Genomic DNA, 56165 nt, shown 5'->3' with positions numbered 1-56165 from the left:
GGCGCGGAAGCCGGAGCTTCCTCCTTGCCCGAGCAGGCGGCCAGCGCCAGTGCCAGGGCAACCGGCAGCCACCGGCGCGCGGCGGTGATCATTGAGACGTGCGACATCCTGCTCCCCTCTAGAAGACGACGTGACGTAAATCATTGATATGCATGGCCGGGACCTGCGGTCCGGGCGCGGCAGGGTGACGTTTCCCGACGCCACCGCCGGCAACGGCGAGGGTGCAATCTAGCATCCCGGCCACCGCCGCGCACAAGGGGCGGTGGCCGGGACAGGCAACGGCGGTCAGGCCGCTGCCGGCGACGGCCTTAGTGATCGTTCGCCTTGTCGTGCGGCTTGCTGTGGCTGTTGGACATCAACTTGTCGGTCCAGGCGATGCCGATCGCCGACAGGATGAACACGCAGTGGATGATGGTCTGCCAGAGCACGCCTTCCTGGGTCATGGTCGTGCAGGTCTCGACGCCAGCGCTGTAGAAGCTGGTCGAAGCCGACGACACCGCGGCGGCCCATTGTTCCGGCTTGCACAGCGGCAGGCCCTTCAGCGCGCTGGTGGCGATGAAGGTCTTCAGCAGGTGGATCGAGGAGATGCCGATGATCGCCATCGCCAGCTTCACCTTCAGCACGCTGGCATTGACGTGGCTCAGCCATTCCGGCTGGTCCGGATGGCCTTCCAGGCGCAGGCGCGAGACGAAGGTCTCGTAGCCGCCAACGATCACCATCACCAGCAGGTTGGAGATCATCACCACGTCGATCAGGCCCAGCACGATCAGCATGATCTGCTGTTCGCCCATCGAGACGGAGTGGGACAGCAGGTGCCAGAGCTCCTTGCCGAACAGGAACACGTAGACGCACTGGGCGAGGATCAGGCCCAGGTACAGCGGCAGCTGCAGCCAGCGCGAGGCGAAGATCAGCGAGGACAACGGGGACAGGGGACGAGGACTGTGGCTCATGCAGGACAGTGCGTTTCGGGGGAGCCGCGAGGTTACCGGCCCGCCATGACGGTGCCAACCCAACTCACGCACTAGACTCCAGGTTCCTTTCCGCGCCCCGAGCCGCCGCCATGATCGACTTGTATTACTGGCCCACCCCGAACGGCCACAAAGTGACCCTGCTGCTGGAGGAAACCGGCCTGGAGTACCGCATCCACCCGGTCAACATCGGCTCGGGCGACCAGTTCAAGCCGGAATTCCTTGCGATCTCGCCCAACAACAAGATGCCGGCCATCGTCGACCAGGCCCCAGCCGATGGCGGTGCCCCGCAGAGCGTGTTCGAGTCGGGTGCGATCCTGCTGTACCTGGCCGAGAAGACCGGCCAGTTCCTGCCCAGCGACCCGCGCGGCCGCGTCACCACCCTGGAATGGCTGTTCTGGCAGATGGCCGGTCTGGGCCCGATGAGCGGCCAGATGGGTCACTTCAATGTGTACGCGCCGGAGAAGATCCCGTATGCGATCGAGCGCTATGACAACGAAGTGCGCCGCCTGCACGGGGTGATGGACAAGCGCCTGGCCCAGCACGCCTTCCTGGCCGGTGATGAATACACCATCGCCGACATGGCCAGCTACCCGTGGATCGGCGCCTACGACAAGATCCCCGTCGATTTTTCCGCGTTCCCGAACCTGAAGCGCTGGCATGAAGCGATCGCCGCGCGCCCGGCCACCCAGCGCGCCTACGCCCTGCGCCAGCAGGTGAATCCGAACGCAGGCAAGCCGCTCAGCGACGAAGAACGCAGGCACCTGTTCGGCCAGCGCTGACCCGGGACGGTGGGTGCCGACCGCTGGTCGGCACCCCATACGGGCAGGCCTTATGGGCAAAAGGTCATGCTGTCTTCCTGCACGGGCTTGGTTAGGATGGGGGACGACCGCCCCGCATCCATCGTGGTGGGCGGACCTGCCGTTTGCCGGGATTCTTCATGCGCCACCTGTTCGCTTCGCTCGCCCTCATGCTCGCCACCAGTACCGCCGCCCACGCTGAAAAGCTGACCCTGGAAGCCATCACCGGCCCGCTGCCGTTGTCCGGCCCGACCCTGATGAAGCCGAAGGTCGCTCCCGACGGTTCGCAGGTCAGCTTCCTGCGCGGGAAGGACAGCGACCGCAACCAGCTGGACCTGTGGACCTACGACATCGGCAGCGGCCAGACCCGCCTGCTGGTCGACTCCAAGGTGGTGCTGCCGGGCACCGAGACCCTCAGCGATGAGGAAAAGGCCCGCCGCGAGCGACAGCGCATCGCCGCGATGACCGGCATCGTCGATTACCAGTGGTCGCCGGACGCGCAGCGGCTGCTGTTCCCGCTCGGCGGCGAACTGTATCTCTATGACCTGAAGCAGCAGGGCCAGGCGGCGGTTCGCCAGCTGACCCACGGCGAGGGTTTCGCCACCGACGCCAAGCTGTCGCCGAAGGGCGGTTTCGTCAGCTTCATCCGCGGCCGCAACCTGTGGGTGATCGACCTGGCCAGCGGCAAGCAGCTGCAGCTGACCCGCGACGGCAGCACCACGATCGGCAACGGCGTGGCCGAATTCGTCGCCGATGAAGAGATGGACCGCCACACCGGCTACTGGTGGGCGCCGGACGATTCGGCCATCGCCTTCGCGCGCATCGATGAATCGCCGGTGCCGGTGCAGAAGCGCTACGAAGTCTATGCCGACCGCACCGACGTGATCGAGCAGCGCTATCCGGCCGCGGGCGACGCGAACGTGCGCGTGCAGCTGGGCGTGATCGCGCCGGCCGCCGACGCACAACCGCGCTGGGTCGACCTGGGCAAGGAACAGGACATTTACCTGGCCCGCGTCGACTGGCGCAATGCGCAGCACCTGAGCTTCCAGCGCCAGTCGCGTGACCAGAAGCAGCTGGACCTGGTGGAAGTGGCGCTCGATTCCAACCGCCAGCGCGTGCTCGCCCACGAAACCAGCCCGACCTGGGTGCCGCTGCACAACAGCCTGCGCTTCCTGGAAGACGGCAGCGTGCTGTGGTCGTCCGAGCGCACCGGCTTCCAGCACCTGTACCGCATCGACAGCAAGGGCAAAGCCACCGCGCTGACCCGCGGCAACTGGCCGGTGGACGAACTGCTGGCGGTCGATGAGAAAGCCGGCAAGGCCTACTTCCGCGCCGGCATCGAGACCTCGCGCGAAAGCCAGATCTACGCGGTGTCGCTGCAGGGCGGCGAGCCGCAGCGGCTGTCGAAGGCGCCGGGCATGCACAGCGCCAGCTTCGCGCGCAACGCCAGTGTCTATGTCGACAGTTGGTCCAACAGCAGCACGCCACCGCAGATCGAGCTGTTCCGTGCCAATGGCGAGAAGATCGCCACCCTGCTCGAGAACGACCTGGCCGATCCCAAGCATCCGTATGCGCGTTACCGTGACGCGCAGCGCCCGATCGAGTTCGGCACGCTCACCGCCGCTGATGGCAAGACGCCGCTGAACTACAGCCTGATCAAGCCGGCCGGCTTCGATCCGTCCAAGCGCTATCCGGTGGCGGTGTACGTCTATGGTGGCCCGGCCAGCCAGACCGTCACCGACAGCTGGCCCGGCCGCGGTGATCACCTGTTCAACCAGTACCTGGCCCAGCAGGGCTACGTGGTGTTCTCGCTGGACAACCGCGGCACACCGCGTCGTGGCCGTGACTTCGGCGGCGCGCTGTACGGCAAGCAGGGCACGGTGGAAGTGACCGACCAGCTGCGCGGCGTGGCCTGGCTGAAGCAGCAGCCGTGGGTGGACCCGGCACGCATCGGCGTGCAGGGCTGGTCCAACGGCGGCTACATGACCCTGATGCTGCTGGCCAAGGCATCGAACCAGTACGCCTGCGGCGTGGCCGGTGCGCCGGTGACCGATTGGGGGCTGTACGACAGCCACTACACCGAACGCTACATGGACCTGCCGGCGCGCAATGAAGCGGGCTACCGCGAAGCGCGCGTACTGACCCATATCGAGGGCCTGCGTTCGCCGCTGCTGCTGATCCACGGCATGGCAGACGACAACGTGCTGTTCACCAACTCGACCAGCCTGATGAGCGCGCTGCAGAAGCGTGCCCAGCCGTTCGAACTGATGACCTATCCGGGTGCCAAGCATGGCCTGTCCGGTGCCGATGCGCTGCATCGCTACCGCGTGGCCGAAGCCTTCCTGGGACGTTGCCTGAAACCCTGATCCGCAGCCGGGAAGGAGCCCGCCGATGACCCTGCCACCGCCGATTCCCGCCCATCAGCAGCGATCTGCTGGTTGGTGGTGCCGCCACTGGCGCTGGGCGATGCCGTTGACCGTGGTGCTGGTGCTGGGCACGGTCGCCGGCGTGGTGGCCTGGAGCGTGCTGGGCTGGAGCGAGGCGGCGCGCGGAAGCCCGCCGATGCGCGAAGCACTGCGCCGCGCCGGCTGCAGCATCGAGCTGGTGGACGCGTTCGGCGAGCCGTTGCGTGCCGGGTCGATGCCGCTGGGCAGCATGCAGACCGCGATCAATGGCCAGCGTGATGTCGGCCTGACCGTCTCGCTGGAAGGGCCGCACGCGCACGGCCGGTTGTTCGTGAAGGGCACCCGCAGCGACGATGTGTGGGATTACCCGGTGATGTACGTGCTGGCCGAGGACAAGCAGACCTTCGACCTGACCGCGCTGGATGATGATGAAGCGGCGCACGAATGCGAGCTGCAGGCCTGCCGTGATCGTGGCGAGTGCCCGCTGACCGCCGCATTGTGACCTCCGGCCGATTGTCGCCGCCGCACTGAACGCGTAGGGTGCGGGCAACCCTGTCCTGGAGTGCACCATGAAGCCGATCGCGTTGGCCGTTGCCCTGGCCCTGACTGCCGCCCCGCTGCTGTCCGCACCGCCGGCGCTGGCGGCACCCGCCGCCAAGGCCACCACCCCGGCCAGCCCGGCCTGGGTCGCCCGCAGCAATGCGCTGGCGCAGATCCTGCTGGATGCGCAGGGGCCGTTCCAGCCGGAAGAAACCGGCTTCTTCGGCGTGCCCGGCTACGACGACAAGGTGGCCGACCTGGGCCCCGACAACGGCAAGCGCTACCGCGCCGCGATGGCCAAGGCACGCGACGAACTGAAGGCGAAGCTGGCCACCGAGCAGGATCCCAACGTCCGCCAGGACCTGGAGATCATGATCCATGCCGCCAGCCAGAACATCGAAGGCAGCGAGCTCAACGAGAAGTACCTGCTGCCGTGGAGCGACGCACCGCAGACGGTGTTCAGCGGCCTCAACCTGCTGTTGTCCGATCAGGTGCCGGCCGAGCGCCGGGCCAAGGCGGTCGACCGCCTGAAGGCCTATGCCGGCCTGCAGCCGGGTGGCACCGCCTTCACTACGCTGGCCCGCCAGCGCTACGAAGAGCGGCTGAAGGACAGCACGCTGCTGCAGCCGACGAAGATCGAAGTGCAGCAGTCGCTGGACAACGTCGAGACCTACATCACCGGCATCGAGTCGCTGCTGAAGAAGTACCAGATCGCCGGCGCCGACGAGGCGATGAAGACCCTGGCCGGGCAGATGAAGGACTACGCGGCCTGGACCCGCACCGAGGTGCTGCCGAAGGCACGTGCCGACGCGCGCCTGCCGGCGCCGCTGTATGCGTACCAGCTCAAGCAGGTGGGCATCGACATCGACCCGAAGCTGCTGATGCAGCGTGCGCAGCTGGAGTTCATGGAAACCCGCTCGGCGATGCAGCAGCTGGCGCCGCTGGTGGTGAAGGACAAGGGCCTGAAGGTGGCCGATCCGAGTGACCCGGTGGCGGTGATCCGCGCGCTGAAGGCCGACAAGATCGCTGACGATCATCTGGAAGGCCATTACCGCAAGGTGATCGATGCGATCGACCCGCTGATCCGCGAGCACGCCATCGTCGACGTGCCCAAGCGCGCGATGCAGATGCGCCTGGGCTCGGCCGCCGAGAGCGCGGCCAGCCCGGCCCCGCACTTCCTGCCGGCGCCGCTGGTCAACAACACCGGGCAGCAGGGCACCTTCGTGCTGCCGCTGGGCAACCCGGCCGCGGGCCCGGGCGCGCAGTACGACGACTTCAACTTCGGGGCAGCGGCATGGACGCTGAGTGCGCATGAAGGCCGCCCGGGCCACGAGCTGCAGTTCACCGCGATGGTCGAGCGCGGCATCTCGCTGGCGCGCACCATGTTCGCGTTCAATTCGGTGAACGTGGAAGGCTGGGCGTTGTATGCCGAAGCCGAGATGGTGCCGTACGAGCCGCTGGACGGGCAGATGATCGCGCTGCAGTTCCGCCTGCTGCGCGCCGCACGCGCGATGCTTGACCCGATGCTCAACCTCGGTCTGACCGACCGTGCCAACGGCGAGCGCGTGCTGATGGAGCAGGTCGGCCTGTCCAAGGCGATGGCCACCCAGGAACTGGATCGCTACATGGTGCGCATGCCGGGCCAGGCCGGCAGCTACTTCTACGGCTATACCCGCATCCTGGAGCTGCGCATGCAGACCGAGCTGGCGCTGGGCGCGAGGTTCGACCGCCTGGCGTTCAACAACTTCCTGCTCGACCAGGGCCTGCTGCCGCCGGACCAGCTGGCCGATGCAGTGAACAAGGTGTTCGTGCCGAAGTACAAGCGCTGAACATCGCCGGGCAGTGCCGGCCGCTGGCCGGCATTGCCTGGGATTCCCGGGGTTGCCGGCCAGCGGCCGGCACTACCGGCGGTGGCGCAGTCGCGTCACCGCTGCGGCGGCGGTGGCGGCGTGATCACCTGCGTCGGCAGCCGTGCCGGCGGCTGCGGATTCGGTACCCAGATCGCGACACCGGCGGCGCGCTTCTGCGTGGTCGGAATGCCGATGCCCACGCCGCCACCGACATGCGAGCCGAACGTACCGGCGCCGACCGACATGCCCACCGGCGAACCGCTGCTGCCGACACCCATCAGCACCACACCATTGGCACCCAGCGCCGCGGCCTCGCGCTTCAGGCGTGCCACCGCCGCATCGGTCTGGCCCTGGGTGCCGAAACCCACCGCGGACGCCGATTCCAGCTGGGCGATTTCCTGGGAGCCGGCCGGCGGCGTCGAATAGATCTGCACCTGGGCTGGGTCGATCGGCGCGCGGGCACGGCCCAGCATCACCTTGGAGGTACTGGCACAACCGGCGGCGGCCAGCAGCATGGCCGCCAACGCGGCCCAACGAATGTTCATGGCATCACCCCTGCAGGACTGGTTGCGATCATCGGCGGGCCACTCTGAATCGGGGCCAACACCCGGGCCAGGGCACGCACCACCGCACGCTAGCACGGCCCTGGTGACAGCCCCGCCAATGGCAGTAGGCGGCAGCGGCGGGAACGTCTATGGTGGGCCCAGAAACCAACGGCGGGAGAGCGGCATGGGTGTGATCAGTCTGTTGTGGGGCGTACTGGCGCTGTTGTGGATGATCCTGGCGCTGATTCCGCTGCTGGGCTGGGGCAACTGGTTCCTGATCCCGTTCGCTGCCGTCGGCGCGGTGATCGCCGCGCTGGGCATCCTGTTCACCCACCCGAGCAAGCGCGGCCGGGCCTGGGCCGGGCTGGTGCTGAACGGCATCGTGGTGGTGGTCGGCATCCTCCGTCTCGGCCTGGGCGGCGGCGTGATCTGAGCCCGTCCCCGGGTGCGACAGGGCGTCGCAGGCACACGGCCCACAGCCGGGCGGGGGCGTACAATGAATGGCTGCGCGAGCCCCCCGCGTGCCTGTGAATCCGCGCCCGGCGCGGCTGCCCCATGATCATCCGACCCCGTCCCCACGGCTGGCAACTGCTCTACATCCTGCGTGGTTCGATCGTCAAAGCGATCGCACCCAAGGTGCTGGCGATCCTGATCCTGTCCATCGCAGTGGCTGCGGTGGTGGAACTGGCGCCGCCGACCGGCATCGAGCGCGTCTCGGTGACCCCGTTCACCCTGCTCGGCCTGGTGCTGTCGATCTTCCTCAGCTTCCGCAACAGCGCCTGCTACGAGCGCTGGTGGGAAGGCCGCAAGCTGTGGGGCCAGCTGGTCTTTGAATCGCGTTCGCTGGCCCGCCAGGTCAACCTGCTGCTGGCCGATGACGCCGGCCGTCGCCGCCGCATTGCTTACCTCACCACTGCTTTCGCGCATGCGCTGGCGGCGCGCCTGCGCGGACGCATCGTCGCCCTGGCGGCATTGCCCTGGCTGGACAAGCCGCAGCGCGAACAGCTGGGCCAGCGCGAGAACGTGGCCGATGCGCTGCTGGCGATGATCGCCGCCGAGCTGGCCCAGGCCCTGCGTGCCGGTGCGCTCAATCCGATCCTCTACGCCCAGCTGGAGGAGCGCCTGCACGCGATGTCGTCGATCCAGGCCGGCTGCGAGCGGATCCTCACCACCCCGCTGCCATTCGCCTACACCCTGCTGCTGCACCGCTGCGCGTGGATGTTCTGCGTGCTGCTGCCGTTCGGCCTGGCCAGTTCGCTGGGCTGGGGCACGCCGGTGCTGTCGGCGGTGCTGGCTTACGCCTTCTTCGGCCTGGACCAGCTGGGCGAGGAAATGGAAGACCCGTTCGGCCTGGAGCCGAACGACCTGCCGCTGGACGCGCTGGTACGCACGATCGAGATCGACCAGCTCGACGCGCTCGGCGAACGCCCCTTGCCCGAACCCCTGCTGCCGCAGGGTTACCTGTTGCAATAGCCACTCCTCGGAGCCTGCCATGTCCCACCCGCTTTACCGCCCGCGCCGCATGCGCCATGACGAGTTCTCGCGCCGCCTGATGCGCGAGAACACGCTGACCACCGACGACCTGATCTACCCGGTGTTCGTGCACGAGCTTGCCGGCCGCACCGCGGTGCCGTCGATGCCGGGCGTGGAGCGGCTGTCGATCGAAGAACTGCTGAAGGTGGCCGAAGAAGCGCTGGAGCTGGGCATTCCGGTGATCGACCTGTTCCCGGTGATCGACCCGTCGCTGAAGTCGTTGGACGCGTCGGCGGCGTGGGCCGAGGACGGTCTGGCGCAGCGGGCGATCCGCGCGCTGAAGTCGCGTTTCCCGGAACTGGGGGTGATGACCGACGTCGCGCTGGACCCGTACACCACGCATGGCCAGGACGGCATCATCGACGACAAGGGCTACGTGCTGAACGACATCACCGTCGACGCACTGGTCAAGCAGTCGGTGTCGCATGCCGAGGCCGGTGCGGACATCGTCTCGCCGTCGGACATGATGGACGGCCGCATCGGCGCGATCCGCCGCGGGCTGGATGCCTCCAACCACATCAACGTGCGCATCATGGCCTATTCGGCCAAGTACGCTTCGGCGTTCTACGGCCCGTTCCGCGATGCGGTGGGCAGCGCGGCCAGCCTCGGCAAGGCCGACAAGAAGACCTACCAGATGGACCCGGCCAACGGCGACGAAGCCCTGCGCGAAATCGCGCTGGACCTGGAAGAGGGCGCCGACATGGTGATGGTCAAGCCAGGCATGCCCTACCTGGACCTGGTACGCCGGGTCAAAGAGACGTTCGGCGTGCCGACCTTCGCTTACCAGGTCAGCGGCGAGTACGCGATGATGAAGGCCGCCTTCGCCAACGGCTGGCTGGACGAGCGCGCCTGCGTGATGGAGTCGCTGCTGGGCTTCAAGCGGGCCGGTGCCGATGGCGTGCTGACCTATTTCGCGCCGCAGGTGGCGCGATGGCTGCGCGAGCGCTGACAATGGCGCGACGATAGACGGAGGAATGCGCGATGGGCCCCGAACTGGGATGGATGCAATGGCTGATCTGGGGCATCGGTACGCTGGTGTTCGGCGCCATCATTGTCGGTGTCTTCATCGCGGCCTGGCGGGCCGGCAAGCGCCCGCCGGAGCAGCTGTCGGCGGCCCGCCACGTGGCCCGTGAGCAGGCGCTGCCGGACAGCGTGCAGGCCGAACTGGCCGCGTTGAACCAGCGCAGGGACAACGGCCAGCTGAGCGAGGTCGAGTACGAGCAGCAGCGCGCCAGGGTGTTGTCGCGCTGACGGCGATGCTCTGGTAGTGGCCAACCTTGGTTGGCGGTTTTGCTTCTGTGCCGACCAAGGTCGGCACCTACCAAACGATCATCCACGCTGGGTGCCAACCTTGGTTGGCACTTTCCTGCATGCCAACCAAGGTTGGCATCTACCAAACGATCATCCACGCATGGCGTGGATCTACTGCACGCACCCGGGCACCGCCGCCACCTTCGGTACCGCCAACCGGTACACATCCACGCCGCCGGCACGCGGTGCCTTCGCCGCACTGCTGGCGACCAGCATCTCGCCCGGCCTGGCGTTGTCGATCACCGGCGCGCCGGTCCATCCGCCGGCCTGGTTGAACGACAGCCCCAGCGGTTGCAGCGCCGCGCCGCTCCATGCGCAGCCGCTGCTCCAGACCTGCGCGGTCGCGCCGCTGCCGCGGCTGAACACCACCGCGCCATCATTGCCGAGCCAGTCAGCGTCGGTCTCGTCCTCGGCGCTGTTCAACGTGCTCAGTGCGGTGACGGAACTGCGCCTGCCCTCGGCGTCCAGCGCGGCCACGAACAGGTCCCAGCCCGCGCCACGTCCCTGCTGGCGGGCAAACAGCAGGCGCTGGCCATCCGCGCTCAGGGCCGGCCCGCGCTCTTCCTGGCGCCCGCCATCGCCGGCCAGGGCCTGCGCAGTGCCCAGCCGGCCATCGGCGGACAATGCCGCGCGATACAACGCCAGCGTGCCTTGGCGGCCGGCCGCGAACAGCAGCCAGCGCCCATCGCGGCTGAAGTAGGGATCGCGGGCCTCACCGGCCACGCCCACCGGCAGGGGCTGCGCCTGCTGCCAGCGGCCATCGGCCACGCGCGCTTCCCACAGGCCCCAGCCCGCCTCGCTGCGGCGCGCGAAGACGATGCGCTGGCCATCGGCACTGATCGTGGCGCGGCCCTCGTCGGCGCGGGTCGAGACCACGCCCATGCCTTCGATGCCGTACTCGTTCAACGCCATCGCCACGGGGGCAGAGAGTAGACTGGCGGCGAGCACCAGCAGGGGCGGGGTGATGCGCATCATCCGGGTCCGTGCACGAAAGAGCATCAGTCTAGCCAGCTTGAGGATTCCATGACCGACCGTTACGCCGTCTTCGGACACCCCGTTGCCCACTCGAAGTCGCCGCAGATCCATGCGACGTTCGGTCGCCAGGAAGGCATCGCGGTGGATTACCGCGCGATCGACCTGGCCCCGGATGCGTTCCTGGCCGGCCTGGAGGCGTTTGCCGCCGAAGGCGGTGTCGGCGCCAATGTCACCCTGCCGCACAAGGAAACCGCGTTCTCCGTGTGCACCACGCTGACCGCACGGGCGCGCCGCGCCGGCTCGGTCAACACCCTGCTGCGCAAGGGCGATCGCTGGCACGGTGACACCACCGATGGCATCGGCCTGGTGCGCGACCTGACCGACCGCCACGGCCTGGACCTGCGTGGCCGCCGCATGCTGCTGATCGGTGCCGGTGGCTCCGCACGCAGCGTCGCCCCGGCGCTGCTTGATGCCGGCATCACCGAGCTGGTGGTGGTCAACCGCACGCCGGAACGCGCCGATGAACTGATCGACGCGATGGGCGAACCGGGCCGCGCGATCAGCCGCTACTGGGAAGATCTGCGCGACCTTGGCGACTTCGAGCTGATCGTCAACGCCACCTCGGCCGGCCGCGACCGCGATGTCGAGTTCAAGCTGCCGCTGTCGCTGGTCAATTCGATGACCACCGCCGTCGACCTGAACTACGGCGAGGCGGCCATCGCCTTCCTGGCCTGGGCGCGCGCGGCGAACTGCCGCAATACCGTCGATGGCCTCGGCATGCTGATCGAACAGGCCGCCGAGAGCTTCCTGCAGTGGCACGGCGTGCGCCCGCAGACCGACGAGGTCTACCAGTCGCTGCGCGAGGGCGCGGCCGTGCTGGCCGGCGAGGATTGAGCCATGGACAACGCAACCCTGCTGGTGACGCTGCTGAGCATGGTGGGCGTGCGCCTGCCGATACTGATTGCGCTGTGCGTTGGCCTGGTCTGGGTGGTGGGTGCACCGCGCGACGCCACCCGGACCGGCGCCCTGGTCGGCCTGCTGCTGTTGCTGCTGTCCAGCCTCGGTGGGATGGCGGCGGGCATCCTGCCGATGTGGATCATCCGCAGCGGTGATTTCAGTGCCGTGTCGGGCCTGAGCACCCTTCTGGGCGTGCTGCACTTCGCGCTGGCGATGGTCGAGGCCATCGGCGTGGTGCTGCTGGTATGGGCGCTGGTGCGCCTGCTGCGGCTGCGCGGCAATCCGGTGCAGTGACGCCCCGGTGACGGCCCTGGGCCGTCGCCTGTACCGCCCGGCGTGTTCATCCCGCTGCCGGGCGTCGTCGCTGCCCCGTTCAGGGTGCCAGCGGCGGCGGACGTCGCCGGCCATGCGACAATGACCGGCCTGATCCAGCCACGGTAATTCCCGGCGTGACCGAAACCGTCGCCGCTCCGCGCACGCTCGATGACCCCTTGAAGGACGCGATCCGCAAGGCGTACACGACGCTGCAGGCCAATACCCCCGGCTTTTCCACCCGTCGCTCGCAGAGCCAGATGATCGGCGTGGTGTCGCGCGCGCTGTCGAAAAGCGGTGGTGTCGGCGTGGTCGAGGCGCCGACCGGCGTCGGCAAGAGCCTGGGCTACCTCACCGCGGGCGTGCCGATCGCGCTGGCCAGCAAGAAGAAATTGGTGATCAGCACCGGCACCGTGGCGTTGCAGTCGCAGCTGGTCGAGCGCGATATCCCGAATTTCCTCAAGGCCACCGGCCTGGAAGCGACCGTGGCGCTGGCCAAGGGCCGTACCCGCTACCTGTGCACGCGCAATGCTGCCGAGGCGCAGGGCGAGGGCTCCCAGGGCGGCATGTTCGAGGATGACGCGCCGCTGTTCGACCGGCCGCTGGCGCCGATCGAGATGGACATTGCCAAGCGCCTGACCGATGCCTTCACCGGCGGCAGCTGGGATGGCGACATCGACAACGCGCCGGAGACCATCAGCCCCGGCCTGCGCAGCCGCATCACCACGCCGGCCTCGGGCTGCGCAGGGCGTCGCTGCGCCTATTCGGCGCAATGCGCGGTGCTGCGTTCGCGCAATACAGTGCGCGACGCACAGATCGTGGTGACCAATCACGCGCTGCTGCTGTCGGCGCTGTCGATCGGCGACAGCGACAATGGCCAGCCGCTGATCGCGGCGCCGTCGGACATGCTGCTGGTACTGGACGAAGGCCATCACATCGGCAACGTGGCGATCGACCAGGGCGCGGCCAGCCTGGCGCTGGACGAGATGGCCAAGCGCACCGGCCGCCTGCAGATCCTGATTGCCGGCGCCTACCGTGCGGTCGACAAGGACCGCCTCGGCAACCTGCTGCCCAACGAAGCGATCGAGGTGGCCAGCAACGTGGCCAAGCAGCTGCGCGCCTTCCGTGACCACATCGAACGGGTGTGGATGCCGGCGCCGGCCGACGAGGAGCCGATGTGGCGCGCCGCCAATGGTCGCTTGCCGGAGGCCTGGCGCGAGCCGATCGAAGCGCTGGCCGACGATACCCGCAGCCTCTACAACTGGGCGCATGCGGCCACCGCGCAGGTGGCCAAGGGCAAGCCGGACGATGCCGCGCGCGAGCGCCTGCAGCGCAACCTGGGCATGGCGCTGGAAATGATCGAGCAGCAGTACAACCTGTGGCAGGCCTGGCGCCGCGAGGACAAGGACGGTGCGCCGCCGATGGCGCGCTGGGTCACTGCCACCCGCGACGGCGACCTCGTGCTGCACGGCTCGCCGGTGTCGGCCGCGCACGTGCTGCGCAAGCTGCTGTGGGACGAAGTGGATTCGGTGGTGATGACCTCGGCGACGCTGACCGGCGGCGGCGACTTCCAGTCGCTGGCGATCGACAACGGCATTCCCGAAGAGGCCGAGATGGTCTCGCTGTCCTCGCCGTTCGACCTGCCCAACCAGGCCGAGCTGATCGTGCCGAAGTTCCCGGTCACACCGGATGATCGCGAAGGCCATCCGCGCGAAGTGGCGCGCTACCTCGACACCGAGCTGGACTGGGCCAAGGGCTCGATGGTGCTGTTCACCTCGCGCTGGAAGATGGAGAAGGTGGCCGGCCTGATGCCGGCCGCGCGCCGCAAGCAGGTGCTGGTGCAGGGCGAGATGTCCAAGACCCGACTGATCGACGAACATCTGCGCCGCGTCGCGGCGGGCGAGGGCTCGGTGCTGTTCGGCCTGAACTCGTTCGGCGAGGGCCTGGACCTGCCCGGCGAAGCCTGCACCACGGTGGTGATCACCCAGGTGCCGTTCGCGGTGCCGACCGACCCGCAGACCGCCACGCTCAGCGAGTGGTTCGAAGGGCGCGGGCTCAACGCGTTCAACCTGATCGCGATTCCGCACGCGCTGCGCACGCTGACCCAGTTCGCCGGCCGCCTGATCCGTACCTCCACCGACACGGGTCGCGTGGTCATCCTTGATTCGCGGCTGCTGACCCGTCGCTACGGCAAGCGCATCATCGACGCGCTGCCGCCGTTCAAGCGCGTGATCGGCTGACCGGTAGTGCCGGCCGCTGGCCGGCAAAACGGGGACGGAGGGGATTAAGTCGCAAATGGCAAAAAACGACCTGATCCGCTCCGTCTCCGATGGCTAGCGCCGCAGCGGCAGCCATTGTCCTTCGCTGGCGCTGCGCCACAGCCATTCCACCGGCCCGAAGCGATGGCCGCGCAGCCACCACGCACTCGCCCACAGCTGCAGCGGGAACAGCATCGCTGCCACCAGCAGCACCGGCCACAGCCCGTGCTGAGGGCCGATGCCCCACCCGAAGCCGGCAAACAACGGCACGCAGATGGCGCTTTGCAGCAGGTAGTTGCTCAATGCCATGCGCCCGGCCGGGACGAACACGCGCAGCACGCGTTCGGCCCATGGGCGCAGATAGAGCAGGGCGAAGATGGCGGCCGCAGCGATGCCCAGTGCCAGCGGCGCAACGCGGTACGCCACGCGCAGCAGGTAGCCCGGCACACCGCTACGCAGCGCCGGCCACGCCTGCTTCAGCGCGTCGGCGTGGGCATCGATCCACAGGAACGCGGCCGTCAACAGCAGCCCACCGACGACGATCGCGCGCAGCAGCGGCCGGTGTGCCTGCGGCTGCTGAAGCAGGCCGCGACGACCGGCCCAGTAGCCCAGCAGGAAGCGGCCGAGCACGAAGAACAGCAGTGCCCAGTTGCTCAGCTTCAGCCATGCCGCCAGCTGCAGGTTGTGCCACCACGCCTGCGCCAGGCTTCCGTGCTCCAGCGCACCGAGCGCCATGGCGTTCATCTGCGCGCGCGGTGTGAGCAGGGCCACCCATTCGCGGATCCACGGCGACAGCAGCGGTGGCAGCAACAGGGCGATGAACAGGCCGCTGCACAGCAGGGCACGATCGCCCAGGTGCCGGAACAACGGCAGCAGCAGGCCGACCACGGCATACACCAGCAGGATGTCGCCCCACCACAGCAGCACCGAATGCAGCAGGCCGATCACCAGCAGCACCGCCATCCGCCGCAGGTGCGCGGCCATGCTGCCGGGCGCCCGGCCGTCCATCTGCATCGCCACGCCCATGCCGAACAGCAGCGAGAACAGGGTGATTGCCTTCATGTCCACCAGCCATTCCATGCCGGTGCGGATGGCCTGGTCGAGCGCTGCGCTGGGCAGCGCCTGCTGCGCGGCCTCACTCATCAGCGCATCGAGCGAGAAGAAGCGCAGGTTGACCAGAAACACGCCGAGCAGCGCGAATCCGCGCAGGGCATCGATGAGGGGTTGGCGCGGCAGGCGGTGGGTCATGCCGCGCAGCGTACCGGATCGGTAGTGCCGGCCGCTGGCCGGCATGAGCCTCGAGGCACGCGGCAGATGCCGGCCAGCGGCCGGCACTACCGCACAGGGGTCAGTCGCCCAGCAGGGCGGTGTTGCGTACGGCGCCCTTGTCGGCGCTGGTGGCGAGCAGGGCGTAGGCCTTCAACGCGCTGGTGACCTTGCGCGGGCGCGGCGCGCGCGGCTTCCAGCCACGCGCATCGGCGTCGGTGCGGCGCTGGGCCAGGGTGGCGTCATCCAGCAGCAGATCGATGCGGCGGGCCGGGATGTCGATGCGGATGCGATCACCATCTTCCACCAGGCCGATGACCCCGCCGCTGGCCGCTTCCGGCGAAACGTGGCCGATCGACAGGCCCGAGGTGCCACCGGAGAAGCGTCCATCGGTCAGCAGTGCGCACTGCTTGCCCAGCCCCTTCGACTTCAGGTAACTGGTCGGATACAGCATCTCCTGCATGCCAGGGCCACCCTTCGGGCCTTCGTAGCGGATCACCACCACCTCGCCCGGCTGCACTTCGTCGGCGAGGATGCCGGCGACGGCGGCGTCCTGGCTTTCGTAGACGCGTGCCGGGCCCTCGAACACGTGGATCGACTCATCCACGCCGGCGGTCTTCACCACGCAGCCATCCACGGCCAGGTTGCCGCGCAGCACGGCCAGCCCGCCTTCCAGCGAATACGCGTGCTGCAGCGAGCGGATACAGCCCTCGGCGCGGTCCACGTCCAGCGTCGGCCAGCGCGTGGCCTGGCTGAAGGCCTCCTGGGTAGGAATGCCGGCCGGGCCGGCCTTGAAGAAGGTATGCAGGGTGTCGTTGTCGCTGCGCACCACGTCCCAGCGCTCCAGCGCGTCGGCCAGGCTGGCGCTGTGCACGGTCGGCACACCGGTATCGAGCAGGCCCGCGCGGTCCAGCTCACCGAGGATGCCGAACACGCCGCCGGCGCGGTGCACGTCCTCGATGTGGTACTTCGGCGTGTTGGGCGCCACCTTGCACAGCTGCGGTACGCGCCGCGACAAGGCATCGATATGGGTCAGGTCGAAGTCGACCTCCGCTTCCTGCGCGGCGGCCAGCAGGTGCAGGATGGTATTGGTCGATCCGCCCATGGCGATGTCCAGGGTCATCGCATTGGCGAACGCGGCCTGGGTGGCGATGCCGCGCGGCAGCGCGCCCGGGTCTTCGCCGCCATACCAGCGGTGGCAGAGTTCGACGATCAGGCGGCCGGCGCGGCGGAACAGCGCCTCGCGGTCGGCGTGGGTGGCCAGGGTGGTGCCGTTGCCGGGCAGCGACAGGCCCAGCGCTTCGGTCAGGCAGTTCATCGAGTTGGCGGTGAACATGCCCGAGCACGAACCACAGGTGGGGCAGGCACTGCGCTCGAAGGCCGCCACCTTCTCGTCGGAGGCGCTGTCATCAGCGGCCACCACCATCGCGTCGACCAGGTCCAGCTTGTGCTCGGACAGCTTGGTCTTGCCTGCTTCCATCGGTCCGCCGGAGACGAACACCACCGGGATGTTCAGGCGCAGTGCGGCCATCAGCATGCCGGGAGTGATCTTGTCGCAGTTGCTGATGCACACCAGCGCGTCGGCGCAGTGCGCGTTGACCATGTACTCCACGGCGTCGGCGATGATCTCGCGGCTGGGCAGCGAATACAGCATGCCGTCATGGCCCATCGCGATGCCGTCGTCCACGGCGATGGTGTTGAATTCCTTGGCGACACCGCCAACCTGCTCGATCTCGCGCGCGACCAGCTGGCCGAGGTCCTTCAGGTGCACGTGGCCGGGCACGAACTGGGTGAAGGAGTTGGCGATGGCGATGATCGGCTTGTGGAAGTCGCCGTCCTTCATGCCGGTGGCACGCCACAGGGCGCGGGCGCCGGCCATGTTGCGGCCGGCGGTGGAGGTGCGGGAGCGGTATTCAGGCATGGCTGGCGGAACGGGCGGGCCGTACAACGTGGGGGTCGCCCGATCATGGACAATTTTTTCGGTTGCTGCTGCAACCACCTTCACCGCTTGCAGCGGCTTGGTGGTCCACGCATTTCCCCTTATCCCCGCGCCTTCGGCGCGCCCCCTTGAACAACAAGGGGGCTTCTCGCCGGAGACTTGGCTGTGCGCGCTGGGCATCGCCGGGCGCCGCCGGGTGTGTGCCAACCCAGGTTGGCACCTGCCAGAGCGGTGCGCCGTCCGGGGGCGGATCCCATCGCGGCGCGATGGGCGCTGACCCCCAATGCCCGACGAAAATGAAAGTCCGTTCATCTTTCGGACTTTGCCGATTCCGGTTGCTGGCCAGGATTTGGCATCATTGGGGCATTGATCCGTCGACAGGGCATGAGGCCATGAAACGTTCCCGCACCACCGCGCTGCTGCTGATGAGCGCCGCGCCGCTGCTGTTCACCGCCTGCCAGAAGGAGCCGGAGGTGAAGGTGCAGGAAGGCCTGTATACCTCGGTCGAAGCCTGCACCGAGGCCACCGGCGATCCGTCGTCTTGCCGCAACGCCTTCGCCGAAGCGCAGAAGCAGGCCGCCGATGCGGCGCCGAAGTACGCCAGCAAGGAAGCCTGTGAGAAGGACTACAAGCCGGAACAGTGCGTGCAGCAGCACACGTCGGCCGGCACCTCGTTCATCGGCCCGATGATGATGGGCTTCTTCATGTCGCAGATGCTGAGCAATCGCGGCGGCCTGGCCCCGCAGGCACCGGCGGCGTCGCCGGCTTACCAGGACAAGAGCGCGGGCTGGGCGCGCCCGGCCCCGGGTGGCACTGGCGGCCTGAACACCGCCAGCGGCATCGGCGCGGGCAAGGCTGGCCTGGCGCCGGTCACCAGCGAGCCGAACCGTGCGGTCACCGCCAGCCGTGGTGGCTTCGGCAACGCCAGCGCGCGCCGCAGCACCAGCGGCAGCTACGGCGGCTGATCGACCCATGCAGCGCATCCGGATTGCCGAGCGTGCCCAGTGGCGGGCACGCGCGGAAGAGGCGGGTTTCCGCTTCCACACCATCGACGGCCAGCCGTACTGGGATGAAAGCGCGTACTACGCCTTCACCCTGCGCCAGATCGAGCAGGACATCGAAGACCCCAGCGCCGAGCTGCACCAGATGGCGCTGGACCTGGTCGGCGATGTCATCGCCAGCGAACGGCTGATGGACCAGCTGGCGATTCCGTCGCACTACCGCGACTGGATTGCCGACAGCTGGCGCCAGCGCCAGCCGCACCTCTATGGCCGCCTGGACCTGGCCTACGACGGCACCGGCCCGGCCAAGCTGTACGAACTGAACTACGACACGCCGACCTCGCTGTTCGAGGCCAGCTTCTTCCAGTGGCAGTGGCTGGAAGACCAGCGCAACGCCGGTCGCCTGCCGCAGCACGCCGACCAGTTCAACGCGATCCATGAAGCGCTGGTCGAGCGCTTCGGCGAACTGGCCGCGCAGCTGCCGCCGCCGCTGTACTTCAGCGCCGTAGGCAGCTCGGATGAAGACCGCGGCACCGTCGATTATCTGCGTGACTGCGCCTCGCAGGCCGGCCTGCATGGCCAGGCCATCGCCATCGAAGATATCGGCCTGTCCGAAGATGGCCGCTTCACCGCGCTGGACGATTCGGTGATCGGCACGCTGTTCAAGCTGTACCCGCTGGAAGACCTGATGACCGAGGAATTTGGCCGCGCGCTGCCCGGCTCGGGCGTGCAGCTGCTGGAGCCGGCATGGAAGGCGGTGCTGAGCAACAAGGGCATCCTGCCGCTGCTGTGGCAGCGCAATGTCGGTCATCCGAACCTGCTGGAAGCGCACTTCGATGACGGCAGCACGCTGGCCTCGGGCTGGGTGCGCAAGCCACTGTTCTCGCGCGAAGGCGCCAACATCGAGATGCACCTGGCCGATGGCAGCACCCAGCGCAGTGACGGTCCCTACGACGGCCCGGCGATCATCCAGCGCGCGCATCCGCTCACCCGCTTCGACGGCGGTTACCCGCTGATCGGCAGCTGGGTGGTCGGTGACCACGCCTGCGGCATCGGCATCCGCGAGGACGACAGCGCGATCACCCGCGACAGTGCGCGCTTCGTGCCGCACGCGATCGTGGACGAGGCGCCGACGCGGATCTACGTATGATGGCGGTACGGCCCACAGGGCCGTCGTGCCAACCAAGGTTGGCACCCACCAGCGCGATGTGCCGGTAGTGCCGGCCGCTGGCCGGCACCGTTGTTGGTAGATGCCGACCTTGGTCGGCGCTGTGGGTTCGTGCCAACCAAGGTTGGCACCTACCAGGGCGATGTGCCGGTAGTGCTGGCCGCTGGCCGGCACCGTTGTTGGTAGATGCCGACCTTGGTCGGCGCTGTGGGTTCGTGCCAACCAAGGTTGGCACCCACCAGCGCGATGTGCCGGTAGTGCCGGCCGCTGGCCTGCACCGTTGTTGGCAGATGCCGACCTTGGTCGGCGCTGTGGGTTCGTGCCAACCAAGGTTGGCACCCACCAGGGCGATGTGCCGGTCGTGCCGGCCGCTGTGGGTATCAGAGCAATCCTTCGCGCTTCACTGCCAGGTAACGCTCGACCAGCGCAGCGGGCAGAGCGTCGGCGGTCACGTCCAGTACCATCACCTTCTCGCTGCGCAGCGCTTCGTGTGCCTTCGCGCGCTGCTGCAGGTACAACGCAGCGGCGCCAGCCTGAGCGGCATCCTCCAGCGTCTGCACCTCGTCCTCCAGCGCAGCGTCCAGCTCACGCTCGCGCAGGCTGGCCACGCACACCAGGTGGCGTTGCTGCAGCAGGCGAACGGCTGCCAGCAGGTCCTCGATGTCCTCGTCGCGCACGTTGCTGACCAGCATCACCAGGGCGCGCCGGCGCTGGCGCAGCGATACCTCGGTGGCGGCAGCCAGATAGTCGGTGGCTACTGCGCGCGGCTGCAGGTCGTAGCTGGCGCGCAGCAGGTGCTCGACCGTGCCCATGCTGCGCTGCGGCGCCACCCAGCGGCGCTCGCCACCGGCGGCGAACAGGCCGGCGGCGTCGCCCTGGCGCAGGGCCAGGTAGGCCACCACCAGCGAGGCGTTCAATGCATGGTCGAAGTGCGAGAGCCCGCCTTCGCTGGCCAGCATGCGCCGGCCACTGTCGAGCATCAGCAGCAGCTGCTGGTTCTTTTCGTCCTGGTATTCGCGCGAGATCAATTTGCGCGCACGCGCGGTGGCCTTCCAGTCGAGCTGGCGCAGGCTGTCACCGACGCGGTACTCGCGCATCTGGTGGAAGTCGGTGCCTTCGCCACGACGGCGTTTCACATGTGCACCGACCAGCCGCGAGGCCTGGTCGGCACTGAACAGAGCGAAGCGGGTGAGCGGCACGAAGTTCGGATAGACGCGCACGTCCAATGCCGGTGGCACGGTGCGCTGCTGCCACCACAGCCGCCACGGAGAGCGCATGCGCAGATGCACGCCTTCGAAGTGGAAGTGCCCGCGCTGCAGTGGCTGCAGGTGATAGTGCAGGGTGGAGGCGCTGCCGGCCTGCAGCTGTACGCGCTGCGGCAGCGATTCCAGTGGCCAGCCTCCCGGCACCAGGTCGAACACCTGCACCGTCATCGATGCATCTGCCTGCAGCCGCAGTGCAGCCTCGCGACGTACGCCCAGCGCCAGCGCCTCGGGCAGCTCGCGCTGCACCTGCGGCGAAGGTCGCCGTGTCTGCCGCCACAGATCCCACAGTGCCGGCAGGGCGATCGCCAGTGCGGCCAGCGCCCAGCCCCAGCGCGGCAGCAGCCCGCCCAGCACCAGTCCGCCCAGCGCGGCCCAGGCCAGCAGCAGTACCAGGAGCAGCGGCGATGGCCTCATCGGCGCGGTGCTTCCACCTTGGCCAGCAGTGCACCCAGCACGTCGTCGGCGTCCTGGCCTTCGATCTGCAGTTCCGGGGCCAGCGCGATGCGGTGCCGCAGCGCCGGGCGTGCGATGTCGCGCACATCATCCGGCGTGACGAAATCACGACCGGCCAGCACCGCCTGCGCGCGAGACGCACGCACCAGTGCGATGCTGCCGCGCGGGCCGGCACCGACGGCGATCCCCGGCCACTGCCGCGTGGTGGCAACAATCCGCACCGCATAGTCGATCACTTCGTCGTCGACGGTGATGGCAGCGGTGGCCTGCTGCAGTTCCAGCAGCTCGCCCGCGCCGAGCACGCGCGGCACCTGGCTCAGGTCGAAATCGCTGGCGGCGCGGCCGCTGGTGATCGCAGTCACCATGCGCTTCTCGTCTTCCAGCTGCGGGTAGTCGATCAGCACCTTCAACAGGAAACGGTCCAGCTGTGCTTCCGGCAGCGGATAGGTCCCTTCCTGCTCCAGCGGGTTCTGCGTGGCCAACGCCATGAACGGCGGCGCCAGGGTGAACGCCTTGCCTTCGATGGTCACCTGGCCTTCCTGCATCACTTCCAGCAGCGCCGACTGGGTCTTGGCCGGTGCGCGGTTGATCTCATCAGCCAGCAGCAGGTTGGTGAACACCGGGCCGCGGCGGATCTTGAAGCTCTCGCTCTTCGGGTCGTACACCGCGTGGCCGCTGACGTCGCTGGGCATCAGGTCGGGGGTGAACTGCACGCGGCCGTAATCCAGTTCCAGGGCCTGTGCCAGCGCACGCACCAGCAGGGTCTTGCCCAGCCCGGGGACGCCCTCGATCAGCACATGGCCACCGGCCAGCAGCGCCACCAGGATCTGGTCCAGCACATCGGCCTGGCCGATGAAGGCATGGCCAACGGCATCGCGGATGGCGTCGACGCGTTCGATCAGGCGGGCGTTGGCGGCCGCCGGCAGCTCGGGCACTTCGGTCATAGCAGGGATCTCATCTGGAGCAGCAAGCGGATGCGCTCGCGCAGGGCGGAGGAATCGTGCGGCGGTGGGGGTGTGAGCGCGCTGGCGACGCGGCCCTGCGGCCACTTCAGCAGCTCGGCGATGGCCTGCTCGCGCGGTGCGCCGTCGAGTGCGGCGGCGACCGGCGCGCGCAGGCGCAGGCGGTGCAGGAACAGGGCGAGCACGGCGTCGTACAGGCGCGCGCCGTGGCCGAAGCGCAGCAGCAGTTCGCCGCTGGCACGCACGTGCTCCAGCAGCGAGCGGCGTTCCAGCAGCGGCGACGGCTGCAGGCTGCCGAAGCGCTGCGAGCGGCCCCACAGCCAACCCAGCAGGGCCAGCAGCAGCGGCACCCACAGCGGCCAGCCGTGGTAGAACAGGCGCGCCCACAGCGACGGCGGGCGTCCGGCGTAGACCAGCCAGACCGCACCCCTGCCGTAGTTCGGATCGAGCAGATAGCGGGTCAGGTCGCGGTGGGCCGGATCGTGCAGGCCATCGCTGGGCGTGCCCGCAGCGGCGCCCAGCCGTGCGGCGGGTGTGTCGACATCGCCACGCATGAACTCCATGTCGGCCAGTACGCTCACCTTGCCCTGGCCATGGCGCAGGCGCGCGAACACCAGGTCGCGGTCACCGCCCCAGCGGCGTTCGGCCTGTGTGCGCGCGGCAAACCCGAGCGTGAAGCGGCGGCCTCCACAGAACTCGCTGTGACCGCTGTCGTCGTCGATATGGAACGGCTGGCAGTCGCTGCGCTGGAACAGGCTGTCCACCCCCAACTGGTCCAGCAAGGGTCCCTGCGTGCTGCCGGTATCGTCCTCCGCCGGGGGCGGTGTGCGCACCAGCAGGTGCCCGCCGCGGTCGACCCAGTCCAGCAGCGGTTTCACGCTCGGTGCCGGCAGTTCGCTGCTGTCCTGCAGCAGCACCACCGTGTCGTGCGGCCCCAGCGTCATCTGCTGCAGGTCCAGCCGTGGTCGTGAATGCACCTCGATGCCGTCGGCGCGCAGCGCCTGGCCCAGCACGTACAGCGGGTTGTAACTGGCCTCGCCCTGCGGCGGCAGGGTGAGCGTCTCGGTCACCCGTTCGTGGGTGCGCAGGTAGAGGATTGTCAGTGGCACGCCGATCAGCACCAGCAGGCCCAGCAGCAACGACCAGAACAGGCGCGGGCTCATGCCTGCCATCCGTACTGCTGGCGCAGCGTGTCGGCCAGCGCGTCGAAGTCGCTGCGGCTGGGCAGGCGGCCACCATAGGCGGCGAACTGCCACATGCGCACGATGCGCGCGAACAGGTCACGGTCGGCGGCCTCCGGCATGCGCCGTGAGGCACGCAGGCACTGCGCCTCGGTGGCGCCGGGGGGCAGCGCGATGCCGCTGCGCTCGCCAACGGTGCGTACGCTGGCGCGGTAGAGCAGGGCCAGCGCCTGCCGTGGCCGGCCCTGGTCCCATAGCAGGCCGGCCTGGGTGGCCACGTCCGGCGGCAGCACCGCGGGCAGTTCCACCGCCTCTTCAACCACCGGCGGCGCGGTACCGGCCTTGCGCCGGCCACTGCCACGCAGCCAGGGCAGCCACATCCGCGCGGTCAGCAGCAGCACCAGCAACAGGATGCCCAGCAGGCCCCACAGGCCCCACTCGGCCAGTCGCGCCAGCCAGGCGATGCCGTCCTTGCGTGCCTTGCGCTCGGCCTTGTTGCCGCTGTCGCCTTGCAGCTGCTTGTCTTCCTTCTTCTTTTCCTCGGCCTGCTCGATCGGCTTCCAGTGCGTGACCTGGCGGGTGGGGTGCTGCAGCGGGTCTTCGTAGGCACGGTTCACCGCCTGGCGGAAACCGGCGGTATCCACCGGTGTGTCGCCGAAGATCATCGCCGGCGTGTTGGACGGGTCGATGGCCGGCTGGTTGTCGTCTTCCTCGGCGGAGATGTCACTGGCACTGGGCTTGCCCATTGCACGTCCGGGGCCGGCGTCTGCGTCCTGCGCGTGCACCGGTGCGCAAGCCAGTGGCAGCGTCAGGCACAGCAGCAGGGCCAGTGTCGACGCCGCCGGCAGCAGTCGATCACGCAGGCGGCGCAGGGCGATTTCCACATCCCAGGCTTCCATCTGTGTACGCCGGTTCAAGTACAGGCCAAAGCCGGCACCGACGAAGAACGGCCCGACCAGCACCGAGGCCAGCCAGCACGCCAGGTTGAAGCCAAGCCGGGCCCACGCCGGCGTGTTCCGGCCGATCATGTCCCAGGCCGCGCGCCATGATTCGGACATCAGGTCCAGTGGCATGAACATGAACACCGCACCGATCGCGCCGGACACCAGCACCGCTTCGAATGCCAGGCAGGTCACCGTCAGCACCGTCGCTGCACCTGCGGCGCCGGCCGCGACCGCGCGACGGCGCGGGCCGCGCTGGCCCGGTGCGTTGCCTTCCAGCAGGTTCACCGGCAGGCACAGGCTGCGCAGCACGCTGAAGCGGCGCCAGCCCAGGTAGCCCCAGAAGCCGGTACCGCCCCAGTGGCGCTGCGCGCGCAGCGCCGCCAGCGTGCCCACCGGTTCACCAAAGATGCCGCGTGACAGCACGTACAACGGCGCGCGTTCGAACAGCGGCTTGCACCACCACATCGCCAGCCAGGCCCAGCCGAACGCATCCAGCCACCAGCCCAGCGCGTTGAAGACCACGAACAGCGGCGCGCTGGCCAGCAGCCAGCTGCCCCACACCGCACGCGCGTGACGGCGGGCGAGGGCGCTGCCCAGCTCCATGGCTTCCCAGCTGCTGCGTGCGCGCAGCACCACGTCCAGGTGGTCAATGCGCATCGCCGGCTCCGCGTCCGCCACGCCACAGCCACAGCATTACGCCAGCCCACAGCACGCCGGCCACGCTGAACTTGCCCCATGCCGGCACTTCGGCGATCGATGACCAGAACGCTTCGATGAAGGCGGCGACCAGCAGCATGAAGGCTACGCCGAGGCACAGCCGTGCACCGATGCGGCCGCCGTCGACCAGCGCATCCAGCCGGCTGCGCCGGCCCGGTGCCAGCAGCTTCATGCCCAGCTGCAGTCCGGCGCCACCGGCAATAACGATGGCGGTCAGCTCGAACGCGCCATGCCCGGCCACGAAGCGCCAGAACGGGCCGCCGTAGCCGATGTGCTGCAGGTGGCCCGCCACCGCACCGATGGTGACGCCATTGAAGGACAGCACCAGCAGCGTGCCCAGCCCGGCCAGCAGGCCACTGGCGAAGGTGCGCAGGGCGATGCTGATGTTGTTCATGACGTAGTGGCCGAACATCATCCAGTCGGTACCGCTGTCGCGGCCCAGGCGCTCGGCGGCGGGGTCGTACATGCGCTCCATCGCGGCGATCTGGCGGTTGTCCATCAGCATGTGGATCAGGTCCGGATAGACCTGGGCCAGCACGAAGCAGGCCAGTGCCGGCAGCGCGAACATCGCCAGCGCCACCCACATGCTGCGCGCCTGGCTGCGGACCAGCAGCGGGAAGTCGGCCACCAGGAATTCCAGCGCGGCGCGCCAGCGCGTTGGCCGCGTGCGGTACAGCACGCTGTGGCCCTGCTGCATCAGCTGCTGCAGGCGCTGCACCAGCTGTGGGCTGTAGCCGCGCTCGCGGGCCAGCGCCAGCTGCTGGCACAGGCGCCGGTAGCGCTGCGGGAAGGCGGTGTCATCCAGTGCCAGGCCGCTGGCCTTGCGGCGGGCGCGGCGCGAGGCACCGGCACGCAGCAGCAGCCACTGCTCCAGGTCCTGCCACTCCTGCTGGTAGCGGGCGACGAACTGCTCCTGCTTCATCGCCGCCCCAGCAACCAGTTGGCCATGGCATACAGGCGCAGCACGCCGATCTGGCCCTGTGCGCCGGTCAGCGGCTCGGCGATTCCGGCCAGTTCCTGCTGGCGCGCCGCCGACAGTCGGGGCGCGCGTTCGGCGAAGGCCATCAACGCCGCCTGTTCATCCGGGCGCAGCGGCTGCGGCGGGGCCAGCACGCTGTCGATGGTCGGCGGCGGCGGCAGGTACAGCGCGGGCGCATGCACCACCACCGTGCCGGCGACCAGGTCGCCAAGGCGGCGGCCATGGGGGTCGAACAGGCTGCTGACCAGGCCCAGCGCATAGCCGAACGGCAGCATGTCCACGGTACGCAGCAGGTTGCGGGTGATCGATGCCATCCAGCCCACCGGTGCGCCATCGCGGGACAGCACGCGCAGGCCCAGCGCGCGCTTGCCGAGGGTGCGGCCCCACAGCGCCTCGCAGACGATCGGGTAAGCCCAGTAGACCAGGAACATCAGCACCAGGTAGAGGCCCGAGCCGAACGTGTCCAGCAGCGCCAGCGGAATCGACATCAGCACCAGCACGGCGACGCGCACGCCGAGATCGACCAGCCAGGCCATCGCCCGCGGCAGCGGCCCGGCCGCCGGCAACTGCAGCAGCACGCCCTCCGGCGTCACCACCTCGCGGTAGGTGTCGAGCATCGGTGCGGCCATCAGTGCGAAGGCCTTCGATGTGGGCGCCGGAGTCCTCTCCGGCAGGCAGCCACAGGCATGGGGGTCTCGACAGATCCTGGTCGGGCCCAGACTTTAGCAGAGCCGCATGGCGGCGTTGGCCGCTCAGCCCAGGTATTCGTCCTTCAGCCGCACGTAGTGGTCGGCCGAGTAGTGCAGCGATTCGATCTCCTTGTCGCTCAGCGTGCGCGCCGGCCGCGCCGGATTGCCGACCCACAGTTCGCCCTCGCCGACCACCTTGCCCGGGCCGATCACGGCACCGGCACCGACGAAGCCGTGGCGCTCCACCCGGGCTCCGTCGAGGATGCAGGCACCCATGCCGATCAGGCTGTAATCACCGATCGTGCAGGCATGGATGATGCAGCCATGGCCGACGGTGACGCCCTCGCCGATCAGCGTCGGGTAGCCGGCCTTGTTGTACGGGCTGTGGTGGCTGACGTGGATGATGGTGCCGTCCTGAACGTTGGTGCGCGCACCGATACGCACGTAGTTGACGTCGCCACGGATGACCGTGCCCGGCCAGATCGACACGTCGTCGGCCAGTTCGACGTCACCGATGACGGTGCAGGCCGGATCGATGTACACGCGCTCGCCGAGGACGGGCATCTTGTCGCGGAAGGGGCGCAGCGGGTTCATCGGTGTCTCCGGAAAGCAGGGCATTCGCGACGATGATACGCGGCAGAGGCACCGGTAGTGCCGGCCGCTGGCCGGCAACCTCATGGATTTCCGCGATTGCCGGCCAGCGGCCGGCACTACCGGTTACGGTTCGTAGCTGTAGCCCATCCCGTACACCGAACGGATCGGTTCGCCTTCCATGCCGGCGTCGGCCAGCTTGCGGCGCAGGTTGCGCACATGGCTGTCGACGGTGCGGTCGACCACCACGCGGTGGTCCAGATAGAGGCGATCAAGCAGTTCATCGCGTGCCCAGATCCGGCCGGGCGTGGCCAGCAGGGTGCGCAGCAGGCGGTACTCCACCGGGGTCAGGTCCAGGCCCTTGCCGTTCCAGGTGGCGCGCGCGGCCGGTTCGTCGATGTGCAGGCCGCTGTTGGTGCGCGCGGCCGGGTCCGGCCTGCAGCGGCGCAGCACCGCCACCACTCGCGCCACCACTTCGCGCGGGCTGAACGGCTTGCAGATGTAGTCGTCGGCGCCGATCTCCAACCCCAGCAGGCGGTCGATCTCCTCCACCCGCGCAGTGACCATGATCACCGGCACGTCGCTGCTGGCGCGCAGCTCGCGGCACAGATCCACGCCATCGCGCTGCGGCAGCATCAGGTCCAGCAGCACCAGATCGGGCTGGTAGCGCGCGAAGGCGTCGATCACCTGGCCGCCATCATCCACCCACTCGCTGACCATCCCGGCTGCGGCCAGGTAGTCACGCAGCACGGCGGCCAGGCGCGGTTCGTCCTCGACGATGAGAATCTTCGCCGGTGCGTCGGGCGATGTGCTGGCGGGGGAGGTGCTCATGCAGGCTCCGGCAGGGTGATGACCACGCGCAGCCCACCCAGCGGCGAGGGCTCGGCGTGGATCTGGCCGTGGTGGGCAAGAACGATGTTGTGGCTGATGGCCAGGCCCAGTCCGCTGCCACCGCTGGCGCGATTGCGCGAGCTTTCCACCCGGTAGAAGCGCTCGAACAGCAGCGCACATTTTTCCGCCGGTACGCCCGGTGTGGTGTCTTCCACGATCAGCTGTACGCCGGCAGGCACCCGTGCGGCCTGCACGAGTACGTGGCCGCCGGCATGGGTGTAGCGCAGCGCGTTCTCCAGCAGGTTGGCCAGCACCTGCTGCAGGCGCCGCTCGTCACCGGATACCTGCAGCGGTGTGGCAGGCAGCGCTTCTTCCAGTGCCAGCCCGGCTGCGGCGAAGCGCACGCGCATGCCATTGAGCTCACTGCGCAGCAGCGCCACCAGGTCCAGCGGGGCGAAGCGGTAGGCCAGCCCGCCGGACTGGGTCATCGACAGGTCGTGCAGGTCGTCGACCAGCTTGCCCAGCTGGCGGATCTCGCCCTGCAGGGCACCGAGATTGGCACGGTCCAGCGGGCGGATGCCGTCCTCGATCGCCTCCAGTTCGGCACGTACCACCGCCAACGGCGTGCGTAGTTCGTGCGAGATGTCGGCGATGAAGGCACGGCGGTTGCGCTCGGTGTCGTCCAGCGCCTGCGCCATCCGGTTGAAGTCGTTGACCAGTGCGTCCAGTTCGTCGTCGCTGGTGCGCTCGATGCGGGTGGCGTAGTCGCCGGCGGCGAGCCGGTGGGTGGCCGCCGCGAGCTTGGCCAGGCGCTGGCGCAGCGCGCGTGACACCAGCCAGGCCAGCAGCACCGTCACCAGCAGCAGCGAGATGCCGATCACCCACCAGGCGCGCATCTGGGTGTTGTAGAAGTTCAGGTCGTTGGTGGCGATGACGGTCTGGAACGGCACCATGCCCAGCCAGCCCACCGTGTGCCCGTCCACCTGCACCGCGTGCGGCTCGTCATCGCTGGTCGCGTCGGGGTTGCCTGCCACGTAGCGGTGCCGTGCATCGAACAGGCCCAGCCGCGACGGAACGCCGGTCTGGTCGGACAGCGGTGGCACCGGCCCTTCGTGCCCATGCGCCAGGTCCGGGCGCAGCATCCGCGCCCAGCGATCGCTGTCACCGCGCAGGTGGTCCCAGCCGCCGTGCTCGCGGAATTCGCGCTGCAGGTGCGGCATCAGCCGCTGCATGCGCAGGTCGCCCTGATCGTTGAGGTAGTCCAGGAACCCGGTCTGGAACGCCACGCGGCTGGCAATGCCGTTCACTGCCAGCACCAGCAGGCAGGCAGTGAAGATCGCGAGGAAGGTCTTCGCGGTCAGGCCGAATTTGAGTCGAATCTTCGCCATCGCGGGGGCCATTAGCGGCGCATGCGGCGCTGAAAGCAAGCGCCAGCTGAGCCGGTCGCACAATCTCCATATTCTCTGCACAGTTCCACGGCAGCGTGCCCGGGTCAACGCAAGGCTCCCACGCCCCCCATGTCACTCCTGCGCCCGCTGTCCCGTTCTTCCCATCCCCTGCTGCTGCCGCTGCTGCTGGCCCTGGCCGCCTGTTCCGCCGGCAGGACCGAAGCGCCCCCCACGCCTGAAGTGGGCGTCATCACCGCCAGCGCGCAGCCGCTGGCGCTGCAGCAGACCCTGCCCGGCCGCGCAGTGCCGTTCGAAGTGTCCGAGGTGCGGCCGCAGATCGGTGGACTGATCCGCCAGCGGCTGTTCACCGAAGGCCAGCAGGTCAAGGCCGGTCAACTGCTGTACCAGGTCGACCCGGCGCCGTACCAGGCGGCCTTCGACACCGCCCGTGGCCAGCTGGCCCAGGCCGAGGCCACCGTGCTGTCGGCGCAACCGAAGGCCGAGCGCACCCGCGCGCTGGTGAGCATGGACGCGGCCAGCAAGCAGGATGCCGACGATGCGACCTCTGCGCTGAAGCAGGCGCAGGCCAATGTGATCGCTGCGCGCGCTGCGCTGCAGGCCGCCCGCATCAACCTTGACTACACGCGGGTTACCGCACCGATCGACGGCCGTATCGGCACCTCCAGCGTCACTGCCGGCGCGTTGGTCGCCGCGGGCCAGGACGCCGCGCTGACCACCATCCAGCGGCTGGACCCGGTGTACCTGGATGTCACCCAGTCCAGCACGCAGATGCTGGCGCTGCGCAAGCAGCTCGATGCCGGCCTGGTGAAGGCCATTGATGGCAAGGCACAGGTGAAGGTGGTGCTGGAGGATGGCAGCACCTATGCCCATGAAGGCACGCTGGAATTCGTCGGCAGCGCGGTCGATCCGGGTACCGGCAACGTGGTGCTGCGCGCGGTCATTCCGAACCCGGATGGCCTGCTGCTGCCGGGCATGTACCTGAAGGCGGTGCTGCCGATGGCCACCGATGCGCGCGCGCTGCTGGTGCCGCAGAAGGCGGTGGTGCGCAATGAGCGCGGCGAGCCGTTGCTGCGCCTGCTCGACGCCAAGGACCACGTCATCGAGCGCCGGGTCAGCACCGGCCAGGTGGTGGGCAACCAGTGGCAGATCACGCAGGGCCTGAAGGCCGGCGAGCGGGTGATCGTCAGCAACGGCAGCGCGGTAGCGCTGGGCCAGCAGGTGAAGGCGGTGGCGGCCACCACCGCGCAGCTGGCAGCAATGCCGGCGATCGACCCGAACGGCAACACCGACGAAAAGTCGCACTGAGGCCTGCCGCGCATGGTTCGTTTCTTCATCGACCGGCCGATCTTCGCCTGGGTGATCGCCATCGCGGTCAGCCTGCTCGGCCTGCTTGCGATCCTGATCCTGCCGGTGGACCGCTACCCGCAGATCGCCCCGCCCACCATCACCATCCGCGCCACCTACACCGGCGCCTCGTCGCAGACCGTGGAAAACGCGGTCACCCAGGTCATCGAACAGTCCCAGCAGAGCCTGGACCACCTGATGTACATGACCTCCACCAGTGCTTCCGACGGCTCGGCGCAGGTCAACCTGGTGTTCGCCACCGGCACCAATCCGGATACGGCGCAGGTACAGGTGCAGAACCAGCTGCAGGCCGCGATGGCCACGCTGCCGCAGGCAGTGCAGCAGAACGGCCTGACCATCACCAAGTCCAGTGGTTCGATCTTCGAGGTGCTGTCGTTCACCAGCGAAGACGGCAGCATGGACAACTTCGATGTCGCCAACTTCATGGAAGCGCGCATCGATGACCAGATCAGCCGCGTGAGCGGCGTCGGCAACATCCAGCCGATCGGCCAGGAATACGCCATGCGTATCTGGCTGGACCCGGAAAAGATGCGCCAGTACGCGCTGATGCCGTCGGACATCGAGACCGCACTGCAGGCACAGAACACCGACGTGTCGGCCGGTGAGCTGGGTGGCCAGCCGGCACTGAAGGGCCAGCAGCTGGACGCGACCGTGACCGCGCGCAGCCGCCTGCACACCCCCGAGCAGTTCGCACAGGTGGTGCTCAAGGCCGATGCCAACGGCAGCGTCGTGCACCTGGGCGACGTGGCGACGATCGGCCTGGGGCCGGAGAGCTACGACAGCATCAGTACCTTCAACGGCAAGCCGTCGGCCTCGCTGGGCATCGAGCTCAATGCCGGTGCCAATGCCATCGCCGTGTCCAAGGCCATCGATGCACGGCTTCAGCAGCTGCAGAAATACTGGCCGCATGGCTACACCGCCCACGTGGCCTTCACCACCACCCCGTTCGTGACCATCTCGCTGAAGGAAGTGGTGATCACCCTGGTCGAGGCGATCATCCTGGTGGTGCTGGTGATGTACCTGTTCCTGCAGAACTGGCGGGCCACGCTGATCCCGACCATCGCGGTGCCGGTGGTGCTGCTGGGTACGTTCGGCGTGCTGGCCGCGTTCGGCTATTCCATCAACACCCTGACCATGTTCGCGCTGGTGCTGGCCATCGGCCTACTGGTGGACGATGCCATCGTGGTGGTGGAGAACGTGGAGCGGGTGATGACCTTCGAAGGGCTGGCGCCGAAGCCAGCCACGCTGAAGGCCATGGGCCAGATCACCGGCGCGCTGGTCGGCATCGTGCTGGTGTTGACCGCGGTGTTCCTGCCGATGGCGTTCTTCAGCGGTGTCACCGGCGTGATCTATCGCCAGTTCTCGGTGACGATCGCCGCGGCGATGATCCTGTCGGTGCTGGTGGCGATGACCATCACGCCGGCCCTGTGCGGCAGCATCCTGCATCAGATCCCCAAGGGCGGGCACCCGCACGGCGACCACGGCGGCGAACCGAGCCTGCTGGGCAAGTTCTTCATCTGGTTCAACCATCGCTTCGAGCGCACGTCGAATGGGCTGCGTCGCCGTGTGGATGGATTTCTTGGCCGGCGCATGCTGGGCGTGCTGTTCTACCTGGTACTGAGCGTGGCCACCGGCCTGCTGCTGTGGCACCTGCCGGGTGCGTTCCTGCCCGATGAGGACCAGGGCATGCTCAACGCGCTGGTGAAGCTGCCGGCCGGCTCCACCCTGGAGCAGACCCGTGCGGTGATGGATCGCCTCAGTGCCGCCGCGGTGAAGGACGACAGCGTGCTGTCGATCCAGGCCACCGCCGGCTTCAGTGTCACCGGTAGCGGCCAGAACGTCGGCCAGGCTTTCATCCGCCTGAAGGACTGGGACGACCGCAGGGACGATGCCGATACCATCGCCGCGCGGCTGACCCGGGCCATGGCCAGCGTGCCCGACGCGCAGGTGTTCATCACCTCGCCGCCGGCCATCCTCGGCCTCGGCGATGCCGGCGGTTTCACCCTGGAACTGCAGGACGAGGGCGGTGCCGGCCATGCCGCCGCCGTGGCCGCACGCAACACGCTGCTGAAGGAGGCTGCCAGGGATCCGAAGCTGGTCAACGTGCGCTACGCCAGCCTGGAAGACGCGCCGGTGTACGCGGTGAAGGTGGACGATGCCAAGGCACAGGCCATGGGCGTGAATCCGCAGGACGTCAATGACACCTTGAATGCCGCGCTGGGCGGCGATTTCGTCAACAACTTCATCTACAAGGGTCGCATCAAGAAGGTGTTCATCCAGGGCACGGCGGAAGCACGCATGCAGCCGCAGGACATCGAGCGCTGGAGCGTGCGCAACCAGGCCGGGCAGATGGTGCCGCTGTCGTCGCTGATCAGCACGCACTGGACCAGCGCACCGGCTGCACTGCAGCGCTACAACGATGTGTCGGCGATGGAAATCACCGGCCAGCCAGCGCCGGGTGTCAGCTCCGGCGAGGCGATGGCCGAGATCGCGCGCCTGGCCGATACCTTGCCGGAGGGCTTCAGCCACGCCTGGTCGGACATGGCCTACCAGGAACAGCTGTCGGGCAACCAGGCGCCGATGCTGTATGCCATCTCGCTGCTGTTCGTGTTCCTGTGCCTGGCCGCGCTGTATGAAAGCTGGGCGGTACCGTTCGCGGTGATGCTGGCGGTACCGGTGGGCGTGTTCGGTGCGGTACTGATGATGAACCTGCGCGGCCTCAACAACGACGTGTACTTCCAGGTCGGCCTGCTGACCACGATTGGATTGGCGGCGAAGAACGGCATCCTGATCGTCGAGTTCGCGCGCATCCTCGAACAGCAGGGCAAGAGCACCCGCGAGGCGATCCTGCAGGCGGTCTACCTGCGGCTGCGGCCGATCGTGATGACCTCGCTGGCGTTCCTGATGGGTGTGCTGCCGCTGGTGTTCGCCACCGGTGCCGGCTCGGCCGCGCGCCGTTCGCTGGGTACCGGCGTGGCCGGCGGCACGGTCGCCTCGATGGTGCTGGGCATGTTCTTCGTGCCGTTGTTCTACCTGCTGGTGCGCCGCCTGTTCCCGGGCCGCGCGCCGGCCGAAGCCACTGCCCCGGAGGCAAGCCCATGAAGCCGATGCTGCTGCGCGCCCTGGCGGCCGCCACCATGACCACCGTGCTGGGCGGCTGCGTGAGCATGGCGCCGCGCTACCAGCGCCCCGAGGCGCCGGTGCCGGCGCAGTTCGGCAATGTTGCAACGGGCGAGACCGACCCGGCGTTGGCGATGCCGGCCTGGCGCGAGGTGTTCGTGGAGCCGCGCCTGCAGCAGGTGATCGCGCTGGCGCTGCAGAACAACCGCGACCTGCGCGTGGCGGTGCTGCAGGTGGAAAAGGAACGGGCGCAGTACCGTATCCAGCGTGCGGCATGGCTGCCGTCGGTGGACGCCAGTGGCAGCGTCACCCGCTCGCGCGTGAGCGATGCCAACAGTGAGACCGGGGCCACCCAGTTAACCGAAGCCGATACCGTGCAGGTCGGTATCAGCAGCTGGGAGCTGGACCTGTTCGGGCGCATCCGCAGCCTGAGCAACGAGGCGCTGCAGAACTGGCTGGCCAGTGCCGAGAACCAGCGTGCGGCGCGCACCAGCCTGGTGGCCGAAGTGGCGACGGCCTGGCTGGCGCTGGCCGCCGATGGGCAGTCGCTGGCATTCACGCAACAGACCCTGGACAGCCAGCAGCAGACCCTGCAGCGCACCGAGGCCCGCCGTGCACAGGGGCTGGCCTCGGGGCTGGACCTGTCGCAGGTCCAGACCAGCGTGGAAGCCGCGCGCGGCGCGCTCGCCAAGTTGCAGACCCAGCAGGCGCAGGATCGCGATGCATTGCAGCTGTTGGTGGGGTCGCCGCTGGATCCGGCCCTGCTGCCGACCGCGCAGGCGCTTGACGGTAGCGTGGCGCTGGCACCGTTGCCGGCCACACTGCCGTCGAGCGTGCTGCTGCAGCGCCCGGATGTGCTTTCAGCCGAACACGCGCTGCAGGCGGCCAATGCCGATATCGGAGCAGCGCGCGCTGCGTTCTTCCCGACGCTGACCCTGACCGCCAACTACGGCCACAGCTCTACCGCCTTGTCGACGCTGTTCTCGGCCGGCACCCGCGGCTGGTCGTTCGCACCCAGCATCACCGCACCGATCTTCCACGCGGGTGCATTGAAGGCGTCGCTGGATGCCTCGAAGATCGGCAAGGACATCGGCATCGCGCAGTACGAGAAGGCGATCCAGCAGGCCTTCAGTGAAGTGGCCGATGCGCTGGCCACGCGTGATCACCTGGCCACGCAGATGGACGCGCAGCGTGCGCTGGTAGCCGCCAGCCAGCGCAGCTACACGCTGGCCGACGCGCGCTACCGCACCGGGCTGGACGGCTACCTGCAGGCGCTGGATGCGCAGCGCAGCCTGTATGCCGCGCAGCAGGACCTGATCGCCCTGCAGCAGCAGGAGGCGGGCAACCGGGTGACGTTGTTCAAGGTGCTGGGCGGGGGCGCCGACGCACGGTAATGCGTGCAGTGCTCATCCACGCATGGCGTGGATCTACCGGGGCGGGAGGCCTTGGTGGGTGCCGACCTTGGTCGGCACAAATGCATGCAGCATCGCGATCGGATGATTCGTGCCGACCAAGGTCGGCACCCACCAGGGCAGAGTCATGTGCCGACCTTGGTCGGCACCCACCAGATGCGGACGGTGCTGCCTACGCCACGCGGCCGCGGCGGGCGCGCTCCAGGTGAACCAGCAGCAGCGAGATCGCCGCCGGGGTCATGCCGGGGATGCGCTGCGCCTGGCCGATGGTCTGCGGGCGCACGCGCTCCAGCTTCTGCAGCGCTTCGGCCGACAGCCCGCGCACCGTGGCGTAGTCGAAGGCTTCGGCAATCGGCGTGGCTTCATGCCGCTGCTGGCGCTCGATCTCCTCACGCTGGCGGTCCAGGTAGCCGGCGTACTTCACGCCGATCTCCACCTGCTCGGCCACCTTGCCGTCGGCCACGGCCGGGCCCAGCGACGGCACCTGCATCAGCTGCGCGTAGTCCAGCTCCGGGCGTTTGATCAGGTCCAGCACGTTGGTTTCGCGGCTGACAGCCACGCCAAGCGTGTCCTGCACTTCGCGGCCCAGCGCATTGGCCGGGGTCGCCCACAGTGCGCCCAGTCGTGCACGCTCGGCGGCAACCGCAGCCTGCTTGGTTTCGAACGCGCTCCAGCGGCGGTCATCGACCAGGCCCATTTCGCGGCCGGCCGGGGTCAGGCGCTGGTCGGCGTTGTCCTCGCGCAGCTGCAGGCGGTACTCGGCGCGGCTGGTGAACATGCGGTACGGCTCGTTGGTGCCGTGGGTGATCAGGTCATCCACCAGTACACCCAGGTAGGCCTCGTCGCGACGCGGGCACCAGCCGTCCAGCCCGCGCACCTGGCGTGCGGCGTTGAGGCCGGCCAGCAGGCCCTGCGCGGCGGCTTCTTCATAGCCGGTGGTGCCGTTGATCTGGCCGGCGAAGAACAGGCCGTTGACCAGCTTGGTTTCCAGCGAGGCCTTCAGGCCGCGCGGATCGAAGAAGTCGTACTCGATCGCGTAGCCGGGGCGGGTGATATGCGCGTTCTGGAAGCCACGGATGCTGCGCACCATCTCCAGCTGCACGTCGAACGGCAGCGAGGTGGAGATGCCGTTGGGGTAGATCTCGACGATGCCCAGGCCTTCGGGTTCGACGAAGATCTGGTGGCTGGCCTTCTCGGCAAAGCGCACCACCTTGTCCTCGATGGAGGGGCAGTAGCGCGGGCCGATGCCTTCGATCTGGCCGCTGTACAGCGGCGAGCGGTGCAGCGCGTCGCGGATGATCTGGTGGGTCTGTTCGGTGGTGTGGGTGATCCAGCAGCTGACCTGCTGCGGATGCTCGTCCACCGAGCCGAGGAAGGACATCACCGGCCGCGGCGTGTCGCCGGGCTGCTCGTCCATCAGACTGTAGTCCAGCGAGCGGCCGTCGATGCGCGGCGGCGTGCCGGTCTTCAGGCGGTCCACCTGGAACGGGCGCTCGCGCAGGCGCGCGGCCAGCGTGGTGGCCGGCGGGTCGCCCATGCGGCCGGCGGCGTACTGGGTCGGGCCGACATGGATCTTGCCGGCCAGGAAGGTGCCGGCGGTCAGCACCACGGCCTCGGCGTCGAAGCGCAGGCCGGTCTGGGTGATGACCCCGCGCACGGCGTCGCCTTCGATGACCAGGTCATCGACGGCGGCCTGGAACACGGTCAGGTTGGCCTGGCCTTCGACGATGGCGCGGATCGCCATGCGGTACAGGTTACGGTCGGCCTGGCAGCGGGTGGCGCGCACGGCCGGGCCCTTGGAGGCGTTGAGCGTGCGCCACTGGATGCCGGCGCGGTCGGCGGCATGCGCCATCGCGCCGCCGAGGGCGTCAATCTCCTTGACCAGGTGGCCCTTGCCGATGCCGCCGATGGCCGGGTTGCAGCTCATCGCACCCACCGTTTCGATGTTGTGGGTCAGCAGCAGGGTGCGCACGCCGGTGCGGGCCGCGGCCAGCGCGGCTTCGGTGCCGGCGTGGCCACCGCCGATGACGATGACGTCGTAACGATGGAAGGACGGGTTCATGGGGGGCTGTTCAGCTGGGGGCGGGCGCGGCCGGGGCGGCGCCGGGGTGGCGATTTTAGCGCCATTCGGGGCCGCGGCGCCGGCGCCGGCCGGCCGGCATCGAAATCAGCCCTAAAGTTGGCAGGATTTTTGCAGATAACCCAATAGCACCCACCGTGGCTGGCGCCGCAGGCGCCGGTGACCGGAATTGGAACAGGGGCCGGTACAGGCGCACGGTGGGGAAGCAGGGGGCCGGCAGTCGGGGGACTGTCCGGCCCTGTTTTTTTGCGGCTGCCGGCAGGGCGCCATCCACGCATGGCGTGGACCTACTGGCGCTGGGGCTCTGCCGGTTGGCGACCCAACAAAACAGACGGCTCCGCATTGCGGGGCCGTCTGCCTTCAGAGGTGCCGACATCCGACAGGGCCGGAACAGGGGGGATCCAGATGTTCCTGTCGGATATCGACGTAGAGCTTTTTGCGGCGGCCTGTGTCGTTTTTGTCACATTGTGACGCGGGTCGTCACTGCCCGCGTAGAGTGCGGCTTGGACCGTGTGAAATGCAAGATGGTTCAGCGCTCAAGTGTGCGCTGCGTCGCACGATCCATGTTCCGCCAAGGGGAGCCGTTCATCCTCGGCGCGCTCGGCGCCGGGGCTGGCCGGGCCTGCGGCGCGGGCGCCGGCGGCTGCACGCTGGACTGCGGCGGGCGACGCATCGAGTCCATGTTCCGCCACGGCGAGCCACCGTTGTACGACGGACGCGATGGCGGCGGCGGGCGGTTCTCGCCACCGTTGCCCGGCGGGCGCGGCGGCGGCCGATGGTTGTGCGGCGGCCGGTAGATCGGGCGCGAGTAGTACGGATTGCCATAGCCGCCGTAATAGCCGCCGTAGCCGCCGTAGTACGGGTAACCATAGTTGTAGGGATAGCCGGCCGGGTAGCGGTACTCCACCGACGGCGCACCGTGGTAGTAGCCGCCGCCCCGGCCACCGCCGACATAGTCGTAGGTGGCGCAGCCGGTCAGGGCCAGCATCAGGCCACCGGCAAGCATCAAGCGCATTTTCATGGTGGGTCCCCCCAGAGGACGGGTGTGTAGTCAGCTTCGTGCGCGGGCATTGAATCGGCCCTTAATTCCGCCGGCCAGGATGAATGGAGGTGAAGGGCTGCATGCTGGCATGACGTGTGCCCCGGTCGCCAGCGCGGGGGCATACGTTAATCTTGCGTCATGAGCGATTCACTGTTGCCCCGCGCCGACGACGTCCTGCTTGCTGCCGCGAGGATCGCGCCGCATGCCAGCGTGACCCCGGTGCTGCGCTCGCGCACGCTTGATGCGCTGGCCGGCGCACCGCTGGCGTTCAAGGCCGAGCACCTGCAGCGTGGCGGCGCATTCAAGTTCCGCGGCGCCTGCAACGCGGTGTGGTCGCTCGATGCCGATCGCGCCAGTGCCGGCGTGGTCACCCATTCCTCCGGCAATCATGGCGCCGCGCTGGCCCTGGCCGCGCGCACCCGCGGCATTCCCTGCCACGTGGTGGTGCCCGAAGGTGCAGTGGCGGCCAAGCTGGCCAACATCGCCCGGCACGGTGCCACGCTCTGGCGCTGCCCGCCGACCATCGCCGACCGTGAGGCCACCTGCGCCAAGGTGCAGGCCGATACCGGCGCGACCCTGGTTCATCCGTATGCGGATCCGGCGGTGATGGCCGGACAGGGCACTGCGGCGCTGGAACTGCTGCACAGCGACGGCCCGTTCGATGTACTGGTGGTGCCGGTGGGGGGCGGTGGCCTGGCCAGCGGTACCGCGCTGGCGCTGCAGCATGCCAGCCCGCAGACCCGGCTGGTGCTGGCCGAACCGGCCGGCGCCGATGACACCGCACGCTCGCTGGCCGCTGGCGCGCGCCAGGGCGCTTTCACCCCGGATACGATCTGCGATGGCCTGCGTACCCTGATCGGCGCCCCCAACTTCGAGCTGCTGCGCGCGGCGGGTGCGGAAGTGATCGTGGTCGATGACGCGGCCACGCTGGCGGCGATGCGCCTGCTGTGGGACGTGCTCAAGCAGGTGGTCGAGCCTTCCTCGGCGACCGTGCTGGCCGCAGTGCTGGGGCAGCCGCAGCGGTTTGCCGGGCTGCGCGTGGGCCTGGTGTTGTCCGGCGGCAATGTCGACCTGCCAGCGCTGCGCTGGGGGACGCCTTGAGCCGTGACCGGCAGCGGCACCGCACCGGCCTGCTGGGCTGGTTGTGGCGGCTGTTCGTGGTGCTGGTGATCTGGCTGTTGAGTGTGACGGCCTGGATCGTCTGGGTGGGTGAGCGTGACCAGGCGGCCAAGGCCGATGCCATCATCGTGCTCGGTGCAGCGGCCTATGACGCCAAGCCGTCGCCGGTGTTCGAAGAACGCATCCGCCATGGCCTGGATCTCTATGAGGCCCAGTACGCGCCACTGCTGATCTTCACTGGTGGCTATGGCGGCACCGGCGCGCGCTTTTCCGAATCGCAGGTGGCGCGGCGTTATGCGCTCAAGCACGGCGTGCCGGACGACGCGATCCTGATCGAGACCGCCTCGCGCAACACCGTGCAGAACCTGGTCGAAGCCAAGCGGTTGATGGATCAGCGCAACCTGCACCGCGTGATCATCGTCAGCGACCCGCTGCACATGGCGCGCGCGCTGCGCCTGAGCAAGGCGCTGGGTATCGATGCACTGGCCTCGTCCACGCCCAGCACGCGCTTCCGCAGTTTCCATACCAGCTGGCGTTTCCTGGTGCAGGAGATCTATTTCTTCCACCGCGACCTGGTGCGCCCGCCGCTGAGTTCACCGGCCAATACCTGAGGCGGAAGCCCGCTTCTGGTGGGTGCCAACCTTGGTCGGCACACGGCCGGCGGCACCGCGATCTGATGGGTTGTGCCAACCAAGGTTGGCACCTGCCAGAGCGGTGCGCGTGCATGAATCGGTAGGTGCCGACCTTGGCCGGCACACGGCCGGCGGCACCGCGGTCTGATGGGTTGTGCCAACCAAGGTTGGCACCTACCGGAGCAGTGCGCGTGCATGAATCGGTAGGTGCCGACCTTGGTCGGCACCCGGCCGGCGGCACCGCGATCTGATGGGTTGTGCCAACCAAGGTTGGCACCTGCCAGAGCGGTGCGCGTGCATGAATCGGTAGGTGCCGACCTTGGTCGGCACACGGCCGGCGGCACCGCGAGCTGACGGGTTGTGCCAACCAAGGTTGGCACCTACCAGAGCGGTGCGCGTGCATGAATCGGTAGGTGCCAACCTTGGTCGGCACACGGCTGGCGGCACCGCGATCTGATGGGTTATGCCAACCAAGGTTGGCACCTACCAAAAAGCAGATTCGCGGTCGTTCGATCAGGTCTGCTTGCGCCGGATCGGAATCGCCGACACCGGTACCGAAGCCACGTCATGCCCGCCTTCGCGGATCGGGGCACCCGGGTCCGGCGCCCAGGCGTGGGCATAGATCACTTCCCAGCTGCTCGGCAGCTTGCCGTCGACGCGGCGCATCGGCTCGTATGCGGCGGCGGCCGCAGCGAAACGGCCACGCCCGGTCAGCGTGTGGCGGCGGTCCGTCCGCGCGTTGGTGGCGCCCATCGCGCGCAGTTCGCGCATCAGCGAGGGCAGATCGTCGTAGGTCAGGGTGAACAGGTCGCGGTCCAGTACCGGGTCGCGGAAGCCGGCCATCATCAGCGCATCGCCGAACTGGGCAATCTGTGCGAAGCGGCTGACGTGCGGGCAATCATCGGCGGCGGCAAAGGCTTCATTGAGTTCGACCAGCGTCTCCGGGCCGAAGGTCGAGCACAGCAGCAGGCCGCCGGGCTTGAGCACGCGGCGGAACCCGGCGAACACCGCAGGCAAATCGTCCACCCACTGCAGGCACAGGTTGCTGAAGATCACGTCCACGCTGTTATCGGCCAGCGGCAGCGCGGCCGCATCGCCGCACAGGCGCTGGAACGGCTTCCACCAGCCGGCCTGGCGCTTGGCCTGGTTCAGCATCGGCAATGCCACGTCCAGCGCGATCACCTGTGCCTTCGGCCAGCGCTTCTTCATCAGTGCACTGGCGTGGCCGGTACCGGCGCCGATGTCCAGCACCACCTCGGGCTTGCGTGCCTCCAGGTAGTCCAGCGACTCGATCAGCCGCGACTGCACCTCGCGCTGCAGGGCGGCGGCGGCGTCATAGCTGTTGGCGGCGCGGGCGAACGCGCGGCGGACGTGGCGGGCATCGAAGTGGGACGGCATTGCGAAAGTCTCTTAGAACGTACCGGGATAGGCGCCGCCGTCGATCAGCAGGTTCTGCCCGGTGAGGTAACCGGCCTGTGCGCTGCACAGGAAGGCGCAGGCGGCGCCGAATTCGTCCGGCGTGCCGAAGCGGCCGGCGGGAATCTGCTGGCGGCGGCGCTCGGCCACTTCGCCGGCGTCGCCATCCTTGCCCGCACTGTGGGCGAAGTTGGCGCGCAGGCGGTCGGTGTCGAACTGGCCGGGCAGCAGGTTGTTGATGGTGACGTTGTGGGCCACGGTGCGGCGCGACAGGCCGGCGACGAAGCCGGTCAGGCCACTGCGCGCGCCGTTGGACAGCGCCAGGATGTCGATCGGGGCCTTCACCGCCGAGGAGGTGATGTTGACGATGCGGCCGAAGCCACGATCGATCATCGCGTCCACGGTGGCGCGGATCAGTGCGATCGGCGCCAGCATGTTGGCGTCCAGCGCAGCGATCCAGTCGTCGCGCTCGAAGCTGCGGAAATCGCCCGGCGGCGGGCCACCGGCGTTGGTGACCAGGATGTCCACCTGCGGGCACGCGGCCAGTGCCGCAGCGCGACCGGCCTCGGTGGTGACGTCGGCGGCGACCGCGCGGACATCCGCAGCGCCGGGCAGGGCACGCAGCTCTTCAGCGGCGGCCTGCAGGGCGGCTTCGCCCCGGGCCACGATCACCACGTTGACGCCCTCGCTCGCCAGCGCACGCGCGCAGCCCAGGCCCAACCCCTTGCTTGCGCCGCAGACCAGTGCCCAGCAGCCGTTGATACCCAGATCCATGCGTCAGTCCTGCGCGGTTCGGAAGGCGCTCATTGTCCGCCATCGGCCGGTGACAGGCCGGCAACGAAGTGTTGCAGGGCAGCGGCGACCTCGTCGGCATGGCCGAGGAACGGCGCATGGCCGCCGTGGGCGATGGTCAACGCCTGGCTCTGCGGGGCCAGCGCCGCGGCGGCCTGCATCGCGGCCGGCGACACCAGGCGGTCGCGCTGGCCGGCGATCCACAGGCTGGGTTTGCCCAGCGTCGGCAGTGCGCCGCGCAGGTCGGTGTTTTCCAGCAGGCGCAGGCCTTCCAGCAGCGCACGTTCGGTGGGCGCACCGCGCTCGACCAGGCGCTGGCGCAGCGTGCGCAGCTCCTCGCGGGCGTGTGCCGAGCCCATCACGTCCAATGCCAGGAAGCGTTCCAGGGTGCCGCCGAAGTCGGTGGCCAGCTCACGCCCGAACTGCTCGAACACTGTCGGTTCCACTGCATGCGGCCAATCCTCGCCACGCACGAAACGCGGCGTGGCCGCGATCATCGCCAGCCCGCGCACCTTCGGCAGCGTTGCTGCCGCATGCAGTGCGAACAGCCCGCCCAGCGACCAGCCGCACCACACCGCCGGCGGCGTGGCCGCGGCAATGGCGTTGACCACGAACGGCAGGCGCAGCGGCGTAGTGTCGTCGCGGCTATGGCCGTGGCCGGGCAGATCGACCCGATGCAGGGTAAACCGGTCCGCCAGGCGCTGCACCAGCGGTGCGAACACACCGCCCTGCAGGGCCCAGCCATGGATCAGAACCAGGTCCGGCCCACGGCCGGTCACTTCAATATGCATGGGCAACGACGCGGAACTCAGGCAAAGGCGGGCAGCGGTGGCGGGGCGCTCTCTCGTGCGGACAGGGCGACGTGGTCACGCGCGCTGGCGATGGCGTCGACCAGGCCGCGCACCTGGTCCGGCGAGTGCAGCGCGGACAGGGTGACGCGCAGCCGCGCCTTGCCCTCCGGTACCGTCGGCGGTCGGATCGCGCCGACCAGCCAGCCGGCCTGTTCCAGCGCCCGCGACATCGCCACGGCCGAGTGGTCGTCGCCACACAGCAACGGTTGGATCGGGGTCTCCGAGGCCATCAGGTCCAGTCCGTGGCGACGCGCTTCGCTGCGGAACAGCGCGATCAGATCAGCCAGTTTGGAGCGGCGCCAGTGGTCGCGGCGCGCCAGGCGCACCGCTTCCAGTGCCGCCGCCGCCATCGCCGGTGGTACGGCGGTGGTGTAGATGTACGGGCGTGCGGTTTCGGCCAGATGCTCGATCAGGTCGTCGCGGCCCAGCACCAGGGCGCCGGAACCACCCAGTGCCTTGCCCAGCGTGACCAGCTGCAGCGGCACATCGTCCACGCCCAGTCCGGCCGCCGCGACCGCGCCACGGCCATCACCTACCACGCCTACGCCGTGCGCGTCATCGACGTAGAACAGCGCCTGCTGCAGTCGTGCCACCAGCGACAGTGCACGCAATGGGGCGATGTCGCCATCCATGCTGAAGACACCATCGGTGGCCAGCATCGCCGCGCCATCGGGCGCATGCTTGAGCTGACGCATCGCACCTTCCGCATCCAGATGCGGATAGCGGCGCAGGCGTGCGCCGGCAAGCCGGGTCGCATCCAGCAGGCTGGCATGGTTGAGCCTGTCCTGCACGCAGACATCGTTCTCTTCGCTCAACAGCGCCTGCTGCACCGCCAGGTTGGCGGCGAAGCCACTGCCGAACAGCAGCGCACGCGGGTAGCCCAGCCACTCGGCCACCTCGCGTTCCAGTGCGTCGTGCATCGCGTGGTGGCCGCAGACCAGGTGCGAAGCACCGGCACCCGCGCCCTCGCGTGCGGCCGCGTCCTGCAACGCATTGACCACGCTGAACTGCTGGGCCAGGCCCAGGTAATCGTTGCTGCAGAAGCCGGTCAGCCACTGGCCATCCACCTCCAGGCGCACGCCATCACGACGGCTGACCGTGCGTCGCGGGCGGCGACGCCCCTGGGCATCGCGCAGGGCGCGCTGGGCATGAAGGCGAGCGGTCAGGTCGGGGCGGGCCATGGCGGCTGAATGCGGCGACGGGGCGGCTAGGGTAGCGCGTTGCCGCGACGCCTGCCTGCATCCCGTCTCAGGCCGCGTGAGCGCAGCCGCAGCCGGGCGCATCGGCGCTGATGTCGGCGTGTACGGTGCCGCCGTGGTCGTGGCCCTCGGCATCCACCTGCACCGCCATCGGCTGCAGCCCCAGCCGCGCGAACAGGGCCAGGTCGCGCTCGCTTTCCGGGTTGCCGGTGGTCAGCAGCTTGTCGCCGTAGAAGATCGAATTGGCACCGGCAATGAAGCACAGCGCCTGCAGTTCGTCGCTCATGGCCTCACGCCCGGCCGACAGCCGCACCATCGAGCGCGGCATGGCGATGCGCGCCACGGCGATCATGCGCACGAACTCGAACGGGTCCAGCTCGGCACTGCCGTGCAGTGGCGTACCCGCCACCTGCACCAGCTTGTTGATCGGCACCGAATCGGGATGGGCCGGCAGCGTGGCCAGCGCCAGCAGCAGGCCGACCCGCTGCGCGCGCGTCTCGCCCATGCCGACGATGCCGCCGCAGCAGGTTTTCAGGCCGGCGTCGCGCACATGTTCCAGCGTGTCCAGGCGATCCTGGTACTGGCGCGTGTGGATGATCGAATCGTAGTAGTCCGGCGCGGTGTCGAGGTTGTGGTTGTAGTAGTCCAGGCCGGCATCCTTCAGCGCACGCGCCTGCTCGCCACTGAGCATGCCCAGCGTGGCGCAGGTCTCCAGGCCCAATGCCTTCACCCCGGCGATCATCGCCGCCACCTTCGGGATGTCGCGGTCCTTCGGCGAACGCCATGCGGCGCCCATGCAGAAACGCGACGCACCGGCGGCCTTGGCCTGGCGCGCCTTGGCCAGCACCGCGTCGGTGTCCATCAGCTTCTGCGCGTTCACACCGGTGGTGTAGCGCTGCGCCTGCGGGCAGTACGCGCAGTCCTCCGGGCAACCGCCGGTCTTCACCGACAGCAGCGTGGAGACCTGTACCTGCGACGGGTCGAAATGCTCACGGTGGACCGCTGCGGCGCGGAACAGCAGCTCGGGGAACGGCAGATCGAACAGCGCCTGCAGTTCGACGTGTTGCCAGTCGTGGCGGATGGCAGCAGCCATGGCGGGACCTTGGGTACGAATGGAGCGAGGGCGGCAGTGTGGGTGGGCGTGCTCAGGCTGTCAACTATCATGTAGGTCAGATGGTTTACAGTTTGATCATGCAATCGAAGTCGATCGATGCGCCGTATTTCACCGCATCCTGCAAGACTTCCGGCCACAGTGGCCGCTGCCCAACGCAAGCGCTGGCGCGCAGACTCGTTCCCATGATTGATCTTTACCGCCTCCGTGGCCGTATCACTGCGCTGGTCCTGAGCGAGGCCTGGCGCCGCCGCGCCGCGCTGTGGGGCGGTGCCGTGGCCGTAGCGCTGGTGGCGATCCTGTTCGCCAAGGCCAGTGATGCGGCCTTCCACCTGTTCCAGCGCATCACCTCGCACTCGCCGTGGTGGGCCCTGCTGCTCACGCCGGGCATCTTCGCGTTGCTGGCCTGGCTGACCAGTGGCGTGCTGAAACCCACGCGCGGCAGCGGCATTCCGCAGGTCATTGCCGCCCTGGACAAGCCGGACGCATCGTTCCGGGAGGCCAATCTTTCGCCCGCGGTCTCGGCGGGCAAGCTGCTGCTGACCTCGTTGTCGCTGCTCGGCGGCGCGTCCGTTGGCCGTGAAGGCCCGACGGTGCATGTGGGTGCCAGCCTGATGTACCTGTTCGGCCGCTGGTTCGGCTTCAAGGACCCACGCGAGCTCTCGCACTTCCTGCTGGCCGGTGGTGCTGCCGGCATCGCGGCGGCGTTCAACACGCCGCTGGCCGGTATCGTTTTCGCCATCGAGGAGCTCAGCGGCCGTTTCGAGCATCGGTTCTCCGGCACCTTGCTGACCGCCGTGATCGTCGGCGGCGTGGTGTCGCTGGGACTGCTGGGCAACTACACCTACTTCGGCCATGTAAGTGCGCGTTTGCCGCTGGGCCAGGGCTGGCTGGCGATCCTGCTGTGTGGCGTGGTGGCAGGGTTGCTGGGCGGAGTGTTCGCGCGTGCGGTGCTGGCCAGTGCGGCCGGTCGTCCACGTTGGCTGGGCCAGCTGCGGCAACGGCATCCGGTGCTGCTGGCCGCCGGATGCGGCCTGGTGGTGGTGCTGCTGGCGCTGGTGTTCGGTGAAGGTGCGTTCGGTACCGGTTATGAGCAGGCGCGCAGCCTGGTGCAGGGCCAGGCGCTGGTGGGCCACGAATTCGGGCTGATGAAGCTGCTGGCCAATCTGGCGTCCTATGTCGCTGGCATCCCCGGTGGCCTGTTCTCGCCGGCGCTGGCGGTCGGTGCCGGCCTGGGCCACAACCTGGCGGTACTGATGCCGGGCGTGGACCCGCGCGCGTTCGTGCTGCTGGGCATGTGCGCCTACCTGACCGGTGTCACCCAGGCACCGCTGACCTCGGCGGTGATTTCGCTGGAGCTGACCGACAGCGGTGATCTGCTGTTGCCGATCCTGGCCACGGTGCTGATTGCCCGCGGTGTGTCCGGGCTGGTATGCCGGGTGCCGATCTATCGTGGGCTGGCAGAGCTGTTGATGCCCGCGGTTGCTGCACCGCCCGATCCTGCGAACCGCGAACAGACGCGCTAGCGGGGAGCTGCGCGTGGGGACGTGCTGCGCTCCGGTGCGTGATTCCGCGTACTGATGCGCAGTGGCGGACAGCGCCGACGCGGTGGCAGGCGGTTCACCGATGGCGGCTCCGGCGCTGGTAGAGAAAGCATGGGGCATGCCCATCCACCTCCTGCGTGCGGCAGGTGCCGCCTCCCATGCGTTGCTGCGCGTGCTGCTGCCGCTGCGCTGCCTGGTCTGCAACGATCCCGGCCACGATGGCCTGGACCTCTGCGCCGCCTGTTTCGCGGAATTGCCGTGGTCCGGCCGCGCGTGCCTGCGCTGCGCATTGCCGTTGCCCGACACCGCGCTGATCGTCTGCGGCAGCTGCCGCGAAGAAGCACCGCCACAGGCGGCTACCCATGCCAGCCTGCTGTACCTGCCACCGGTCGACCAGCTGCTGGTGCGCTACAAGTTCCATCAGGACCTGGCGGCCGGTCGCCTGCTTGCGCAGCTGATGCAACGCACACCACCGCCCTGGTCGTGCCCGCCGTTGGTACCAGTGCCGCTGCACAACCGTCGCCTGCGCCAGCGCGGCTACAACCAGGCCGCCGAGCTGTGCCGGTTGCTGCCAATGCCGGTCTGGAACGGTGTATACCGGCGCCGCCACACCGCACCGCAATCCGAACGTAGCGCGGAACAGCGCAGGGAGAATCTGTTCGACGCGTTCGATGTACGTGGGCCGGTGCCTTCGCGGCTGACCGTGGTTGACGACGTGATGACCACCGGCAGCACGCTGATGGAGATCGCCGAAACGCTGCGCTGCGTGGGTGCGGAAGAAGTGCGTGCGTGGGTATGCGCGCGGGTGCCGTGATCGCCCCCTTCATCGCCAGGGTCTAGGATGCGTCAGGTTCCGGATCGAAGGAGTGGCCATGAATTCCCCCTTGTCTCCCTTGTTGTCGGCGGTGGGCCGTAGCTGGTGGATCCTGCTGTTGTATGGGCTGGTCGCGCTGGGCTTCGGCATTGTCGCCATCGGCTGGCCGCTGTCGGCGGCGATGGCACTGGCGTGGACGCTGGGTGTAGTCGCCATCGCTGAGGGCGTCATCAGCCTGTTCGCACTGATCAGCGGTGGCAGTGGTGCTTCCCGCGGCTGGCTGGCGCTGTATGCCATCGCTTCGCTGGGCTTCGGCATCCTGGCGGTGATCAACCCGCTGGCCACCGCCAGCGTGCTGGTGCTGTTCCTGGCGGCGTGGCTGCTGGTGGCCGGCATCTATCGCATCGTGTTCGCGATCCGCGTGCGCAGGCAGATCCAGGGCGAGTGGCTGCTGATCCTCAGTGGCGTGCTGGCGGTGGTGCTGGGCCTGTTGTTCGTGGCCAACCCCTACGCAGGCGTGGCGGTGACCACGCTGTGGATCGGCATCGGCAGCCTGCTGTACGGGCTGCTGCAGGTGCTGGTGGCGTTCAAGCTGCGGAAGCTGAAGTGAGAGCTCTGCTTGCGCTGGTGTTGGGGGCGGCGATGGCCCTGGCCGGGTGCATGCCCAGTGCCTCGCCCGGCATGGGGGCGGGAGCGGACCGCCCGCCACTGCCCGGCGTGGATGTGCGCCTGAGCGCGGTCGATGCGGCCGGCAAGGGCGTGCCGGTACAGTGGCAGGACGAGAAGCTGACGCTGCGCGAGCCTCCAATTGCCCGCAGTGCGGACATCGCTGACGTGCGCGCCGTGCAGGATGAGTACGGCCAGACGGCGCTGCAGATCCGCTATCGGCCCGAGGCGCACCAGCGCATCCACGATGGCACAGCGGCGATGGTCGGCCAGCGCATGGCGATCAGCGTGGATGGCCGGGTGCTGATGGTGGCGACGGTGCAGGGACCGTTTGCGGAATCGATGAACCTGAGTGGGTTGACCGGTAGTGATGCCGAGGCACTGGAGAAGCACATCACCGGGTCTGTGCCGGTGAAGCGGTAGGAGTGGGCAGTGCGTGCATGCGCCGTGCGCGTGGGAGAGCGTGCTGTCTTGGAGAGGAGAGCGTCATTGATGCAACCCTCCTCCAGCGATGAGACTCAGCGCATCGACGGCGGCGTCTGGTCTGCGGCCCAGATCCAGAAGGTGTCCCCCCAGTCGCTGTTGATGGCGGGGAATACATCGCCTTGCTTGAAGAAGCGCCGGCCACCTTGCGCGGGCGTGTACCACCAGCCGGCCACAGGCACCCGCTTTCCGGCGGCGACTCGGTCCGGTCGGAGATCCGGCTGATCGGTGCCGGTGTAGCTGCCGTCGATTTCCTCGAATTCATCGGCGATGGGTTCGACAAAATACCAGTCGCAATCCTGATCATCGAAGCCCACACCTGCAATTACTGACGGTGCCAGCTTGGCCAGATCGGCCTGGATGTAGGGCCAGCCATAGGGATCCAGGTGTCGGTTTGCATCGAGGAAGCGATACAGGCCTTCTGCATCGCCCCACAGTCGCTCTCGACCGAACTGCCGCAGAACGGTTCTTCCAACTTCATTGAGGGTGACGGCTGGGCACAGCTCTCCGTATCCACCGGTCCATGCAAACTGGAGTGTGGCCATGGGATCGTCTTTGGCGACGTAGATGCCAGTGCGCGGAGGAACCTGATTGGTTCGCACTACAAAATCTGTACGGACACGGAATTTTGGAATTCGATGTGAGTCGATCACGCCCTTGTTCCAGAGGAGCCAGAATGAGAAGTCATTCGCGACCGGAGGGCGTTCGACTGTCTCGGAGAGCTCGCGTGCGTATCTGAAGACGTTTTCGGTTGTGTCGCGGAACAATTTTTCCTGTTCCGGTGTCGCCCAAGCCATCTGGTAGGCGTACTCCTCCAGCATGCGAGCACATTGGTGTTCACCTGCTCCTCGATACTGCTCGATTGAGCGCAGTGCTATGTCCTTGATGATGCCTTCACGAAACTCTATGAGCGCCGGAAAGGCGTAGGTCGCGAAGTGCGAGGCCGTATTTTGGGAGCTCCAACCTGCCAAGGCTCTGCCCGCCGTATCCAGATGCGATCGCTCATTGAGCATCTGGTCGGTCATGGCTAACAAGCTGTCGATCTGCGGCAACAATCCCTTCAGGTACTCCATCGAGGTGAAATGATGGATGAGGGCGGCTTGGCGCTTGTGCCAGGGCGTCAATTCCATGGGGCGGGCATGTTTCTGATGGTACAGCTCCGGAAAGGGCAGGCCATGAAATGCTCTTCAACCCAATGCCGGCGGCGTCTGGTCTGGCGGCCAGATCCAGAAGGCGTCACCCCAGTCGCTGTTGATGGCGGGGAACACATCGCCTTGCTTGAAGAAGCGCCTGCCACCCTGCGCGGGCGTGTACCACCAGCCGGCTACAGGCACCCGCTCTCCGGCTGCGACTCGGTCCGGTCGGAGATCCGGCTGATCGGTGCCGGTGTAGCTGCCGTCGATTTCCTCGAATTCATCGGCAATGGGTTCGACAAAATACCAGTCGCAATCCTTCAGATCGAAGGCCGAACCGGCGATCACTGACGGAGCCACCTTCACCAGATCCGCCTGAATGTCTGACCATCCATAGGGATCCAGATGCCGGTTTGCATCGAGGAAGCGATACAGGCCTTCTGCATCGCCCCACAGTCGCTCTCGACCGAACTGCCGCAGTACGGCTCGTCCAACATCATTGGGGGCCATGGCTGGGAAAAGGTGTCCGTACCCACCAGTCCATGCAAACTGAAGTGAAGCCATGGGGTCATCTTTGGCAACGTAGATACCAGTGCGCGGAGGAACCTGATTGGTTCGCACGACAAAATCTGTGCGGACACGGAATTTTGGGATTCGATGTGAGTCGATCACGCCCTTGTTCCAGAGCAGCCAGAATGAGAAGTCATTCTTGACGGGGGGGCGTGCGACTATGCCGGAGAGCTCCCGTGCATATCTGAAGACGCTTTCGGTGGTGTCACGGAACAGCTTTTCCTGCTCCGGCGTCGCCCAGGCCATCTGGTAGGCGTACTCCTCCAGCATGCGAGCACATTGGTGCTCGCCTGCGACACTGTATTGCTCGATTGAGCGCAGTGCTATGTCCTTGACGATGCCTTCACGAAACTCCATGAGCGCCGGAAAAGCGTACGTCGCGAAGTGTGATGCCGTATTCTGGGAGCTCCAACCTGCCAAGGCTCTGCCCGCCGTATCCAGATGCGATCGCTCATTGAGCATCTGGTCGGTCAGCGCCAGCAGGCTGTCGATCTGCGGCAACAATCCCTTCAGATAATCCATCGAGGTGAAATGATGGATGAGGGCGGCTTGGCGCTTGTGCCAGGGCGTCAATTCCATGGGGCGGGCACGCTTCTGATGGTGCAACTTCGGAAAGGGCAGGCCATGAAGTGCTCGTCAACCCATCGTAGGTGGCGTCTGGTCTGGCGCCCAGATCCAGAAGGTGTCACCCCAGTCGCTGTTGATGGCGGGGAACACATCGCCTTGCTTGAAGAAGCGCCTGCTGCCTTGTGCAGGCGAGTACCACCAGCCGGCCACAGGCGCGCGCTTTCCTGCTGCGACTCGGTCTGGCCGGAGATCCGGCTGATCGGTGCCAGTGTAGCTGCCGTCGATGTCCTCGAATGCGTCGGGGATCGGTTCAACAAAATGCCACTCGCAATCTTCTAGATCGAATGCCGAAACGGCGATCGTTGACGCTGCCAGTTCCGCCAGCGCGGCTTGGACGTCAGACCAACCATAGGGGTCAAGATGCCGGTTCCCGTCGAGGAAGCGATACAGCGCTGCTGCATCTCCCCATAGTCCATCGCGCCCAACCTGCTTCAGGACCGCTCTTCCAATATCATTGAGCGCCATGGCCGGGCATAGTTCTCCGTATCCCCCTGTCCAGGCAAACTGAAGTGAAGCCATGGGGTTGTCTTTTGCGGCGTAGATGCCAGTGCGCGGAGGAGTTTGATTGGTTTGCACGACAATGTCGGTTCGGACGCGGAATCTGGGCACTCGGTGGGTATTGATGATGCTATCGTTCCAGAGATGCCAGTGGACAAAATCATCCATGGTCGACGGGCGAGCAACGATCCGCGATAGTTGGCGAGCATAGTCAAACGCTCTTTCTGCTGTCTCCCGGAAGAGCTTCTCTTGTTCCGGTGTCGCCCAAGTCATCTGGTAGGCGTACTCCTCCAGCATGCGAGCGCATTGGTGTTCACCTGCTCCTCGATACTGCTCGATTGAGCGCAGTGCTATGTCCTTGATGATGCCTTCACGAAACTCCATGAGTGCCGGAAAGGCGTAGGTCGCGAAGTGCGAGGCCGTATTTTGGGAGCTCCAACCTGCCAAGGCTCTGCCTGCCGTATCCAGATGCGAGCGCTCATTGAGCATCTGGTCGGTCATGGCTAGCAGGCTGTCGATCTGCGGCAGCAGGCCCTTCAGGTACTCCATCGAGGTGAAATGATGGATGAGGGCGGCTTGGCGCTTGTGCCAGGGATTGAGTTCCATAGGGATCATGCACGTGCTTCTGATCAATCAGCTCCGGGAGAATCTGGGCGGTGCGTTTCCATCAACCCATCGTCGGTGGCATCTGGTCTGGCGCCCAGATCCAGAAGGTGTCACCCCAGTCGCTGTTGATGGCGGGGAACACATCGCCTTGCTTGAAGAAGCGCCTGCTGCCTTGTGCAGGCGAGTACCACCAGCCGGCCACAGGCGCCCGCTCTCCGGCGGCGACTCGGTCCGGTCGGAGATCCGGCTGATCGGTGCCGGTGTAGCTGCCGTCGATTTCCTCGAATTCATTGGCAATGGGTTCGACAAAATACCAGTCGCAATCCTTCAGATCGAAGGCCGAACCGGCGATCACTGACGGAGCCACCTTTACCAGATCGGCCTGAATGTCTGACCATCCATAGGGATCCAGATGCCGGTTTGCATCGAGGAAGCGATAGAAGGCTTCGGTATCCCCCCACATGCGTTCTCGACCGATCTGCTTCAGAATGGCTCGTCCCACATCGTTGAGGGCCATGGCCGGGCAAAGTTGTCCATATCCACCGGTCCATGCAAACTGAAGTGAAGCCATAGGATCGTCCTTGGCGACGTAGATGCCAGTGCGCGGGGGAGTTTGGTGAGTGTGCGCGCAGATATCTGTTCGAACACGAAATGCGGGAATATGTTGCGTGTCTGCGGCGCTCTCGTTCCAGAGTAGCCAATATATGAAATCGTCCATGGTCGAAGGGCGAGAAACAATGCTCGAGATTTGTCGGGCATACCTGAACACTCTTTCTGTGGTCTCGCGGAACAGTTTTTCCTGCTCCGGCGTCGCCCAGGCCATCTGGTAGGCGTACTCCTCCAGCATACGAGCACATTGGTGTTCACCTGCTCCTCGATACCGCTCGATTGAGCGTAGAGCTATGTCTTCAACCACACATTCCCGGAACTCCATCAGTGCAGGATAGGCATACGTCGAAAAATGCGATGCCGTATCTTGTGATTCCCAACCCGCCAAGGCTCTGCCAGCTGTATCCAGATGCGAGCGCTCATCAAGCATCTGGTCGGTCATGGCTAGCAGGCTGTCGATCTGCGGCAGCAGGCCCTTCAGGTACTCCATCGAGGTGAAATGATGGATGAGGGCGGCTTGGCGCTTGTGCCACGGATTCAGTTTCAGATATTGAATTTTCATGGTCAGCGGTTCATTTTCTGGCCGGAGATGTTCGGTAGACCCAGCTTTACATCATTCATTTGAGTACCAAAGTCGCTTGTCCCCCAGCCGGTGTCCATCGGGCCGAGAATGCGGGGGTTGTTGATCTTGGTCCGCAGGCTGACGTATTTCACCTGCTCATGCGGAGGAAGCAGCTTCCATTTGTCATAGGTCATGCTGCTCCTGGTCATGGCACCGGTTGCTTCATTGACGGCGTAGTACTCAGAACTATCGGCCAACGTCCTCTTTCCCGGCTTGCCGGCAGCGTCGTATTCAAATGCGGCGTCGAACTTGATCTGTTCGTAGCCGCCTTCAAGGTGGTGATCCGGCAGAACGTCTTTCTTCTGGGCAGATGCCGGGCCGCGCCACACCTTCAGTTCTTCTCCTGCCTTGAGCTCATAGACGACGAACTGTCCATTGGGGTTCCAGTCTGGCCAGACGGCCAGATGCCTTCGCCAGGTGGCCCTCGGGTCGGCTGACTTCATGATCGTATTGAAGACTTCTTCGGTAACCCAGTCCGCACCTGCGCTGAAGTTCGTCGGTGAGACCACGCGATACAGCTTTGCAGGACCCTTGATCGTATCGGCGCGCATGCCTTTGGCGAAACTTTCGATCTGGCCATCAGTAAGTCTTGGGAAGCCCTTATCCGCCATTTCGTCTACACGTACACGCAACCTCGCTGGAACCAACGGCAGGTTCTTCGTTGGCTCTCCCTTCCCAAGCCACGAAGGCGGCGGATCAACCCGCCGCATCAACGTCACGGCATGTGCTTCGGGCAGCGTTCCGGTGAAATGGAAATTGCCGGCGTTGACGATGCCGCGCCGCTGCACCATGTCTTCGAATTCAAGGCGCTTGATGATCGTGTCAAGGATGCGCTGTACGGGCGCCAGTACTTTTCCGATGTAGTTGTCTGCGATCTTCCGGATGCCAACGACCAGATCGATGGTCTCCTGGGCACGGCGCCCCACCATCGGGATGTCGGCCACCTTGCCCAGCAGGCTACGCATCAGCAGCACGGCGCGATCGAAGGCTTTCAACAGCTGTGCCTTGGTCACCCGTGCACGCACGATGCGGGTCTGCTTCGCCAGCTCATGGAACACGCGGTCCCAGCGCAGTGCTTTCCAGTATTGGGCGACCTCACGTCGGCGCAGGAGCGTGATGACCCAGCTCATGGCCTCATCCACAGCGCGCACAAGATGGTTCAAGCCGAAGCGGCGGATGAAGAGGAAGAAAATCTTCAATACACCCTTCAACAGCGAGCCCAGCGTGGGGATCAGGCCGATCAGGGTCAGGACCAGCGCGATCCAGGCCCAGGAATTGCTCTTGTCGTCGTTGATCTGCTTGCAGTTGGCAATGATGTCTCGGACGTCGCAGACCTGGTCCACGCCGGGGATCATTGAAATGGCGGTGTCGAATACGACCTGCCCGGTGCTGCGCTCCTGGTTGAAGTCCCCCTGGATCGACTCCCACAGCCATGCGAAGACGTTCTTGCCGCCGTCGACAGCACTCCTGTACTGCTCGCTGATGAAGGCGAGCGCTTCGCGAAGCTGCTGCAGGGTGACGGGGGCTGCCTGATTGGGGAGATCGGTGCGCGAATCACCCACGGCCCGCACCCTGTTGAGGGTTGGCGATCAGCTCGAGGTCGGGCCAGTTGTCTTCCGTATCAGCGCTGCGGGGTTCATAGACGACCTTCTCTACCTCCTGCTTCGGGATGGGCTCATGGTGGGCCTTGCCGGCAACATCCAGCTTTCCCTTGATGACCGAGCCGTTCCTGAAGTGGATTTCGTAAGGAGTACCTGCCATGGCCTGTTGTGTTTCCACATCGCGGTAGTCCAGCGCGATCCAGTCGGGAATGCGCTGAAGCCCTCCAGGAAGCGGAGGGATGAACGGGACAGCGTGCTCCCCGCCCATGAACGGATGCTCGCCCGCCTTGACCTTGAACTCGCCCGGGCAGCTGAAGGTGATGTTGCCGCCCTCCAGCGTGATCGCACTGCTGCCGGCCTGCAGCACCACCTTGGTCTGCGCCAGCACGTCGATGCGCTCGTCG

The 56165-nt window shown here is 67.4% G+C and carries 50 protein-coding genes (1 of these 50 running past the window's edge); 22 read left to right on the top strand and 28 right to left on the bottom strand.

All coding sequences use genetic code 11. The annotated features are described in order from the left end of the window. Positions 1–107: the beginning of an energy transducer TonB gene (locus AC5P7U_RS19790; protein ID WP_006475839.1), read on the bottom strand. Its footprint begins 895 nt before the window's first position; the window shows 107 of its 1002 coding nt (coding positions 1–107); the start codon lies at positions 105–107; the stop codon falls past the left edge of the window. A 201-nt stretch (positions 108–308) separates the two neighbouring features. After that, entirely contained in the window at positions 309–950 is a 642-nt protein-coding gene (locus tag AC5P7U_RS19785) for a TIGR00645 family protein (RefSeq protein WP_197564993.1), read from the bottom strand. 110 nt (positions 951–1060) lie between these two features. Between AC5P7U_RS19785 and AC5P7U_RS19780 the strand changes: the two genes are divergently transcribed. The 4 genes from AC5P7U_RS19780 (at position 1061) to AC5P7U_RS19765 (ending at position 6542) form a co-directional block, all read left to right on the top strand. After that, entirely contained in the window at positions 1061–1750 is a 690-nt protein-coding gene (locus AC5P7U_RS19780; protein ID WP_006475826.1) for a glutathione binding-like protein, read from the top strand. A gap of 158 nt (positions 1751–1908) precedes the next feature. After that, a complete protein-coding gene (locus tag AC5P7U_RS19775; RefSeq protein ID WP_164086451.1) occupies positions 1909–4134 on the top strand; it encodes a S9 family peptidase in 2226 nt (741 codons plus the stop codon). A gap of 25 nt (positions 4135–4159) precedes the next feature. Next, a complete protein-coding gene (locus AC5P7U_RS19770) occupies positions 4160–4675 on the top strand; it encodes a cytochrome c oxidase assembly factor Coa1 family protein (protein ID WP_308308235.1) in 516 nt (171 codons plus the stop codon). Between the two features lie 67 nt (positions 4676–4742). Further along, positions 4743–6542 carry a DUF885 domain-containing protein gene (locus AC5P7U_RS19765; protein WP_308308234.1) on the top strand — a complete coding sequence of 600 codons (1800 nt, stop codon included), beginning with the start codon at positions 4743–4745 and terminating at the stop codon, positions 6540–6542. Between the two features lie 95 nt (positions 6543–6637). Here AC5P7U_RS19765 and AC5P7U_RS19760 read toward each other — a convergent pair whose 3' ends face one another. After that, positions 6638–7108, bottom strand: coding sequence for a YbjQ family protein (locus AC5P7U_RS19760; RefSeq protein ID WP_133935868.1), 471 nt, complete (start codon positions 7106–7108; stop codon positions 6638–6640). A 184-nt stretch (positions 7109–7292) separates the two neighbouring features. Here AC5P7U_RS19760 and AC5P7U_RS19755 point away from each other — a divergent pair, with 184 nt between their 5' ends. The 4 genes from AC5P7U_RS19755 to AC5P7U_RS19740 all read left to right on the top strand — a co-directional run bounded on the left by AC5P7U_RS19755 (position 7293) and on the right by AC5P7U_RS19740 (position 9892). Further along, positions 7293–7541, top strand: a complete 249-nt coding sequence (locus AC5P7U_RS19755) for a hypothetical protein (RefSeq protein ID WP_006475755.1) — start codon at positions 7293–7295, stop codon at positions 7539–7541. 122 nt (positions 7542–7663) lie between these two features. Next, positions 7664–8581 (top strand): bestrophin family protein, encoded by a 918-nt coding sequence (locus AC5P7U_RS19750; RefSeq protein WP_008265913.1) that lies wholly within the window; start codon positions 7664–7666, stop codon positions 8579–8581. A 19-nt stretch (positions 8582–8600) separates the two neighbouring features. Then, positions 8601–9590: a porphobilinogen synthase gene (gene hemB / locus AC5P7U_RS19745; RefSeq protein WP_133935866.1), complete on the top strand. Its 990-nt coding sequence runs from the start codon at positions 8601–8603 to the stop codon at positions 9588–9590. 32 nt (positions 9591–9622) lie between these two features. After that, on the top strand, positions 9623–9892 hold the full coding sequence (locus AC5P7U_RS19740; RefSeq protein ID WP_006475735.1) for an SHOCT domain-containing protein: 270 nt from the start codon (positions 9623–9625) through the stop codon (positions 9890–9892). Between the two features lie 171 nt (positions 9893–10063). On the opposite strand, the gene AC5P7U_RS19735 is transcribed toward AC5P7U_RS19740, so the two are convergent. Next, positions 10064–10927: a hypothetical protein gene (locus tag AC5P7U_RS19735; protein ID WP_312560945.1), complete on the bottom strand. Its 864-nt coding sequence runs from the start codon at positions 10925–10927 to the stop codon at positions 10064–10066. 48 nt (positions 10928–10975) lie between these two features. Here AC5P7U_RS19735 and aroE point away from each other — a divergent pair, with 48 nt between their 5' ends. The 3 genes from aroE (at position 10976) to dinG (ending at position 14436) form a co-directional block, all read left to right on the top strand. Then, entirely contained in the window at positions 10976–11821 is an 846-nt protein-coding gene (aroE, locus tag AC5P7U_RS19730; RefSeq protein WP_495221382.1) for a shikimate dehydrogenase, read from the top strand. Between the two features lie 3 nt (positions 11822–11824). Then, the gene (locus tag AC5P7U_RS19725) at positions 11825–12178 is read left to right on the top strand and encodes a hypothetical protein (protein ID WP_006475707.1); all 354 of its coding nucleotides are present in this window, start codon (positions 11825–11827) and stop codon (positions 12176–12178) included. 155 nt (positions 12179–12333) lie between these two features. Next, entirely contained in the window at positions 12334–14436 is a 2103-nt protein-coding gene (dinG, locus tag AC5P7U_RS19720; RefSeq protein WP_197564970.1) for an ATP-dependent DNA helicase DinG, read from the top strand. Between the two features lie 93 nt (positions 14437–14529). Here the strand turns inward: dinG and AC5P7U_RS19715 are convergent, their stop codons facing one another. Both AC5P7U_RS19715 and ilvD read right to left on the bottom strand, forming a co-directional pair. Continuing rightward, a complete protein-coding gene (locus AC5P7U_RS19715; protein ID WP_495221381.1) occupies positions 14530–15702 on the bottom strand; it encodes a DUF418 domain-containing protein in 1173 nt (390 codons plus the stop codon). Positions 15703–15802: 100 nt separating this feature from the next. Further along, a complete protein-coding gene (gene ilvD, locus AC5P7U_RS19710; RefSeq protein ID WP_197564948.1) occupies positions 15803–17641 on the bottom strand; it encodes a dihydroxy-acid dehydratase in 1839 nt (612 codons plus the stop codon). 410 nt (positions 17642–18051) lie between these two features. Between ilvD and AC5P7U_RS19705 the strand changes: the two genes are divergently transcribed. Continuing rightward, complete coding sequence (locus AC5P7U_RS19705; protein ID WP_414555342.1) at positions 18052–18624, top strand: DUF1190 domain-containing protein; 573 nt, start codon at positions 18052–18054, stop codon at positions 18622–18624. A gap of 7 nt (positions 18625–18631) precedes the next feature. After that, positions 18632–19810 (top strand): glutathionylspermidine synthase family protein, encoded by a 1179-nt coding sequence (locus tag AC5P7U_RS19700; RefSeq protein WP_197564949.1) that lies wholly within the window; start codon positions 18632–18634, stop codon positions 19808–19810. Between the two features lie 398 nt (positions 19811–20208). Here the strand turns inward: AC5P7U_RS19700 and AC5P7U_RS19695 are convergent, their stop codons facing one another. The 9 genes from AC5P7U_RS19695 to baeS form a co-directional block, all read right to left on the bottom strand. Further along, positions 20209–21507, bottom strand: a complete 1299-nt coding sequence (locus AC5P7U_RS19695) for a DUF58 domain-containing protein (RefSeq protein WP_197564950.1) — start codon at positions 21505–21507, stop codon at positions 20209–20211. Next, the gene (locus AC5P7U_RS19690; protein WP_197564951.1) at positions 21504–22490 is read right to left on the bottom strand and encodes an AAA family ATPase; all 987 of its coding nucleotides are present in this window, start codon (positions 22488–22490) and stop codon (positions 21504–21506) included. Before AC5P7U_RS19690 ends, AC5P7U_RS19695 begins: the two co-directional genes overlap by 4 nt. After that, the gene (locus AC5P7U_RS19685; protein ID WP_197564952.1) at positions 22487–23671 is read right to left on the bottom strand and encodes a DUF4350 domain-containing protein; all 1185 of its coding nucleotides are present in this window, start codon (positions 23669–23671) and stop codon (positions 22487–22489) included. The genes AC5P7U_RS19690 and AC5P7U_RS19685 overlap by 4 nt, the downstream gene beginning before the upstream one ends. Beyond that, positions 23668–25290, bottom strand: coding sequence for a DUF4129 domain-containing protein (locus AC5P7U_RS19680; RefSeq protein WP_495221379.1), 1623 nt, complete (start codon positions 25288–25290; stop codon positions 23668–23670). The genes AC5P7U_RS19685 and AC5P7U_RS19680 overlap by 4 nt, the downstream gene beginning before the upstream one ends. Beyond that, complete coding sequence (locus tag AC5P7U_RS19675) at positions 25280–26272, bottom strand: stage II sporulation protein M (protein WP_197565134.1); 993 nt, start codon at positions 26270–26272, stop codon at positions 25280–25282. The genes AC5P7U_RS19680 and AC5P7U_RS19675 overlap by 11 nt, the downstream gene beginning before the upstream one ends. Then, positions 26269–26958: an RDD family protein gene (locus AC5P7U_RS19670; RefSeq protein WP_006475444.1), complete on the bottom strand. Its 690-nt coding sequence runs from the start codon at positions 26956–26958 to the stop codon at positions 26269–26271. Before AC5P7U_RS19670 ends, AC5P7U_RS19675 begins: the two co-directional genes overlap by 4 nt. Positions 26959–27081: 123 nt before the next feature. Further along, positions 27082–27612: a gamma carbonic anhydrase family protein gene (locus AC5P7U_RS19665; protein ID WP_006475442.1), complete on the bottom strand. Its 531-nt coding sequence runs from the start codon at positions 27610–27612 to the stop codon at positions 27082–27084. A gap of 123 nt (positions 27613–27735) precedes the next feature. After that, positions 27736–28440 carry a response regulator gene (locus tag AC5P7U_RS19660; protein ID WP_197565016.1) on the bottom strand — a complete coding sequence of 235 codons (705 nt, stop codon included), beginning with the start codon at positions 28438–28440 and terminating at the stop codon, positions 27736–27738. After that, positions 28437–29840, bottom strand: coding sequence for a sensor histidine kinase efflux regulator BaeS (gene baeS / locus AC5P7U_RS19655; protein ID WP_197565015.1), 1404 nt, complete (start codon positions 29838–29840; stop codon positions 28437–28439). Before baeS ends, AC5P7U_RS19660 begins: the two co-directional genes overlap by 4 nt. 117 nt (positions 29841–29957) lie before the next feature. On the opposite strand from baeS, the gene smeA reads away from it, so the two are divergent. From smeA to smeC, 3 genes are read left to right on the top strand one after another with little or no spacing between them, the layout of a single operon-like run. After that, positions 29958–31154: a multidrug efflux RND transporter periplasmic adaptor subunit SmeA gene (gene smeA, locus AC5P7U_RS19650; RefSeq protein WP_197565014.1), complete on the top strand. Its 1197-nt coding sequence runs from the start codon at positions 29958–29960 to the stop codon at positions 31152–31154. Positions 31155–31166: 12 nt separating this feature from the next. After that, entirely contained in the window at positions 31167–34316 is a 3150-nt protein-coding gene (smeB, locus tag AC5P7U_RS19645) for a multidrug efflux RND transporter permease subunit SmeB (RefSeq protein WP_495221377.1), read from the top strand. Continuing rightward, the gene (smeC, locus tag AC5P7U_RS19640; protein WP_495221376.1) at positions 34313–35728 is read left to right on the top strand and encodes a multidrug efflux transporter outer membrane subunit SmeC; all 1416 of its coding nucleotides are present in this window, start codon (positions 34313–34315) and stop codon (positions 35726–35728) included. The genes smeB and smeC overlap by 4 nt, the downstream gene beginning before the upstream one ends. A 190-nt stretch (positions 35729–35918) precedes the next feature. Here the strand turns inward: smeC and mnmG are convergent, their stop codons facing one another. Together mnmG and AC5P7U_RS19630 are read right to left on the bottom strand one after the other, a co-directional pair. After that, on the bottom strand, positions 35919–37808 hold the full coding sequence (gene mnmG / locus AC5P7U_RS19635) for a tRNA uridine-5-carboxymethylaminomethyl(34) synthesis enzyme MnmG (RefSeq protein WP_197564629.1): 1890 nt from the start codon (positions 37806–37808) through the stop codon (positions 35919–35921). 547 nt (positions 37809–38355) lie between these two features. Continuing rightward, positions 38356–38847 carry a hypothetical protein gene (locus AC5P7U_RS19630; protein WP_495221375.1) on the bottom strand — a complete coding sequence of 164 codons (492 nt, stop codon included), beginning with the start codon at positions 38845–38847 and terminating at the stop codon, positions 38356–38358. A 159-nt stretch (positions 38848–39006) separates the two neighbouring features. Between AC5P7U_RS19630 and AC5P7U_RS19625 the strand changes: the two genes are divergently transcribed. Both AC5P7U_RS19625 and AC5P7U_RS19620 read left to right on the top strand, forming a co-directional pair. Beyond that, positions 39007–39969 carry a pyridoxal-phosphate dependent enzyme gene (locus tag AC5P7U_RS19625; protein WP_006475277.1) on the top strand — a complete coding sequence of 321 codons (963 nt, stop codon included), beginning with the start codon at positions 39007–39009 and terminating at the stop codon, positions 39967–39969. Then, positions 39966–40598, top strand: a complete 633-nt coding sequence (locus AC5P7U_RS19620) for a YdcF family protein (RefSeq protein WP_312560973.1) — start codon at positions 39966–39968, stop codon at positions 40596–40598. Before AC5P7U_RS19625 ends, AC5P7U_RS19620 begins: the two co-directional genes overlap by 4 nt. A 534-nt stretch (positions 40599–41132) precedes the next feature. On the opposite strand, the gene bioC is transcribed toward AC5P7U_RS19620, so the two are convergent. The 5 genes from bioC to bioB form a co-directional block, all read right to left on the bottom strand. After that, on the bottom strand, positions 41133–42017 hold the full coding sequence (gene bioC, locus AC5P7U_RS19615; protein ID WP_495221374.1) for a malonyl-ACP O-methyltransferase BioC: 885 nt from the start codon (positions 42015–42017) through the stop codon (positions 41133–41135). A gap of 12 nt (positions 42018–42029) precedes the next feature. Then, positions 42030–42809 (bottom strand): SDR family oxidoreductase, encoded by a 780-nt coding sequence (locus tag AC5P7U_RS19610; RefSeq protein WP_495221373.1) that lies wholly within the window; start codon positions 42807–42809, stop codon positions 42030–42032. A gap of 29 nt (positions 42810–42838) precedes the next feature. Further along, entirely contained in the window at positions 42839–43618 is a 780-nt protein-coding gene (bioH, locus tag AC5P7U_RS19605; RefSeq protein WP_495221372.1) for a pimeloyl-ACP methyl ester esterase BioH, read from the bottom strand. A 17-nt stretch (positions 43619–43635) separates the two neighbouring features. Next, entirely contained in the window at positions 43636–44859 is a 1224-nt protein-coding gene (gene bioF / locus AC5P7U_RS19600) for an 8-amino-7-oxononanoate synthase (protein WP_197564634.1), read from the bottom strand. Positions 44860–44926: 67 nt separating this feature from the next. Beyond that, positions 44927–45970 (bottom strand): biotin synthase BioB, encoded by a 1044-nt coding sequence (bioB, locus tag AC5P7U_RS19595; protein WP_495221371.1) that lies wholly within the window; start codon positions 45968–45970, stop codon positions 44927–44929. Between the two features lie 203 nt (positions 45971–46173). On the opposite strand from bioB, the gene AC5P7U_RS19590 reads away from it, so the two are divergent. The 4 genes from AC5P7U_RS19590 (at position 46174) to AC5P7U_RS19575 (ending at position 49435) form a co-directional block, all read left to right on the top strand. Further along, positions 46174–47514 carry a chloride channel protein gene (locus tag AC5P7U_RS19590; RefSeq protein ID WP_197606483.1) on the top strand — a complete coding sequence of 447 codons (1341 nt, stop codon included), beginning with the start codon at positions 46174–46176 and terminating at the stop codon, positions 47512–47514. Positions 47515–47650: 136 nt separating this feature from the next. Then, positions 47651–48346: a ComF family protein gene (locus tag AC5P7U_RS19585; RefSeq protein ID WP_312560984.1), complete on the top strand. Its 696-nt coding sequence runs from the start codon at positions 47651–47653 to the stop codon at positions 48344–48346. 58 nt (positions 48347–48404) lie between these two features. Next, complete coding sequence (locus AC5P7U_RS19580) at positions 48405–48956, top strand: HdeD family acid-resistance protein (RefSeq protein WP_006475263.1); 552 nt, start codon at positions 48405–48407, stop codon at positions 48954–48956. Positions 48957–49006: 50 nt separating this feature from the next. After that, the gene (locus tag AC5P7U_RS19575) at positions 49007–49435 is read left to right on the top strand and encodes a SecDF P1 head subdomain-containing protein (protein WP_308309071.1); all 429 of its coding nucleotides are present in this window, start codon (positions 49007–49009) and stop codon (positions 49433–49435) included. A gap of 95 nt (positions 49436–49530) precedes the next feature. On the opposite strand, the gene AC5P7U_RS19570 is transcribed toward AC5P7U_RS19575, so the two are convergent. The 6 genes from AC5P7U_RS19570 to AC5P7U_RS19545 all read right to left on the bottom strand — a co-directional run. After that, a complete protein-coding gene (locus AC5P7U_RS19570) occupies positions 49531–50625 on the bottom strand; it encodes a hypothetical protein (protein ID WP_308309068.1) in 1095 nt (364 codons plus the stop codon). Between the two features lie 57 nt (positions 50626–50682). Beyond that, positions 50683–51777 carry a hypothetical protein gene (locus AC5P7U_RS19565; RefSeq protein ID WP_308309069.1) on the bottom strand — a complete coding sequence of 365 codons (1095 nt, stop codon included), beginning with the start codon at positions 51775–51777 and terminating at the stop codon, positions 50683–50685. Positions 51778–51834: 57 nt separating this feature from the next. Next, on the bottom strand, positions 51835–52938 hold the full coding sequence (locus AC5P7U_RS19560; protein ID WP_308309070.1) for a hypothetical protein: 1104 nt from the start codon (positions 52936–52938) through the stop codon (positions 51835–51837). Positions 52939–52990: 52 nt separating this feature from the next. Next, the gene (locus AC5P7U_RS19555; RefSeq protein WP_197564639.1) at positions 52991–54100 is read right to left on the bottom strand and encodes a hypothetical protein; all 1110 of its coding nucleotides are present in this window, start codon (positions 54098–54100) and stop codon (positions 52991–52993) included. A gap of 2 nt (positions 54101–54102) precedes the next feature. Further along, positions 54103–55722, bottom strand: a complete 1620-nt coding sequence (locus tag AC5P7U_RS19550; RefSeq protein ID WP_197564640.1) for a hypothetical protein — start codon at positions 55720–55722, stop codon at positions 54103–54105. Then, the coding region (locus AC5P7U_RS19545) for a DUF2345 domain-containing protein (RefSeq protein WP_495221368.1) at positions 55715–56165 on the bottom strand (451 nt) is incomplete at its 5' end. The genes AC5P7U_RS19550 and AC5P7U_RS19545, both read right to left, overlap by 8 nt.

The organism is Stenotrophomonas sp. YJH_SMC_57 (assembly GCF_059369755.1).
The sequence above is the reverse complement of the archived record's forward strand: the minus strand, read 5'-3'. Positions and strand labels throughout refer to the sequence as shown.

What these genes read in the sequence shown, in the direction of transcription:
- AC5P7U_RS19785 (WP_197564993.1), bottom strand. Translation starts at nt 950, where the DNA reads ATGAGCCACAGTCCTCGTCCCCTGTCCCCGTTGTCCTCGCTGATCTTC.
- AC5P7U_RS19780 (WP_006475826.1), top strand. Translation starts at nt 1,061, where the DNA reads ATGATCGACTTGTATTACTGGCCCACCCCGAACGGCCACAAAGTGACC.
- AC5P7U_RS19775 (WP_164086451.1), top strand. Translation starts at nt 1,909, where the DNA reads ATGCGCCACCTGTTCGCTTCGCTCGCCCTCATGCTCGCCACCAGTACC.
- AC5P7U_RS19770 (WP_308308235.1), top strand. Translation starts at nt 4,160, where the DNA reads ATGACCCTGCCACCGCCGATTCCCGCCCATCAGCAGCGATCTGCTGGT.
- AC5P7U_RS19765 (WP_308308234.1), top strand. Translation starts at nt 4,743, where the DNA reads ATGAAGCCGATCGCGTTGGCCGTTGCCCTGGCCCTGACTGCCGCCCCG.
- AC5P7U_RS19760 (WP_133935868.1), bottom strand. Translation starts at nt 7,108, where the DNA reads ATGAACATTCGTTGGGCCGCGTTGGCGGCCATGCTGCTGGCCGCCGCC.
- AC5P7U_RS19755 (WP_006475755.1), top strand. Translation starts at nt 7,293, where the DNA reads ATGGGTGTGATCAGTCTGTTGTGGGGCGTACTGGCGCTGTTGTGGATG.
- AC5P7U_RS19750 (WP_008265913.1), top strand. Translation starts at nt 7,664, where the DNA reads ATGATCATCCGACCCCGTCCCCACGGCTGGCAACTGCTCTACATCCTG.
- hemB (WP_133935866.1), top strand. Translation starts at nt 8,601, where the DNA reads ATGTCCCACCCGCTTTACCGCCCGCGCCGCATGCGCCATGACGAGTTC.
- AC5P7U_RS19740 (WP_006475735.1), top strand. Translation starts at nt 9,623, where the DNA reads ATGGGCCCCGAACTGGGATGGATGCAATGGCTGATCTGGGGCATCGGT.
- AC5P7U_RS19735 (WP_312560945.1), bottom strand. Translation starts at nt 10,927, where the DNA reads ATGATGCGCATCACCCCGCCCCTGCTGGTGCTCGCCGCCAGTCTACTC.
- aroE (WP_495221382.1), top strand. Translation starts at nt 10,976, where the DNA reads ATGACCGACCGTTACGCCGTCTTCGGACACCCCGTTGCCCACTCGAAG.
- AC5P7U_RS19725 (WP_006475707.1), top strand. Translation starts at nt 11,825, where the DNA reads ATGGACAACGCAACCCTGCTGGTGACGCTGCTGAGCATGGTGGGCGTG.
- AC5P7U_RS19715 (WP_495221381.1), bottom strand. Translation starts at nt 15,702, where the DNA reads ATGACCCACCGCCTGCCGCGCCAACCCCTCATCGATGCCCTGCGCGGA.
- ilvD (WP_197564948.1), bottom strand. Translation starts at nt 17,641, where the DNA reads ATGCCTGAATACCGCTCCCGCACCTCCACCGCCGGCCGCAACATGGCC.
- AC5P7U_RS19705 (WP_414555342.1), top strand. Translation starts at nt 18,052, where the DNA reads ATGAAACGTTCCCGCACCACCGCGCTGCTGCTGATGAGCGCCGCGCCG.
- AC5P7U_RS19700 (WP_197564949.1), top strand. Translation starts at nt 18,632, where the DNA reads ATGCAGCGCATCCGGATTGCCGAGCGTGCCCAGTGGCGGGCACGCGCG.
- AC5P7U_RS19695 (WP_197564950.1), bottom strand. Translation starts at nt 21,507, where the DNA reads ATGAGGCCATCGCCGCTGCTCCTGGTACTGCTGCTGGCCTGGGCCGCG.
- AC5P7U_RS19690 (WP_197564951.1), bottom strand. Translation starts at nt 22,490, where the DNA reads ATGACCGAAGTGCCCGAGCTGCCGGCGGCCGCCAACGCCCGCCTGATC.
- AC5P7U_RS19685 (WP_197564952.1), bottom strand. Translation starts at nt 23,671, where the DNA reads ATGAGCCCGCGCCTGTTCTGGTCGTTGCTGCTGGGCCTGCTGGTGCTG.
- AC5P7U_RS19680 (WP_495221379.1), bottom strand. Translation starts at nt 25,290, where the DNA reads ATGCGCATTGACCACCTGGACGTGGTGCTGCGCGCACGCAGCAGCTGG.
- AC5P7U_RS19675 (WP_197565134.1), bottom strand. Translation starts at nt 26,272, where the DNA reads ATGAAGCAGGAGCAGTTCGTCGCCCGCTACCAGCAGGAGTGGCAGGAC.
- AC5P7U_RS19670 (WP_006475444.1), bottom strand. Translation starts at nt 26,958, where the DNA reads ATGGCCGCACCGATGCTCGACACCTACCGCGAGGTGGTGACGCCGGAG.
- AC5P7U_RS19665 (WP_006475442.1), bottom strand. Translation starts at nt 27,612, where the DNA reads ATGAACCCGCTGCGCCCCTTCCGCGACAAGATGCCCGTCCTCGGCGAG.
- AC5P7U_RS19660 (WP_197565016.1), bottom strand. Translation starts at nt 28,440, where the DNA reads ATGAGCACCTCCCCCGCCAGCACATCGCCCGACGCACCGGCGAAGATT.
- baeS (WP_197565015.1), bottom strand. Translation starts at nt 29,840, where the DNA reads ATGGCCCCCGCGATGGCGAAGATTCGACTCAAATTCGGCCTGACCGCG.
- smeA (WP_197565014.1), top strand. Translation starts at nt 29,958, where the DNA reads ATGTCACTCCTGCGCCCGCTGTCCCGTTCTTCCCATCCCCTGCTGCTG.
- smeB (WP_495221377.1), top strand. Translation starts at nt 31,167, where the DNA reads ATGGTTCGTTTCTTCATCGACCGGCCGATCTTCGCCTGGGTGATCGCC.
- smeC (WP_495221376.1), top strand. Translation starts at nt 34,313, where the DNA reads ATGAAGCCGATGCTGCTGCGCGCCCTGGCGGCCGCCACCATGACCACC.
- mnmG (WP_197564629.1), bottom strand. Translation starts at nt 37,808, where the DNA reads ATGAACCCGTCCTTCCATCGTTACGACGTCATCGTCATCGGCGGTGGC.
- AC5P7U_RS19630 (WP_495221375.1), bottom strand. Translation starts at nt 38,847, where the DNA reads ATGAAAATGCGCTTGATGCTTGCCGGTGGCCTGATGCTGGCCCTGACC.
- AC5P7U_RS19625 (WP_006475277.1), top strand. Translation starts at nt 39,007, where the DNA reads ATGAGCGATTCACTGTTGCCCCGCGCCGACGACGTCCTGCTTGCTGCC.
- bioC (WP_495221374.1), bottom strand. Translation starts at nt 42,017, where the DNA reads ATGCCGTCCCACTTCGATGCCCGCCACGTCCGCCGCGCGTTCGCCCGC.
- AC5P7U_RS19610 (WP_495221373.1), bottom strand. Translation starts at nt 42,809, where the DNA reads ATGGATCTGGGTATCAACGGCTGCTGGGCACTGGTCTGCGGCGCAAGC.
- bioH (WP_495221372.1), bottom strand. Translation starts at nt 43,618, where the DNA reads ATGCATATTGAAGTGACCGGCCGTGGGCCGGACCTGGTTCTGATCCAT.
- bioF (WP_197564634.1), bottom strand. Translation starts at nt 44,859, where the DNA reads ATGGCCCGCCCCGACCTGACCGCTCGCCTTCATGCCCAGCGCGCCCTG.
- bioB (WP_495221371.1), bottom strand. Translation starts at nt 45,970, where the DNA reads ATGGCTGCTGCCATCCGCCACGACTGGCAACACGTCGAACTGCAGGCG.
- AC5P7U_RS19590 (WP_197606483.1), top strand. Translation starts at nt 46,174, where the DNA reads ATGATTGATCTTTACCGCCTCCGTGGCCGTATCACTGCGCTGGTCCTG.
- AC5P7U_RS19585 (WP_312560984.1), top strand. Translation starts at nt 47,651, where the DNA reads ATGCCCATCCACCTCCTGCGTGCGGCAGGTGCCGCCTCCCATGCGTTG.
- AC5P7U_RS19580 (WP_006475263.1), top strand. Translation starts at nt 48,405, where the DNA reads ATGAATTCCCCCTTGTCTCCCTTGTTGTCGGCGGTGGGCCGTAGCTGG.
- AC5P7U_RS19575 (WP_308309071.1), top strand. Translation starts at nt 49,007, where the DNA reads ATGCCCAGTGCCTCGCCCGGCATGGGGGCGGGAGCGGACCGCCCGCCA.
- AC5P7U_RS19570 (WP_308309068.1), bottom strand. Translation starts at nt 50,625, where the DNA reads ATGGAATTGACGCCCTGGCACAAGCGCCAAGCCGCCCTCATCCATCAT.
- AC5P7U_RS19565 (WP_308309069.1), bottom strand. Translation starts at nt 51,777, where the DNA reads ATGGAATTGACGCCCTGGCACAAGCGCCAAGCCGCCCTCATCCATCAT.
- AC5P7U_RS19560 (WP_308309070.1), bottom strand. Translation starts at nt 52,938, where the DNA reads ATGATCCCTATGGAACTCAATCCCTGGCACAAGCGCCAAGCCGCCCTC.
- AC5P7U_RS19555 (WP_197564639.1), bottom strand. Translation starts at nt 54,100, where the DNA reads ATGAAAATTCAATATCTGAAACTGAATCCGTGGCACAAGCGCCAAGCC.